Annotated in this window: 44 protein-coding genes and 2 tRNA genes (1 of these 46 only partly in view); 39 read left to right on the forward strand and 7 right to left on the reverse strand. The window is 51.1% G+C overall.

What is annotated here, in order from left to right:
• The 5 genes from recJ to EA58_RS16400 form a co-directional block, all read left to right on the forward strand.
• A protein-coding gene (gene recJ, locus EA58_RS16380) for a single-stranded-DNA-specific exonuclease RecJ (RefSeq protein ID WP_036755224.1) crosses the window boundary here: on the forward strand, window positions 1–307 show its 3' portion. Its footprint begins 1,421 nt before the window's first position; the window shows 307 of its 1,728 coding nt (coding positions 1,422–1,728); its start codon lies beyond the left edge, outside the window; it ends in the stop codon at window positions 305–307.
• A 175-nt stretch (window positions 308–482) separates the two neighbouring features.
• Window positions 483–1,581 (forward strand): peptide chain release factor 2 gene (prfB, locus tag EA58_RS16385; protein WP_152548086.1). Its coding sequence is split into 2 segments (ribosomal slippage): window positions 483–557 and window positions 559–1,581, totalling 1,098 coding nucleotides; the frame shifts between segments, so codons are not numbered across the junction.
• 31 nt (window positions 1,582–1,612) lie between these two features.
• Window positions 1,613–3,121 (forward strand): lysine--tRNA ligase, encoded by a 1,509-nt coding sequence (gene lysS, locus EA58_RS16390; RefSeq protein WP_036755227.1) that lies wholly within the window; start codon window positions 1,613–1,615, stop codon window positions 3,119–3,121.
• 197 nt (window positions 3,122–3,318) lie between these two features.
• Window positions 3,319–3,726 (forward strand): hypothetical protein, encoded by a 408-nt coding sequence (locus EA58_RS16395; protein ID WP_152548087.1) that lies wholly within the window; start codon window positions 3,319–3,321, stop codon window positions 3,724–3,726.
• Window positions 3,727–3,909: 183 nt separating this feature from the next.
• Window positions 3,910–5,238: a sigma-54-dependent transcriptional regulator gene (locus EA58_RS16400; RefSeq protein ID WP_051642160.1), complete on the forward strand. Its 1,329-nt coding sequence runs from the start codon at window positions 3,910–3,912 to the stop codon at window positions 5,236–5,238.
• Here the strand turns inward: EA58_RS16400 and EA58_RS16405 are convergent, their stop codons facing one another.
• Window positions 5,239–5,670 carry a PACE efflux transporter gene (locus EA58_RS16405; RefSeq protein ID WP_036755231.1) on the reverse strand — a complete coding sequence of 144 codons (432 nt, stop codon included), beginning with the start codon at window positions 5,668–5,670 and terminating at the stop codon, window positions 5,239–5,241.
• 103 nt (window positions 5,671–5,773) lie between these two features.
• Here EA58_RS16405 and EA58_RS16410 point away from each other — a divergent pair, with 103 nt between their 5' ends.
• Window positions 5,774–6,658, forward strand: a complete 885-nt coding sequence (locus tag EA58_RS16410) for a LysR family transcriptional regulator (protein ID WP_036755233.1) — start codon at window positions 5,774–5,776, stop codon at window positions 6,656–6,658.
• 441 nt (window positions 6,659–7,099) lie between these two features.
• On the forward strand, window positions 7,100–7,345 hold the full coding sequence (locus EA58_RS16415; protein ID WP_036755236.1) for a hypothetical protein: 246 nt from the start codon (window positions 7,100–7,102) through the stop codon (window positions 7,343–7,345).
• Window positions 7,346–7,428: 83 nt separating this feature from the next.
• Here the strand turns inward: EA58_RS16415 and EA58_RS16420 are convergent, their stop codons facing one another.
• Entirely contained in the window at window positions 7,429–8,463 is a 1,035-nt protein-coding gene (locus EA58_RS16420) for an NADP(H)-dependent aldo-keto reductase (protein WP_036755238.1), read from the reverse strand.
• 235 nt (window positions 8,464–8,698) lie between these two features.
• Between EA58_RS16420 and EA58_RS16425 the strand changes: the two genes are divergently transcribed.
• Entirely contained in the window at window positions 8,699–9,001 is a 303-nt protein-coding gene (locus EA58_RS16425) for a DUF6482 family protein (RefSeq protein ID WP_036755241.1), read from the forward strand.
• 7 nt (window positions 9,002–9,008) lie between these two features.
• Here EA58_RS16425 and mutH read toward each other — a convergent pair whose 3' ends face one another.
• Window positions 9,009–9,689: a DNA mismatch repair endonuclease MutH gene (gene mutH, locus EA58_RS16430; protein WP_036755361.1), complete on the reverse strand. Its 681-nt coding sequence runs from the start codon at window positions 9,687–9,689 to the stop codon at window positions 9,009–9,011.
• A gap of 631 nt (window positions 9,690–10,320) precedes the next feature.
• Between mutH and rppH the strand changes: the two genes are divergently transcribed.
• From rppH to EA58_RS16455, 5 genes are all read left to right on the forward strand, one after another.
• Window positions 10,321–10,842, forward strand: a complete 522-nt coding sequence (gene rppH, locus EA58_RS16435) for an RNA pyrophosphohydrolase (RefSeq protein WP_036755242.1) — start codon at window positions 10,321–10,323, stop codon at window positions 10,840–10,842.
• Between the two features lie 20 nt (window positions 10,843–10,862).
• Complete coding sequence (gene ptsP, locus EA58_RS16440; protein WP_036755244.1) at window positions 10,863–13,118, forward strand: phosphoenolpyruvate--protein phosphotransferase; 2,256 nt, start codon at window positions 10,863–10,865, stop codon at window positions 13,116–13,118.
• A 3-nt stretch (window positions 13,119–13,121) separates the two neighbouring features.
• Window positions 13,122–13,925, forward strand: a complete 804-nt coding sequence (locus tag EA58_RS16445) for a sulfite exporter TauE/SafE family protein (protein WP_036755246.1) — start codon at window positions 13,122–13,124, stop codon at window positions 13,923–13,925.
• Between the two features lie 98 nt (window positions 13,926–14,023).
• Window positions 14,024–14,830 (forward strand): prolipoprotein diacylglyceryl transferase, encoded by an 807-nt coding sequence (gene lgt / locus EA58_RS16450; protein WP_036755248.1) that lies wholly within the window; start codon window positions 14,024–14,026, stop codon window positions 14,828–14,830.
• A 96-nt stretch (window positions 14,831–14,926) separates the two neighbouring features.
• Window positions 14,927–15,778 carry a thymidylate synthase gene (locus EA58_RS16455; RefSeq protein ID WP_036755250.1) on the forward strand — a complete coding sequence of 284 codons (852 nt, stop codon included), beginning with the start codon at window positions 14,927–14,929 and terminating at the stop codon, window positions 15,776–15,778.
• Between the two features lie 94 nt (window positions 15,779–15,872).
• On the opposite strand, the gene EA58_RS16460 is transcribed toward EA58_RS16455, so the two are convergent.
• Window positions 15,873–17,015 carry a Na/Pi symporter gene (locus EA58_RS16460; RefSeq protein WP_036755252.1) on the reverse strand — a complete coding sequence of 381 codons (1,143 nt, stop codon included), beginning with the start codon at window positions 17,013–17,015 and terminating at the stop codon, window positions 15,873–15,875.
• Between the two features lie 497 nt (window positions 17,016–17,512).
• Between EA58_RS16460 and nhaA the strand changes: the two genes are divergently transcribed.
• The 4 genes from nhaA (at window position 17,513) to EA58_RS16480 (ending at window position 20,328) form a co-directional block, all read left to right on the forward strand.
• On the forward strand, window positions 17,513–18,694 hold the full coding sequence (gene nhaA / locus EA58_RS16465; protein ID WP_036755255.1) for a Na+/H+ antiporter NhaA: 1,182 nt from the start codon (window positions 17,513–17,515) through the stop codon (window positions 18,692–18,694).
• A gap of 19 nt (window positions 18,695–18,713) precedes the next feature.
• Window positions 18,714–18,977 carry a hypothetical protein gene (locus EA58_RS16470; RefSeq protein ID WP_036755258.1) on the forward strand — a complete coding sequence of 88 codons (264 nt, stop codon included), beginning with the start codon at window positions 18,714–18,716 and terminating at the stop codon, window positions 18,975–18,977.
• Window positions 18,978–19,092: 115 nt separating this feature from the next.
• Window positions 19,093–19,980, forward strand: coding sequence for a transcriptional activator NhaR (nhaR, locus tag EA58_RS16475; protein ID WP_036755261.1), 888 nt, complete (start codon window positions 19,093–19,095; stop codon window positions 19,978–19,980).
• A gap of 54 nt (window positions 19,981–20,034) precedes the next feature.
• A complete protein-coding gene (locus tag EA58_RS16480) occupies window positions 20,035–20,328 on the forward strand; it encodes an ArsR/SmtB family transcription factor (RefSeq protein ID WP_036755263.1) in 294 nt (97 codons plus the stop codon).
• A 101-nt stretch (window positions 20,329–20,429) separates the two neighbouring features.
• Here EA58_RS16480 and rpsT read toward each other — a convergent pair whose 3' ends face one another.
• Window positions 20,430–20,690, reverse strand: a complete 261-nt coding sequence (gene rpsT / locus EA58_RS16485) for a 30S ribosomal protein S20 (RefSeq protein ID WP_036755265.1) — start codon at window positions 20,688–20,690, stop codon at window positions 20,430–20,432.
• Window positions 20,691–20,899: 209 nt separating this feature from the next.
• Between rpsT and murJ the strand changes: the two genes are divergently transcribed.
• From murJ to EA58_RS16555, 14 genes are all read left to right on the forward strand, one after another.
• Window positions 20,900–22,459 carry a murein biosynthesis integral membrane protein MurJ gene (gene murJ, locus EA58_RS16490; protein ID WP_036755267.1) on the forward strand — a complete coding sequence of 520 codons (1,560 nt, stop codon included), beginning with the start codon at window positions 20,900–20,902 and terminating at the stop codon, window positions 22,457–22,459.
• 129 nt (window positions 22,460–22,588) lie between these two features.
• On the forward strand, window positions 22,589–23,563 hold the full coding sequence (gene ribF / locus EA58_RS16495) for a bifunctional riboflavin kinase/FAD synthetase (RefSeq protein ID WP_036755269.1): 975 nt from the start codon (window positions 22,589–22,591) through the stop codon (window positions 23,561–23,563).
• Window positions 23,560–26,391: an isoleucine--tRNA ligase gene (gene ileS / locus EA58_RS16500; protein ID WP_036755271.1), complete on the forward strand. Its 2,832-nt coding sequence runs from the start codon at window positions 23,560–23,562 to the stop codon at window positions 26,389–26,391. The genes ribF and ileS overlap by 4 nt, the downstream gene beginning before the upstream one ends.
• Window positions 26,391–26,909, forward strand: coding sequence for a signal peptidase II (gene lspA / locus EA58_RS16505; protein WP_036755273.1), 519 nt, complete (start codon window positions 26,391–26,393; stop codon window positions 26,907–26,909). The genes ileS and lspA overlap by 1 nt, the downstream gene beginning before the upstream one ends.
• 131 nt (window positions 26,910–27,040) lie before the next feature.
• Window positions 27,041–27,475 (forward strand): FKBP-type peptidyl-prolyl cis-trans isomerase, encoded by a 435-nt coding sequence (fkpB, locus tag EA58_RS16510; protein ID WP_036755275.1) that lies wholly within the window; start codon window positions 27,041–27,043, stop codon window positions 27,473–27,475.
• Between the two features lie 58 nt (window positions 27,476–27,533).
• Window positions 27,534–28,484, forward strand: a complete 951-nt coding sequence (ispH, locus tag EA58_RS16515) for a 4-hydroxy-3-methylbut-2-enyl diphosphate reductase (protein ID WP_036755277.1) — start codon at window positions 27,534–27,536, stop codon at window positions 28,482–28,484.
• 322 nt (window positions 28,485–28,806) lie between these two features.
• The gene (gene dapB / locus EA58_RS16520; RefSeq protein ID WP_036755279.1) at window positions 28,807–29,616 is read left to right on the forward strand and encodes a 4-hydroxy-tetrahydrodipicolinate reductase; all 810 of its coding nucleotides are present in this window, start codon (window positions 28,807–28,809) and stop codon (window positions 29,614–29,616) included.
• A 530-nt stretch (window positions 29,617–30,146) separates the two neighbouring features.
• The gene (gene carA / locus EA58_RS16525) at window positions 30,147–31,286 is read left to right on the forward strand and encodes a glutamine-hydrolyzing carbamoyl-phosphate synthase small subunit (RefSeq protein WP_036755281.1); all 1,140 of its coding nucleotides are present in this window, start codon (window positions 30,147–30,149) and stop codon (window positions 31,284–31,286) included.
• A 17-nt stretch (window positions 31,287–31,303) separates the two neighbouring features.
• Window positions 31,304–34,534 (forward strand): carbamoyl-phosphate synthase large subunit, encoded by a 3,231-nt coding sequence (gene carB, locus EA58_RS16530; RefSeq protein ID WP_036755284.1) that lies wholly within the window; start codon window positions 31,304–31,306, stop codon window positions 34,532–34,534.
• 364 nt (window positions 34,535–34,898) lie between these two features.
• Window positions 34,899–36,713, forward strand: a complete 1,815-nt coding sequence (locus tag EA58_RS16535; RefSeq protein ID WP_036755287.1) for a flavin monoamine oxidase family protein — start codon at window positions 34,899–34,901, stop codon at window positions 36,711–36,713.
• A gap of 9 nt (window positions 36,714–36,722) precedes the next feature.
• Complete coding sequence (locus tag EA58_RS21090; protein WP_051642161.1) at window positions 36,723–37,307, forward strand: carboxymuconolactone decarboxylase family protein; 585 nt, start codon at window positions 36,723–36,725, stop codon at window positions 37,305–37,307.
• 98 nt (window positions 37,308–37,405) lie between these two features.
• Window positions 37,406–38,857 (forward strand): Dyp-type peroxidase, encoded by a 1,452-nt coding sequence (locus tag EA58_RS16545; RefSeq protein ID WP_036755290.1) that lies wholly within the window; start codon window positions 37,406–37,408, stop codon window positions 38,855–38,857.
• Between the two features lie 11 nt (window positions 38,858–38,868).
• Complete coding sequence (locus EA58_RS16550) at window positions 38,869–40,677, forward strand: thiamine pyrophosphate-binding protein (protein WP_051642162.1); 1,809 nt, start codon at window positions 38,869–38,871, stop codon at window positions 40,675–40,677.
• 62 nt (window positions 40,678–40,739) lie between these two features.
• A complete protein-coding gene (locus tag EA58_RS16555) occupies window positions 40,740–41,285 on the forward strand; it encodes a carboxymuconolactone decarboxylase family protein (RefSeq protein WP_036755293.1) in 546 nt (181 codons plus the stop codon).
• 104 nt (window positions 41,286–41,389) lie between these two features.
• Here EA58_RS16555 and dacB read toward each other — a convergent pair whose 3' ends face one another.
• The gene (gene dacB / locus EA58_RS16560) at window positions 41,390–42,802 is read right to left on the reverse strand and encodes a serine-type D-Ala-D-Ala carboxypeptidase (RefSeq protein ID WP_036755296.1); all 1,413 of its coding nucleotides are present in this window, start codon (window positions 42,800–42,802) and stop codon (window positions 41,390–41,392) included.
• 363 nt (window positions 42,803–43,165) lie between these two features.
• On the opposite strand from dacB, the gene greA reads away from it, so the two are divergent.
• Complete coding sequence (greA, locus tag EA58_RS16565; RefSeq protein ID WP_036755366.1) at window positions 43,166–43,639, forward strand: transcription elongation factor GreA; 474 nt, start codon at window positions 43,166–43,168, stop codon at window positions 43,637–43,639.
• An 85-nt stretch (window positions 43,640–43,724) separates the two neighbouring features.
• On the opposite strand, the gene yhbY is transcribed toward greA, so the two are convergent.
• Window positions 43,725–44,021 carry a ribosome assembly RNA-binding protein YhbY gene (gene yhbY / locus EA58_RS16570; RefSeq protein ID WP_036755299.1) on the reverse strand — a complete coding sequence of 99 codons (297 nt, stop codon included), beginning with the start codon at window positions 44,019–44,021 and terminating at the stop codon, window positions 43,725–43,727.
• A gap of 179 nt (window positions 44,022–44,200) precedes the next feature.
• On the opposite strand from yhbY, the gene rlmE reads away from it, so the two are divergent.
• The 7 genes from rlmE to EA58_RS16605 all read left to right on the forward strand — a co-directional run bounded on the left by rlmE (window position 44,201) and on the right by EA58_RS16605 (window position 49,956).
• On the forward strand, window positions 44,201–44,830 hold the full coding sequence (rlmE, locus tag EA58_RS16575; RefSeq protein ID WP_036755301.1) for a 23S rRNA (uridine(2552)-2'-O)-methyltransferase RlmE: 630 nt from the start codon (window positions 44,201–44,203) through the stop codon (window positions 44,828–44,830).
• Between the two features lie 50 nt (window positions 44,831–44,880).
• A complete protein-coding gene (gene ftsH / locus EA58_RS16580; RefSeq protein ID WP_036755303.1) occupies window positions 44,881–46,845 on the forward strand; it encodes an ATP-dependent zinc metalloprotease FtsH in 1,965 nt (654 codons plus the stop codon).
• A 126-nt stretch (window positions 46,846–46,971) separates the two neighbouring features.
• The gene (gene folP, locus EA58_RS16585; protein WP_036755304.1) at window positions 46,972–47,805 is read left to right on the forward strand and encodes a dihydropteroate synthase; all 834 of its coding nucleotides are present in this window, start codon (window positions 46,972–46,974) and stop codon (window positions 47,803–47,805) included.
• A 20-nt stretch (window positions 47,806–47,825) separates the two neighbouring features.
• Window positions 47,826–49,163 carry a phosphoglucosamine mutase gene (gene glmM, locus EA58_RS16590; RefSeq protein ID WP_036755307.1) on the forward strand — a complete coding sequence of 446 codons (1,338 nt, stop codon included), beginning with the start codon at window positions 47,826–47,828 and terminating at the stop codon, window positions 49,161–49,163.
• A 224-nt stretch (window positions 49,164–49,387) separates the two neighbouring features.
• Window positions 49,388–49,723 (forward strand): preprotein translocase subunit SecG, encoded by a 336-nt coding sequence (gene secG, locus EA58_RS16595; RefSeq protein WP_036755310.1) that lies wholly within the window; start codon window positions 49,388–49,390, stop codon window positions 49,721–49,723.
• 11 nt (window positions 49,724–49,734) lie between these two features.
• Window positions 49,735–49,819: transfer RNA gene (locus EA58_RS16600), tRNA-Leu, on the forward strand.
• Window positions 49,820–49,879: 60 nt separating this feature from the next.
• Window positions 49,880–49,956 (forward strand) — tRNA-Met (locus EA58_RS16605).
• The last annotated feature ends 1 nt before the right edge of the window (window position 49,957 follow it).

Raw genomic sequence — 49,957 nt, forward strand, 5'->3', positions numbered from 1 at the left:
GATGAACTTAGAGACCGCGGAACTGCTGCGTGGTGCTGGCCCCTGGGGTCAGCAATTTCCGGAGCCCAGCTTTGATGGTCGTTTCCGTTTATTGCAGCAGCGTCTGGTCGGCAGTAAACATCTGAAAATGATTCTGGAACCAGTAGGTGGCGGCAGCATGATTGATGCGATTGCCTTTAACATTGATGTTCGGCGTTGGCCGGATGCATCGGTACAGCAGGTGGATCTGGTCTATCGTCTGGATGTGAATGAATTTCGGGGTAATCGCAGTGTTCAGCTGATGGTTGAGCACCTGGAAGCCGTATAAATTTTTTCAAGCGGAGCCCCTGGCTCCGTTTTCATTTGTGCTGTCCTGAATTTTCGCCTGTCAATCCTGAAGGGGAAATGATGGATAAGTTTTGTGATCCCCTGTTTATTCTTGCCGCAATTCGCTAAAATCCCCGGTTGAGTCCGTTTCGGCGAAAAGGCTAAGAAGAGTGGCAATGTTCGAAGTTAATCCAATTAAAAACCGTCTTGAGGATGTGTCTGCACGAACAGACATCCTTAGGGGGTATCTTTGACTACGATGCGAAGAAAGAGCGTCTTGAAGAAGTCAATGCAGAATTAGAACAACCTGATGTATGGAATGAGCCAGAGCGTGCTCAGGCATTAGGGAAAGAGCGTGCAGCGCTGGAAGCGGTGGTTGAAACCATCGATCAGCTGGATCAGGGCGTGGAAGACGTCGAAGGTCTGCTGGAGCTGGCGGTTGAAGAGAACGATCAGGAAACCTTTGACGAAATTGGTCCTGAGCTGGATGAGCTGGTCAATAAACTGGAACAGCTTGAATTCCGCCGGATGTTCGCTGGCGATCACGATTCGTCGGACTGCTACGTTGACCTGCAGGCCGGTTCTGGCGGTACAGAAGCGCAGGACTGGACGTCAATGATGCTGCGCATGTATCTGCGCTGGGCAGAAGCGAAGGGCTTCAAGACAGAAGTGATTGAAGTTTCTGAAGGTGATGTTGCGGGTCTGAAATCGGCAACTGTGAAAATCAGCGGTGAATATGCTTACGGCTGGCTGCGTACCGAAACCGGTGTCCACCGTCTGGTTCGTAAGTCACCGTTTGACTCAGGCGGCCGTCGTCATACCTCTTTTGCGTCTGCTTTCGTGTATCCGGAAGTGGATGACAATATTGATATCGATATTAATCCATCCGATCTGCGTATCGACGTTTACCGTGCGTCCGGTGCGGGTGGTCAGCACGTTAACACCACAGAATCAGCGGTACGGATTACGCACGTTCCAACCAATACTGTGGTTCAGTGCCAGAACGACCGTTCCCAGCATAAGAACAAAGATCAGGCGATGAAACAGCTGAAAGCGAAGCTGTTTGAACTGGAAATGCAGAAGCAGAACGCCGAAAAACAGGCGAATGAAGATGCGAAGTCTGATATCGGTTGGGGAAGCCAGATCCGCTCTTACGTGCTGGATGATTCCCGAATCAAAGATCTGCGTACCGGTGTCGAAAACCGCAACACCCAGGCGGTGTTGGATGGCGATCTGGACCGCTTCATTGAAGCAAGCCTGAAATCCGGTCTGTAATACCGGCCCTGAACTGTTGTTAAGGTTAATCATGACTGAACAAGTACAAGACGAGAACAAACTGATTGCTGAGCGCCGTGCGAAACTGGAACAGATTCGTCAGGATTGCAGAGCAAACGGCCACCCGAACGATTTTCGCCGCGATAGCCTGGCTGCGGATCTGCAGTCTGCTTTTGGTGAAAAGACCAAGGAAGAGCTGGAAGAAGCGGGTCACGTGGTTGCCATTGCTGGCCGTATCATGGCCAAACGCGGGCCATTCCTGGCGATTCAGGATGTGTCCGGCCGTATTCAGGCTTATGCTTCGAAAGACGTACAAAAAGAGCTGAAAGACAAATATTCAGGTCTGGACATCGGCGACATCATTGGTGTGAAAGGTGTGCTGCACAAGTCTGGTAAAGGCGATCTGTACGTGAATATGGACGCGTATCAGTTGCTGACCAAGGCACTGCGTCCTCTGCCAGAGAAATTCCACGGTCTGACGGATCAGGAAATGCGTTACCGTCAGCGTTATGTGGATCTGATTGTGAATGAAGAATCCCGCAACACCATGCTGATGCGCTCGAAAGTGGTGAACGCGATTCGTCAGTTCATGACCACCAAAGGCTTTATGGAAGTCGAAACCCCGATGATGCACGTGATCCCGGGCGGTGCGACTGCACGTCCTTTCATCACGCATCACAATGCGCTGGACATCGATATGTACCTGCGTGTTGCGCCTGAGCTGTATCTCAAGCGTCTGGTTGTGGGTGGCTTCGAGCGTGTGTTCGAAATCAACCGTAACTTCCGTAACGAAGGTCTGTCACCACGCCATAACCCGGAATTCACCATGATGGAATTCTATATGGCATATGCAGACTATCGCGATCTGATGGATCTGACCGAAGAGATGCTGAGCTCAATTGCGATGGATTTGTGCGGGACGACTGGCCTGCCATACGGTGATGAGACCATTGAGTTCAAAGGTCCGTATCCTCGCATGAGCATGCTGGATGCGATTAAGCACTACAACCCGAACAACGAAACGATTCAGGGGCTGACCTACGAGCAGGTTCAGGATCGTGACCTGATGGTGAGCATCGCGAAATCGCTGCACATTGAAGTGGAATCGTTCTGGACTTGTGGTCAGCTGCTGGAAGAAATCTTTGGTGAAACGGCTGAGCCGAAACTGCTGCAGCCAACGTTCATCACTGAATATCCTGCGGATATTTCGCCACTGGCACGTCGTAACGATGAAAACCCGTTCATCACTGATCGCTTTGAGTTCTTTATCGGTGGCCGTGAAGTTGCAAATGGCTTCTCGGAGCTGAATGATGCGGAAGATCAGGACCAGCGCTTCAAGGCGCAGGTGGATGCGAAAGATGCGGGTGACGATGAAGCGATGTTCTATGACGCCGACTACATTACGGCGCTGGAGCACGGTCTGCCACCGACGGCGGGTCAGGGGATCGGGATTGACCGTCTGGTCATGCTGTTTACCAACAGCCACACCATTCGTGATGTGATTTTGTTCCCGGCGATGCGTCCTCAGCAAAATAACTGACAGACGCGGGTCTGAATCTGAGAAAAGCCACTTCTTCGGAAGTGGTTTTTTTATGCGTGTGCTGGCAGGTGATTGCCAAAAGGCGGCGGTATATTTCTGTTTTAAGTAACATTTTCTTTCAGCAGCCGTAGCCGTGATTATGGGATAAATGTCATAATTCTGCCTTTGTGGTGATGTAACAATGCTTAGGATAAACAATGAAAAAAATAGCATGTTCTGTGTTGGCTGGATTGATGCTCAGTGGCTGTGCTGCGTTGGAACTAACGCCACCGCCAACAGATTTTTCAGGCGATTTGCCTGAAGCGCTGAAAGAGGAATTTGCCGCGCTGAATGAACTGCCGCCAGAAGGGGGGCGTGGTGAAGTCCGTACGTTCCATTTTGACCGCGAACGCTCCCTGTTAACCATTATTCGTCAGCTACGCAGCACGCGCTGGAACTGGCAAATGGATCAGTCTAAAGTCAAACCGGCACTGGTGGATGTGGCGTGTGAGAACTTTGGCGAGGCGATTGCGCAGGGGCTTGGGGTACGCTTCTGGTATACAGGGGCCGGTGGCTTTGTCAGCGAGCCTGTGACCCGTGAAACCTGTGCCGCAAATAAGTCCTGATTTCCTGCACCAGTCCATACTTGATTGAAGAAAAGCCAAAAAATATCACCTGATGTTCAGTCGTAAGGTGATATTTTTGTGATGTGAGGTTTTTGTCACATATACTTATGGAATACCGAATTGCATTTTTGATAAGAAAAGCATCGCAGTGTTCGTACGGTGTTCGGCAGAATAGGTGATCGAATGGGACAGGATGCAAGCAAAGAAATCTGGCATGGGGAGTTAGTCCTGCTTGGTGGGCAGACAATTCCCTGGTTGCATGCTTTGGAGCAGGTCGGGTGGATTTGCCACCATTGCCATGATTTAAGGGCAGCCGAAGCGCTCTTGCTCGAAACTGGCCCGTGTCTTGGCGTTGTGGATCTCAGCCATGACGACTTCAGCCTGAATGCCATTGCCGGTCTGGTGAACCGTCATAAACAGGTGCGTTGGCTGGCACTGGTACGTGATGAACAGCTGCATATCGAATCGGTCTGCCAGTTTATTGTCAGTTTCTGCCTTGATTATTTCACTTCCCCCATTCCAGAAGCGCAGCTTTTGAAAACTCTCGGTCATCAGCGTGGCATGTTAACCCTTGAACGAAAAGTCTGGCCCAAACTCGGCCAGTTCAGCCAGCAAGGGGTGCAGGGCGACACACCCGTGATGAAAAAGCTGTTGCAGCATGTCAAACGGCTGGCCGCTGCCGATATGCCCGTGCTGATTCAGGGCGAAATCGGCACAGGGAAGGAAATGGTTGCTGAAGCAATTTTTCAGGCTTCTACCCGAGCCAAAGGTCGGTTTGTAACGGTGAATTGCTCTGGCGTGAATGCTCACTGGACACTCAATGGGTTGCCTGCGGAATGTTGTTTCGATGCCGCGCAAGATGGTGTTCTGTTTTTAAATGAGGTGACCTCACTGGCGCCAGCCCGTCAGCAGGAATTATTGCAATGGCTGCAGGAAGGGCGTTTTACCAAAGAAAACGGCGATATGGTGTCCGCAGAGCCTAGGCTCATTGTCGCGACGCATTATCCGCTGGATACCCTGGTCAGTGAAGGGCAGCTCAATAAGGAGCTGTTTTATCGGTTAAATGTACTGAGTCTGGCTGTCCCGCCACTGCGGGAACGTGGGGATGACTTACTGAGCCTGGCCAATGCGTTGTTGCTGAAATATGCCCGGCAATATAACTGTGGGGTAAAAGCCTTTTCTGATGATGCCCGGCAGGCGATCATGACTTATAACTGGCCGGGAAATGTTCAGGAACTGATTGGTCGGATTAAACGGGCGGTATTGCTGACCGAGCAAAAGAATATTGAAGCGGATCATCTTGAACTGCCCCGTCAGTCAGACGACAAGCAAAGCCTGAAGAAAATTCGTGAAGAATCGGAGCGCAGTGCTTTGCTGAGTGTCCTGGAAAATAACCGGGGTCAGATCACGGCGGCTGCCCGCGAGCTGGGTGTCTCCCGGGCAACGATGTATCGGCTGCTGAATAAGCATGACCTGATCCCGCCGCCGCGGGATCTGGGCCAGAATTCCTGACTAAGGTGAAGTACGGGCAGTTTCCGGCAGCGGAAAGACGTGATCATACGCCAGATTGTAGAGGTAAGCATACACCAGATAGAACACCACTAAACCTAAGTCCATGATCAGGGCTGTCCAGAGGCTGATATCCAGCCACCAGGCCATGATGGGCAGGGTGATCCAGAGCAGGCTGAGTTCAAATCCCAGCGCATGTGCGACGCGGTGCTTCGTTTGTTTCTGCAACTGGCCGCTGTATTTGAGCATGGCGTGATCAAACAGCAGGTTATAGGCATAGTTCCATAAGGTCGCAATGATCGAAAATACAACCCCAAGTATTCCGATGTGGGCCATCTCAAATCCGAATCCATAGCTCAGTACCAAGGTGATGAGTACCAGGGCGATCCCTTCAAATCCAATCGCGTGGCGGACTCTGTCCCAGTGGGTGCGCATCTGTGTTACCTCTTCTTAAATCACCATTCTGAGGCGTATACTAAGCATTCAGTTGATAGATGGAAGTTAGTTGTTATCGCTTTTATAGATAGATAGGGCAGAGATGCATTTTTCACTCGAACAACTCAGAGCGTTTGTCGCCGCCGCAGAAACCGGCTCTTTTTCGGCGGCAGCGCGTCAGATGGGAAAGGCTCAGTCGGTCATCAGTACGGCTATTTCAAACCTGGAGACAGATTTTCATCTGGCACTGTTTGATCGGGGCGGTAAAAAGCCGGTTCTGACCCCGGAAGGGCAGGCGTTGTTGATCAAAGCACGCCGGGTACTGGCTCAGTGTGGCGAGCTGCAAGTGGCTGCCGATAGCTTCCAGCAGGGGATCGAACCGAAACTTACGCTGGGTGTGGAATCGATGGCATTGCTGCCAGCATTGGCGGATGTACTGAAACAGTTTGAAGCCCGCTATCCGTTGGTGGAAGTGGAAATCCTGACGGTCGGGACCGGCGATGTGATGAAATTACTGCATGAAGGCAGAGTGCAGCTGGCACTGATGGTTCAGCTGGCATTTTTACATCCGGAGATCACGGTACATGGACTCGGACAGGTGGAGGTCTGGTGCGTGGCAGCCAGTGATCATCCTCTTGCTGCATTGAAGACTGTCGAGTGGGCCGACCTCCGCCAGCACCGGCAGGTGTTGCTGACGGGCCGCTATGGGCAGGACAGTGAAGGATGGCGGGTTTCAGATTCGATTTGGCGCACTGAGCATATTCTGTCTGCAATTGAACTGATCCAGCGTGGGATTGGCTGGACGGTGCTGCCTGCTGAAACGGTGAAAGATAAAGTACGGTCTGGCCAGTTGGTCCGGCTGATGCCGGCTTTTGAAGCACAGGCCTGGAAGCAGCCTGTGGATCTCGCCTGGAGTAGCCGGCATGCGCTTGGTCCGGCTGGGACGTTGTTGTGTACGATGCTGAAAACGATGGTACTTTCCGGATAGGTTCTGAAAATCATCATGTCGACCGCAAGAGGAAAACCCTGTTGATTCGTACAATGCTGTTGATTCCCTCTGAATCCCGGCGAGAGATTGCATAAATATCCGATTATTTTGCTTTTTATCAGAAATGACAAAATAACTTCTTGTTTTTGATGCTTTATCGGGCAAGAATATGCTTCATATCACATCAGTCTACCTTATAACCAGGAGGAACATACAATGAGCACATTCAACACTAAATGTCTGCGTCCTGCTGGTGATAAGGATCGAATTTCCCATCAGCATTAAAGTTCAACCGACCTCAGGTCGTTGATCTTAACTACTTTCTACAGTAATACACTGTGTAAATGGGCCGCGGATACGTCTGTCGCGGCTAGTCAGTTGTCAGCCTGAAAACGGTCGTATTTGCGTCCCTCCATGTTTGAAATAACGGAGAGCACTCTTATGCGCCAATCAGTCTATTTACGTTTTGCTGTTTTATTGATTCGTTTGGATCTACATCGTGAAGAAGAAGCATGGCGTCGCGAATACCGACGAATGCAGGTTCATCTGCCACAATTGTCTTCTCATATCCTGAAAGATATGGGCATTGACAAAGATATGCGTGTCGACTCTGCACTGGTCGGTCAACGAGCCATGCGTAAGAGCCGTCATCTCAGGCGAGCGTTTCGATCGCGAAGTCTGACGTAACGGTTGGCCTTACTCTGCGGAGTAAGGCCAGAAAGAAACCCACAACCCCCGACTATCGGGGGTTCTTTTTGATTCCCCGGAAATTATGGGCAAGGGTTCGAGTAAGTGATTCCAACCTGTTCAAGATCTGCCAGAATTTCTTCATTCAGTGTCACCGACAAGCTGTTGATGTTTGCTTCCAGCTGCGCAAGATTTGTTGCACCGATCAAGGTTGAAGCATTGAAAGGCTGTTGATTGACAAAAGCCAGTGCCATTTGCGCCGGATCCAGACCATGCTTTTTCGCAACATTGACATAGGCTTCCGTTGCAGCAACGCCTTGCGGGGTAAAGTAGCGCACGAAGCGATCAAACAGCGTACAGCGGGCACCTGCAGGTTTTTGGCCGTTGAGGTACTTCCCACTGAGGATACCGAAGGCCATCGGAGAATAAGCCAGTAATTTTACACCTTCATAATGGCTGATTTCAGAAAGGCCGACCTCGAAGCTGCGATTGAGCAGGTTATATGGGTTTTGAATGGTGACCACACGCGGCAAATCATGCTTTTCTGCAAGACGTAAAAAGGACATGACGCCCCAGGGGGTTTCATTTGACAGCCCGATATAACGGATTTTACCAGCGCGCACCAGTTCGGCCAGTGCTTCAAGTGAATCTGTTAAAGTGACGCCAGTGTTTTCATCCGGGTAAGGATAATTCAGCTTGCCAAAACAGTTGGTTTCACGTTGCGGCCAGTGAATCTGGTAGAGATCAATATAGTCGGTTTGCAGTCGTTCCAGGCTGTTTTCTACGGCTTCATGAATATTTCGCCAGTCCAGTGCCATTTGATGGCGGATATGGGGCACATTTCTCGGCCCGGCCACTTTGGTTGCCAGAATCACCTGGTCACGTTTACCGGATTTTTTCAGCCAGCTGCCAATATAGGATTCTGTCAGTCCCTGTGTCTCCGCCTTGGGCGGCACCGGATACATTTCAGCAGTATCAATCAGGTTGATACCACGCTCCAGGGCGAAGTCGAGCTGGCTGTGGGCCTCGGCTTCAGTATTTTGTTCACCAAATGTCATGGTGCCCAGACCAATCTGACTGACTTCGAGAGATGAATGGGGGATCTTATGGTATTTCATTTGCCCTCCTTGGACCGCAAATTCACTTTGACTATAACCCAGGATCTACAGACTGAAAAGCAGCAGGAAAAGAGAGGTTTAGCATGGATTGCGTTGGTGGTAGTGCTGCGAAGGACACGGCGTGGGTCGGCAGATCACTCGCGGGGTGTTGCATCATCCAGAAGCATCGTCGCTACCTTGCTGAACAGACAATGTTCGCACATAGTTAAATCAGTTCCCTGAGTGAGGTGTGGCTATGAAATTGTCCCAATTCAAGCACTGGGTGAAGTCGCCCGGTGAAGATGTACCGAAATGTGTGCTGACCAGCTATGCCGGCCAAGCCGATTATCTGATGGAAGTTGAATACAGGCATCAATTGGAGCCGCTGAAAGATGACAACGATAACATGTTGCACTTTCAGAATATGGAGCAGGTACGGGATTTTTTACGGCCACTGGGTGTGAAATCCATCACGTTAAGAATGATTGATCCTCATGACGAGTTCTCCCCGGATGGCAAGCCACAATCCTGTCAGGATGAGATGACAATTCCTTTGTGACTGGCCGTCAGAGCATGAAATGGCGGGCAAGCAGTTCTGCGGTAAATTGTGTTTTGAGATAAAAGCCGCGGGGCAGGGTTTTGATGGGCTGGCCGTCGGCACCATAGGCTTCCGTCAGAACTTTGCTGTTTGCCGCTTTCGGTCTGAGCTGCAGAACTTCACCGTGTCGGGCCGTGATTTGTTCCACTTTGCCAAGCACGATCAGATCCATCAGTTCTTCCCAGTCGCGTCGTAAACGGGCTTCTTCATCTGCTGAGGGGCTCCAGAGCAAAGGCGAGCCGACATGTCGCTCTGCCAGTGGAATTTCACGCTCTCCTTCGACCGGAATCCAGAGCACCCGAGCCAGTTTGTATCGGATATGGCTGTTTTCCCAACGGACGCCATGCAAGCCGGTCAGCGGTGCCACGCAGACGAAGGTGGTTTCCAGCGGTTTCCCCTGATGGCTGATCGGGATGGTTTTCAGCTCGATGCCCAACTCGGCGAAATCGGGGACAGGTTGACTGCCGGCAGTGGCGCCCAAATGCCATTCCAGCAACTGGCCGACCCAGCCTTTATCACGGCGCAGATCCGGTGGGGGCGTTTGTCCTGCCTGTTTGGCCAGCTCACCCAGTGTATAGCCTGCGAGTCCCTGTGCCCGTTCGAGCAGTTCAGATTCAGAGGATGGTGGCGGATTTTTCAGCATGGTCATGAGCGGCATGGATTACGGGTCAGACAGAGAGCTGTGTATGGTAACACAATCATCAGGATCCGGGAGCGGTTGCGATGAAGGTCTGTACAAGAGCGCGGATCCTCCTCCAAAGATATCCACAGGTAGATTTTTGAACAAAGTGCATATTCTGTAATCTGGACGGATTCACAGGGGTTTGTGTGGAATTTGAACAGGGCGCTGGCGTTTATTTCGTCATCTTCTGACTTCTATTGTGGATAAATGTAAATTTGGTGGATCTTTGACCACCTCTGAAGATCCGCTGAATGAGATTGAGTGAATGCCATAGGGAATGCTGGGTTTTTTGATTTAACTAACTGATTATTAGTGGTTATTTTTTGAATTTATTATCGTCGCAAGGATCGGGTTTGTTTTGGTTTTGTTGATTAAATCAGCAATAACAGAGCTTCTACACAAAACTATCCACAGAAAGCGTGAATAAATGTGGGAGAGGTCTCATTTCTCTGTTTATAACCAACGAATCAATACGAAGTTATCCATAAAGTGAGTGCCAGGTAGGAAAAAACAGTGATTGATGACAATGAATGTTTACCCTGAGGCTATTTCTGTGAAAAAATCACTGTTAATTGATATTTTTACTTGAGGTCGTCCAGTGATTGATGGCGATGGATACCGCCCTAATGTGGGGATAGTTATCTGTAACAGCCATGGCCAGGTATTTTGGGCTCGACGATATGGACAACACTCTTGGCAGTTTCCGCAAGGCGGTATCGATGAGGGGGAAACTCCTGAACAGGCCATGTACCGTGAACTGTATGAGGAAGTGGGTCTGACCAAAAAGGACGTCAGGATTTTGGCATCCAGCCGCCATTGGCTGAGATACAAATTACCGAAGCGTCTGGTTCGGTGGGACTCCAAACCGGTTTGTATCGGGCAAAAGCAAAAGTGGTTTTTGCTGAGTCTGGAGTGCGATGAGTCTAAGGTGAACATGCAGCGTGGCACCACCCCGGAATTTGATGGCTGGCGTTGGGTCAGCTACTGGTACCCGGTTCGTCAGGTTGTGTCCTTTAAACGGGATGTATATCGGCGGGCGCTGAAAGAATTTGCGGCGATGGCAATGCCGTTTAAGGAACGAAAAGAACGGAAGTCGAAACGTAAAAACAGGCGAGGTTAACCCAAGGGATCATAATGCTTATGCTGACCCAGCTCAGAGAAATCGTGGAGAAAGTAGCCAGCGCACCGACCCTGCTCGAAGCGTTGGATGTGCTGGTGGTCAGTATTTGTGATGCGATGAAGACGGAGTGCTGCTCTGTCTACATTGTGGATGAACATCGTCAGCAATATATGTTGATGGCGACGCAAGGGCTCACCAAACCGTCTTATCAGGTTGGACTCAGTTTTAGTGAAGGTCTGGTGGGGTTGGTTGGCCGCCAGGCTGAACCTGTCAACGTGGCAGATGCCAGCAGCCACCCAAATTTTAAGCATATCCCCGGTACGAACGAAGAATCCTTCCGTTCTTTTTTCGGTACTCCGATTATTCATCAGCGCAAGGTGCTTGGCGTTCTGGTGATTCAGCAGCGCGAAAAGCGTGAATTTACAGAAAGTGAAGAGTCGTTCATGGTAACGCTGGCGGCACAGCTGGCTGTGATTCTGGCCCATGCAAAAGCGCAGGGGATGTGGCCGGATCAGCGGGATGGCCTGCATCTGACTGGTTCCGCTGCATCGACAGGGGTTGCGGTTGCCAGAGCTTGGTGGGACGACAACCAGCCGAGGCTAGAGGTGGTCAGTCCGGCATCCTGCCTGGATCGGGAGGCCGAGCAGGAGCGACTGAGTATTGCCATTGAAATGGCCAGCAACGAATTTCGCCGTTTGCGTAAACGCTTCGATAGTGAACTTCACAAGGAAACCCTGGCCATTTTTGATCTGTTCAGCCATCTGTTGAACGATCCGATGCTACGCAAAGATCTCTTCTCGAAAGTTGCTGGGGGGGATCAAGCCGAATGGGCTGTCCGGCAGACCGTAGAAACTTACTCTGCCCGGTTTGCCAATATGAAAGATGCTTATCTGCGGGAACGGGCGCATGATATCCGGGAGTTGGGGCAGCGCTTGCTGTTCTTTCTGCATAATGAAGAAGGGATTGAGCATCAGTGGGATGCACCGATTGTGCTACTCACCCGTGAGCTGACAGCCGCCATGCTGGCCAGCATTCCCAGAGATAAGCTGGCCGCCGTGGTGGCGCAGGAAGGTGCTGCAAACTCCCATGCCGCTATTTTATCCCGGGCTTTAGGGATCCCCGCGATCATGGGGGTCGATTTTATCCCGGAAAAAGTACATGACACGCTGGTGGTTGTGGATGGTTACCGGGGCGATCTGCTGATTGAACCGAACCGGCAGGTTCTGGCTGAGTACAAACGACTGCTGAAAGAAGAAAATGAGCTGACAGCGTTGGTCGAGCAGGATCTGGATAAAGCTGCGGTGACGGCCGATCAGGAAAGAATTTTTCTGTATCTCAACGCCGGATTGAGTGCGGATACGAATATTGCAGTGAACAAAGGTGTCGACGGTGTCGGTCTGTACCGGACTGAAGTGCCGTTTCTGCTCCAGCGCAGTTTCCCTTCCGAGGAGGAACAGGCGGCTCAGTATCGTGCCATTCTGACATCTTATCCGGATAAATCCGTGGTGATGCGGACACTGGATATCGGCGGAGACAAGCCGCTTCCTTATCTCACTATCGAAGAAGACAATCCTTTTCTGGGCTGGCGTGGGATCCGTTTTACGCTGGATCATCCGGAAATCTTCCTGATGCAGGTTCGGGCAATGCTGAAGGCCAGCATCGGCCTTGATAACATGGATATTCTGCTGCCGATGATTTCCGGGATCCCGGAACTGGATGAATCTAAAGCCTTGATTGAGCGGGCATTTGAAGAGGTGTCTGCGTTCGCTGAAAGTCAGGGACAGCGGTTACGCAGGCCAAAACTGGGGATTATGATTGAAGTCCCTTCGATTCTCTATCAACTGCCGGCCTTAAAGGGGCGGGTGGATTTTATTTCGGTGGGCAGTAATGACTTAACCCAGTATTTATTAGCCGTCGACCGGAACAATTCACGGGTTGCGAATGTCTATGATGCATTCCATCCGGCTGTCATGCAGGCACTCAAACATATTCAAACCGTCAGTGCGTCTCTTGCGATGCCTGTCAGTGTCTGTGGTGAGCTGGCGGGTGATCCGCTTGGTGCGCTGTTGCTGGTCGGGATGGGGTATCGCTCTCTCAGTATGAATACCCGGAACGTCGCCAAGATTAAATATGTTCTTCGTCATACGGCGCTCAGTGATATGGAAGTACTCGCAGCCCAAGCCCTGAAAGCGACTTTTGGTCAGGATGTTCGCCAGATGGCGACAGCGTTTGTTGAACAACGTGGTATGGGTGGTTTTATCCGTGCAGGGAAATAAGTAATGCCAGAGATGTTGTGGTTGCTCCTGATGTGTTTAGCCTTGGGGGCTGTGGTTGGTCTGCTGGCTGGTTTGCTCGGTATTGGCGGCGGTCTGCTGATTGTCCCGGCATTGGTTTGGTTGCTGCCTCATGTCGGGATTGATACGGCCTTGGTCATGCATATTGCACTGGCGACCTCGCTGGCCTGTATTGTCCTGACCTCCGGCTCGTCAGCCCGAAGCCATCTTCGGTTGGGGAATGTGGATGTTTCACTGGTCAAATTACTGGCACCCGGGATGGTTTTGGGTGGGTTGGCTGGCAGCGCGGTCGCGGAATGGGTACCTTCAGCTTGGCTGCCAAAGATATTTGCTGGTATTGTGCTGCTATTGGCGTTGCAAATGCTGTTATCGCTGAAAGTGACAGGACGTCATCCTCATCCCTTGCCAGGCGGAGCGAAAATTGTCGGCAGTGGCAGTGTGATTGGTTTGGTTGCCAGTCTGGCGGGGATTGGCGGTGGTTCGCTGACCGTCCCCTATCTGAGTTGGTATGGGGTTGAAATGCGGCGTGCCATCGGAACCGCTTCGTTTTGTGGCTCAATAATTGCGGTCGCCGGCATGACGGGGTTTATCGTCGCCGGTAGCGGAGATGAAGCATTACCGGCTTATAGTGTGGGGTATGTGTATCTGCCTGCGCTACTGGGGGTGGTGTGTACTTCAGTACTGACAACCCGGTTCGGCGCTCGCTTGGTCAGCCGCTTACCGACCCCGACCTTGAAGAAAATATTTGCCATCTTTCTGTTATTTGTTGGCGGCAAGATGTTGTTTTAGTGTAAGCCTGTCTGTGGATTGGCGTGAGAGTACCCGCGAGCCCTGTAAATCACTGCCGCGAGTGCTGCTTTCATTGATTAACCAAGAGTATGTTTTGAATGAGTCAAGGCTATCTGACGTTTCCGAATTTTGACCCGATCCTGATTGAAATCGGCCCTCTGGCGATTCGCTGGTACGGTTTGATGTACCTGCTGGGTTTCGTATTTGCACTCTGGCTGGCCAATCGCCGGGCGGATAAAGCTGGTAGCGGCTGGACGCGTGATCAGGTGAGTGATCTGCTGTTTTTCGGCTTCTTAGGCGTGGTGATTGGTGGCCGGGTTGGCTACGTGTTGTTCTATAACTTCGAGATGTTCCTGGCTGATCCCCTTTATCTGTTTAAGGTATGGACCGGCGGGATGTCCTTCCACGGCGGCTTGCTGGGTGTCATGACTGCCATGCTCTGGTATGCCCACAGAAATGGCCGTCGTTTCTTTGATGTAGCTGACTTTGTGGCACCACTGGTACCGTTTGGTCTGGGGGCTGGGCGTCTGGGGAATTTTATTAACGGAGAACTCTGGGGCCGGGTCACGGACGTGCCATGGGCCATGGTGTTTCCAAGTGGTGGGCCGCTGCCGCGTCATCCGTCGCAGTTGTATGAGTTTTTCCTGGAAGGGGTTGTGTTGCTGATTATTCTCAACTTCTTTATCCGTAAACCGCGCCCGGCCGGAGCGGTGTCAGGGCTCTTTTTGCTGGGATACGGAACGTTCCGTTTCCTGGTCGAGTACTGCCGCGAGCCGGATGCACAACTGGGTCTGTTTGGGGGCTGGATCAGCATGGGACAAATCCTGTCTCTGCCGATGGTCTTCGGTGGCCTGCTGTTGATGGTATGGGCCTATAAAAGAGCCGGCCACCACCGGACGGCCTAACAGCTTTTGCGAAGTAAACAGGCAGCCAAAAGGCTGCCTGTTTTGTGTTATGCTTGCAGCCAGAGTATTTCCTGCCAATTCAGGTCAAGAGAGTCGATGAAACAGTATTTAGATTTATGCCAGCGGATTATTGATGAGGGCGAGTGGGTTGAAAATGAACGGACCGGTAAGCGTTGTCTGACACTGATCAATGCCGATCTGACTTATGATGTTGCCAACAATCAGTTTCCCTTGATCACGACCCGAAAAAGCTTCTGGAAAGCGGCGATTGCTGAATTGCTGGGTTACATTCGCGGCTATGACAATGCGGCAGACTTTCGTGCCCTGGGCACGAAAACCTGGGATGCTAATTCGAACGAGAATCAGGCTTGGCTGAACAATCCGCACCGGAAAGGCACGGATGATATGGGACGTGTCTACGGTGTACAGGGGCGCAGCTGGCGAAAACCTGACGGCAGTACCCTGGATCAGTTGCGAAAGATTGCTGACAATCTGAGTCGGGGACTCGATGATCGGGGTGAAATCCTGACCTTTTACAATCCGGGCGAATTTGAGATGGGATGTCTGCGCCCATGTATGCATACACACACATTTTCGTTGTTGGGCGACACCCTTTATCTGACCAGCTATCAGCGCTCCTGTGACGTGCCATTAGGGCTGAATTTCAATCAGATTCAGGTCTTTACACTGTTAGCACTCATGGCGCAGATTACCGGTCATAAGGCTGGCAAGGCATATCACAAAATTGTGAACGCTCATATTTATGAAGATCAGTTGCCACTGATGCGAGATGTGCAGCTGAAGCGTGAGCCATTTCCGTCTCCACGTCTGATCATCAACCCCGAGATTAAGACGCTGGACGATCTGGAAACCTGGGTGACGATGGACGATTTTCAAGTGGAAGGCTATCAGCACCACGATCCGATTCAGTATCCGTTCTCGGTGTGACTGAAACTTCAAGGATTAAAAAAGCCCCGCTCTAATGAGACGGGGCTTTTTTTGTAGCGATGGTTTTGTATTGCAAAGGAAGTGACGCCAGGGATCAGGCGGTGAAAGCCAGAATACCGCCAGGAATCAGGACGAAAACCAGACCCAGATAAGCCGCAACCGCTGTCTTGCTCTTCACGGCCAGTTCACCAAGGTAGAAAGCACCTTTCAACGGTAGTTCCCGTAAGAACGGCAGGCCGAAAATCAGCAGGGTTGCCATCACATTGAAGCTCAGGTGCACCAGCGCGATTTGCAGGGCAAATACAGCATGGTCACCGGAAATCGCGGTGGCAGCCAGCAATGCTGTGATACAGGTGCCGATATTCGCGCCCAGCGTGAATGGATACACATCACGGACTTTCAGAACGCCTGTACCGACCAGCGGAACCATCAGGCTGGTGGTCGTTGAAGAAGACTGCACCAGCACGGTGACGACTGTGCCCGACATAATCCCGTGGACTGGCCCGCGACCGATGGCACTTTTCAGAATTTCACGGGCGCGGCCAACCATCAGGCTGCGCATCAATTTACCCATGACGGTGATCGCCAGAAAGATCAGGGTAATCCCCAGCGCGATCAGAACGATGCCACCCATACTGCCGAGTGATTCCAGCGGTGTTTGCACTGCATTGACGACAGGTTTAGTCAGTGGCTTGATGAAATTCAGGCCCTTCATGCTCATATCGCCTGTCGACATCAGCGGTGATACCAGCCAGGCTGAAATTTTTGCCAGCAGGCCAAACATCATTTCTAAAGGCAGGAAGATCAAGACTGCAAGCAGGTTAAAGAAATCGTGGACTGTTGCGGCAGAAAAAGCACGCTGAAACTCTTCTTTGCACCGGGCATGCCCCAGGCTGACCAGGGTGTTGGTCATGGTGGTGCCGATGTTTGCCCCCATGATCATCGGAATTGCGGTTTCTACCGGTAAACCACCGGCAACCAGACCCACAATGATAGAGGTGACTGTGCTGGAAGACTGAATTAAAGAGGTGGCTACCAGACCGATCATCAGGCCTGCAATGGGATGTGAGGCAAACTCAAACAGGGTTTTGGCTTGTTCACCGACAGACCATTTGAAGCCGCTACTGACCATAGAAACGGCGACGAGTAGCAGGTACAGCATGAACACCAGGTTGGCCCAGCGAACCCATCGCATGGAGCTTTGCATTGGCTCAGCTGTGGTGGCTTGGGTAGTCATATTCTGTTCTCCGTGACATTGGGATGTCATTTTGGTTTCAGTTTCTTGAAAGTTGCCGCGATGGTAGAGAACGAATATTTCAGAAATATGACACAAAAAAGTCATTCATATTTTTATCTGCCCGATGTGTGATGGCAGGCAAGCTGGGAGGAGGATCATATTCTTGAGAAAGCTCGGTAACGTTTTGATAAATATGGCGATGATGGGTCGGCATCAGGCACGTTTTTTATTTCAACATCAGTGAGAAAAATTGTGAGCAGATGCGACAATCGTCTCTTTGGAGCTGCGTCTGTCGTGAAACAGTTGGCTGATAAGCGGCGACAGGTAAGTGGATACTGCGGGTATTACGGTGTTTAGTCTTTAATACTTCGGTTTTATCGAGCTATTCGCTCTAAACAAACGATTTCACAGAGGTGTTAGTCGACGTCTACACTGTTTTTACCACGCATTGACATATAAAGTGTGATTTTACAGTGAGTCGTAAGGAGCTGCGGTCAATGACCGATGTAATTCTGAAATTCTTTAAATTAGAGTCTGCCGGCGGCATTTTGCTGATTATTGCTGCTGCTCTGGCGATGACCATTGCAAACTCGCCGTTACAGTCTGTTTATGAAGGGGCGCTTCATACTTATATTGCCGGTCTATCGGTTGAGCACTGGATTAATGATGGTCTGATGGCTATTTTCTTTCTGGTGATTGGTCTTGAGGTCAAGCGTGAGCTGATCGAAGGTGCACTGAATACAAAAGAGAAGGCGATTTTTCCGGCCGTTGCAGCCCTGGGCGGCATGGTAGCCCCGGCCTTGATCTATGTGTTGTTCAATTTTGCCGACCCTGTTGCGATTGGTGGCTGGGCGATCCCTGCTGCGACGGATATAGCGTTTGCATTGGGTATTATGGCCTTGCTGGGCAACCGTGTTCCGGTCAGTCTGAAAGTTTTCTTACTTGCCCTGGCGATTATCGATGACCTGGGGGTCATTGTGATTATTGCCCTCTTCTATAGTAGTGATTTGTCAGCCGTGGCGCTGGGCATTGCTTTTGCTGCAACAGCCGTTCTCTTTATCATGCACGCCCGTAATGTGACGAACTTGTTCTGGTACGTTCTTGTTGGCGCTGTGCTTTGGGTGAGTGTGTTGAAGTCAGGTGTTCATGCCACATTGGCTGGCGTTGTGCTGGGCTTCGCAATCCCGCTTCAGGGGCAAAATAAACAGGGACAGGATATTTCACCACTGAAGACGATGGAGCATGCATTGCATCCTTACGTGGCGTATCTGATTTTGCCGATTTTCGCTTTCGCCAACGCAGGCATATCGCTGGCTGGCGTTTCGGCTGAAGGTCTGACGGCGATGTTGCCGCTTGGAATTGCGCTGGGTTTGTTTGTTGGTAAACCGCTGGGCATTTTTATCGCGAGCTGGCTGGCAGTAAAAACCGGGATCGCCCGTTTGCCGGAAGGCACAGGATTTGGTCAGATATTTGCGGTCTCTGTGTTGTGTGGTATCGGCTTTACCATGTCGATTTTCATCTCAATGCTCGCCTTCGCTGGCCTTGATGCAGAGATGATCACTTACTCGAAACTGGGCATCCTGATTGGTTCAACGTCTGCGGCGGTTGTGGGTTACGTGTTGCTTTCTCGCTCGTTACCTGCAGCGAAAGCGGTCGAGGACAGCCAAACATCATCTTAAATGGGACAGGGAGGTGTGTATGAGACCATTGATCGGACTGGCATTTGGCCTGATGGCGAACACTGCACTGGCAGTGGAAGACTATAGCCATTGTCAGCAGCAAAGTGACAATGCGCTCTGTAAGGCTTATCTGGCAGGATTCCAGCAAGGGCTGGCAAGCGCTCGGACGCAGCAAGAAGAGGTGTCCGGTAACTTTGTTGCCCGTGCACTGGAACAACGTGCCGGCGAACGTTACCGTCATCCGCTAACATCTGAAAAAGAGCCGGATGCGAAGACTGAATAAGCACTTCCCGTTCCAAACCCAGGATATTCGTGTGTTTGGAAACAAAAACACTTAGGATAAACCCCAGGCGAAAAGCCTGGGGTTTTTTATTCGTAGAGCGTTGAGGCGAGCAGCAGTGTCGCACTTAAATTACAACCACTTGTATTACTTTTGGATGGTCTGCAAACAAGGGTCGGTTACGAAAGCGGCCGACGCTTTGTTTTTGGCACCGCAAACAGTGACGGGGCAGATCCGTGCGCTGGAGGAGCGGCTGAATGGCAAGCTGACTAAACGGGTTGGCCGGCATATCGAGCCGACAGAGCTGGGGCAACTGGTCTTCAAATATGCTGACAAGATGTTTGATCTCAGCTACGAAATGCTGGATATCATCAATTATACGCAGCGTGAGAATCAACTGCTGGAAGTCGGGGTGGCCGATGCGCTGTCAAAACGCCTGGTCAGTAAAATCCTGATGGCCGGGATTCCTGAAGATGAGCGGATCCACCTGCGATGTTATGAATCGACACACGAAATGCTGCTTGAACAATTATCACAGCATAAGCTGGATATGATCCTGTCAGATTGTCCGGTTGACTCGACGCAAAGCCCGGGATTGTTCAGTAAAAAGCTGGGGGAATCCGGGATGAGTTTTTTCTGCTCGAATCCTGATAAGCCTCTGAGTTTCCCTGCCTGTCTGGAAGAGTATAAGTTACTGGTGCCGGGGCGTCGTACCGCGATGGGCCGCAAACTGCACCACTGGTTCGATCAACAGGGTATCACGCCGAATATTCTGGGGGAGTTTGATGATGCTGCATTGATGAAAGCGTTTGGTGCATATCGAAAATCTATGTTCGTTGCGCCTTCTATTTATGCGTCTGAAATTGAACAGTTACATGCGGTTCGAGAGGTAAAAAGGGTGCGGGCCATCCGGGAAGAGTATTATGTGATTTTTGCTGAACGCATGATCATGCACCCGGCAGTCAAGAAAATTTGCGAGGCTGATTTCAGAAAACTGTTCAAATGACCGCCTTTTTCAGTGATAGAGGTTATAGAATAAATCACTGAAGTCGGTGGAAAGATGGAAGCCATAACGTTACATCACAGTGCTCCTCAGGCTGTGTCTTTGCTTAAGGCCATGGCCAATGAGCGGAGGTTATTGATTTTATGCTATTTGCTAGAGGGAGAATTGTCGGTTGGAACGATGAGTGACCGTTTGGACTTAAGTCAGTCGGCCTTATCGCAGCATTTAGCCTGGCTCAGACGTGATGGCCTGGTGGCTACACGAAAAGAATCACAGACGGTTTACTATCGTCTGAAAAGCCAGGAAGTAAAATCGATGATCGAGTTGTTGCAAGAGATGTACTGTCCGTAAACCGTGCTCGTTGCACTGAAATCACGGCATTGTCCGAATCGCAGCAATAAAAAAACCGGCCTGAGCCGGTTTTTTTATTGCTGTTCAATCAATGCACTGAATTACAGAGCTTTGATTTTTGCAGCCAGACGCGCTTTATGACGAGCAGCCTTGTTTTTGTGGATCAGGCCTTTAGTAGCCATACGGTCCATCACAGGTTGCATGTCAGCGAAAGCTTTAACTGCAGCTTCTTTGTCGCCTGCTTCAACAGCAGAAACAACTTTTTTGAAGAAAGTGCGCATCATAGAACGACGGCTAGCGTTGTGCTGACGACGTTTTTCAGAAGTGATTGCACGTTTCTTAGCAGATTTGATATTTGCCAAGGGTGTAACTCCCAAATTCTTGGTTCGGTGACAATTTAAGGCCGAGGAATATGCCTCTAAAACCAAAGATTGTCAAATGATTTGTGCAAATAACAGCCGTGCCATTCAATTTGGCACTTGTGCATTAACACGGTTAATATGGCGGCAGATTCTATCAGCTTTTGGTCCTGCAAGTCACCTTTCTGGGCCATCTTTTGTGAGGTTTTTTTGTGAGTAAGCGTCTTTTGCGCTCAGGGCTGATTGTCAGCAGTATGACTTTCGTTTCCCGCGTCATGGGCTTAGTCCGTGATGTGGTGGTCGCGAACCTGATGGGGGCCGGTGCGGCTGCCGATGTTTTTTTCTTTGCCAACAAGATTCCGAATTTTCTACGCCGGCTTTTTGCTGAGGGGGCATTCTCTCAGGCCTTTGTGCCGGTGCTGACAGAAAGCCATGCGGGGGGAGACATAGACAAAACCCGTGAGCTGATTGCCAGAGCGGCTGGTACGCTGGGGGGCATCGTGACGCTGGTGACTTTGCTCGGGGTGCTCGGCTCGGGGGTGATCACCGCCCTGTTCGGGGCCGGCTGGTTTGTGGACTGGCTGAATGACGGCCCGGCAGCCCCTAAATTTGAACTGGCAAGCCTGTTACTTAAAATCACCTTTCCTTATTTATGGTTCATTACCTTTGTGGCGTTGTCGGGGGCGATCCTCAATACCCTGGGGAAATTCGCCGTGTCTTCGTTTACGCCGGTGTTCCTCAATATTTCGATTATTCTGTGTGCATGGTGGGTGTCTCCGAATCTGACTCAGCCAGAAATCGGTCTGGCACTTGGTGTGTTTCTCGGGGGGCTGGTTCAGTTTCTGTTTCAGTTGCCGTTTTTGTATCGGGCTGGTGTTCTGGTACGGCCTCGCTGGGGATGGCGGGATCCCGGGGTGGTAAAAATCCGGACACTGATGATCCCAGCCTTGTTTGGTGTCTCGGTGAGTCAGATAAACCTGCTGTTTGATACCTTTATTGCCAGTTTCCTGATGACGGGGTCGATCAGTTGGCTGTATTACTCAGACCGGCTGCTGGAATTTCCGCTCGGGCTGTTCGGTATCGCGATCGCCACTGTGATTCTGCCGGCGCTGTCGAGAAAACACGTTGATCAGAACCGGGCGCACTTTGCACAGACCATGGATTGGGGGGTGCGTATGGTACTCCTGCTGGGTTTGCCTGCTATGCTGGGCTTGATGGTGCTGGCAAAACCGATGTTAATGGTGCTCTTCATGCGGGGAGAATTCACCCCGAACGATGTAGAGCAGGCCGGGCTTTCATTGCTGGCTTATGCATCGGGATTGCTGAATTTCATGCTGATTAAAGTCTTGGCTCCCGGTTACTATGCCCGGCAGGATACCAAAACACCGGTACGTTATGGCATTGTCGCGATGGTCAGTAACATGGTGTTCAATGCGATTTTTGCCTATTTATTCGGGTATGTTGGCCTGGCATTGGCAACAGCCTTGTCGGCTCTGGTGAACGCGGCACTTTTGTACCGTGGGTTGCACCGCGCTGGGGTTTATCAGGTGTCACGAACCACAATCGGCTTTGTGATTCGCTTAGTGATTGCTGGCGGAGCCATGGTTGCAGCTTTACTGTGGCTGTTGCCAGACATGGCGGAATGGCTGGCGATGAGTTTCCTGCAGCGAGTTTACTGGCTGACCGGTCTGATTGGTGTTGGCGCTGTCAGCTACTTGTTGACGCTGGGTGTCAGCGGAGTGCGCTTGCATCATCTTCGCACTGAAGGGTAATGGACCGAATGGGCGAAACTTGTCTGTCGCAGGGCAAAAAAATGTATCTTCTGGGGCGGATGGTTTTAACACCATTGCGCTCTGGTATATAATCCGTCAGTTTTTGACTTTGGTAATGATAAGCTGCAGATGGAATTGATCCGAGGAATCCACAATATCCGGCCCGGCCATCATGGCTGTGTTCTGACGATAGGTAATTTTGATGGGGTCCATCTGGGCCATCTGGCGGTATTGTCTCAGGTGCGTGAGCAGGCCCGGCGGTTAGGGGTTCCTGCGACAGTCATGACATTTGAGCCTCAGCCCATGGAGCTGTTTGCCAAAGCAAAAGCCCCGGCACGGTTAACCCGCTTTCGCGATAAGTATCAGCAATTGAGAAAAGCGGGCATCGATCGCCTGTTGTGCGTCAATTTTAATGCCCGCTTTGCCAACATGTCGCCGCATGATTTCGTTCGCCGCTTGTTGGTGGAACAATTGGGTGTTAAGTTTCTGGTGGTTGGCGATGATTTCTGCTTCGGGAAAGGCCGAAGCGGCGATTTTGCCATGCTGGAAGCTGCCGGACGTGAATTCGGCTTTGAAGTTGTCAGCACGCAGAGTTTTTGTGTTGAAACTCAGCGGGTCAGTAGCACGGCGATCCGAGAAGCACTGGCCCAGGACGATTTGGCCGCAGCTGAAATTATGCTGGGGCGGCCGTACAGTATCAGTGGCCGTGTTTCCCATGGCCGGAAACTGGGCCGTACAATTGGCTTCCCAACGGCGAATGTGCCGCTGAAGCGCCGCGTGTCACCGGTTTCTGGTGTGTATGCGGTCGAGGTGCTGGGCGTGGCAGAACAGCCACTGCCCGGGGTGGCCAATGTCGGCAGACGCCCGACAGTCAATGGTGAACGCCAGCAACTGGAAGTCCATGTATTTGATTATCAATCTGATATCTATGGTTGTCAGATTGAAGTGGTGCTACACCACAAATTAAGAGATGAAATTAAATTCGCCTCCTTTGATGCGCTGAAAGCGCAAATCGAGCGTGATGCCCAGACAGCGCGGGTGTGGCTGTCTGAGCATCGTCAACATGTCCAACTTCGCCCAAGTAACGGAATTGAGAATCAATGAGCGACTATAAAGATACCCTGAACCTGCCTGAAACAGGGTTTCCGATGCGAGGCAACCTGGCCCAGCGCGAGCCTGCCATGCTGAAGCGTTGGTATGATGAGGATCTTTACGGTGAAATCCGTAAAGCCAAGAAAGGTAAAAAGTCTTTCGTGCTGCATGACGGCCCTCCTTATGCCAATGGTGATATTCATATTGGTCACGCACTGAATAAGATTCTCAAAGACATTATTATTAAGTCGAAAACCCTGTCGGGTTTTGATGCGCCGTATGTACCGGGCTGGGACTGTCATGGTCTGCCGATTGAACTGATGGTTGAGAAGAAAGTCGGTAAGCCGGGACAAAAAGTGACCGCAGCCGAGTTTCGTGAAAAGTGCCGCACTTATGCAGCCGGTCAGGTTGAAGGTCAGAAAGAAAGCTTTATTCGCCTGGGTGTTCTGGGTGAGTGGGACAAGCCATACCGCACGATGGATTTCGGCACTGAAGCCAACATTATCCGTGCGCTGGGCAAAATTGCTGACAACGGCCACCTGCTGAAAGGCTTCAAGCCAGTTCACTGGTGTACCGATTGTGGTTCCGCACTGGCTGAAGCTGAAGTTGAATATAAAGATAAAGTTTCGCCTTCAATCGACGTGAAATTCAAAGCCGTTGATGAAGCTGAAGTGCTGAGTAAGTTCCATCTGACGGAAGAACATCAGGGTCGGGGCGATGTATCGATCGTGATCTGGACGACGACGCCTTGGACACTGCCGGCCAACCGTGCCGTGGCTGTCCGTGACGATCTGGAATATGTTCTGATCCAAGTGGAAGGTGAGCAGCCTGAGCGCCTGATCATGGCTGCAGAGCTGGCCAAAGATGTGATGGATCGTGCTGGCATTGAGCACTACCACAACCTTGGGTTTGCCAAAGGTGCTGAGTTGGATCTGCTGCGCTTCAACCATCCGTTCTACAGCTTTGATGTGCCGGTGATTCTGGGTGATCACGTGACCACTGAATCGGGTACAGGCTGTGTTCACACCGCACCTGGCCACGGTCAGGAAGACTTCGCGGTCGGTCAGAAATATGGTCTGGAAGTAGCCAACCCGGTTGGCAGCAACGGTGTTTACCTGCCGGACACAGAACTGTTTGCCGGCCAGCACGTTTTTAAAGCGAATGATGCTGTTGTTGAAACGCTGAAAGAACATGGTGCGCTGCTGCATCATCACGCTTATGAGCACAGCTACCCACATTGCTGGCGTCATAAAACCCCGATTATCTTCCGTGCAACCCCGCAGTGGTTCGTCTCGATGGATCAGAATGGTCTGCGTGCGAAAGCGCTGGAAGAAATCAAAGGCGTTCAGTGGATGCCGGAGTGGGGCCAAAGCCGAATTGAAAGCATGGTTGAAGGTCGCCCGGAATGGTGTATCTCCCGCCAGCGGACCTGGGGTGTTCCGATTGCACTCTTCGTTCATAAAGAGACACAGGAACTGCATCCGAACACAGCTGCGCTGATCGAAAAAGTCGCTCAGCTCGTGGAAGAAAAAGGTATTCAGGCTTGGTGGGATCTGAATCCTGCTGACATCATGGGTGAAGCCGACGCGGAACAGTACGAAAAAGTGCTGGATACCCTGGACGTTTGGTTCGACTCCGGTGCGACCCATTATGCTGTCGTCGATAACCGTGAAGAGTTCCACGGGAATTCTGCCGACCTGTATCTGGAAGGTTCAGATCAGCACCGTGGCTGGTTCCAGTCTTCGCTGATCTCATCGGTTGCCATGAAAGACAAAGCACCGTACCGCCAGGTACTGACGCATGGTTTCGTGGTCGATGGTCAGGGCCGGAAGATGTCGAAGTCGATCGGCAACGTGGTTGCACCAAAAGATGTGACTAACAAGCTGGGTGCTGACATCCTGCGTCTGTGGGTGGCATCGACCGATTACACCGGCGAAGTTGCGGTTTCAGACGAGATCCTGAAGCGTAGTGCAGATGCTTACCGTCGTATCCGAAACACCGCGCGTTTCCTGCTGGCGAACCTGAGTGGTTTCAACCCAGCGACAGATTGCGTTCCGGCTGAAGAAATGGTCGCCCTGGATCGCTGGGCTGTTGCTCAGGCGAAAGCTGCGCAGGAAGAAATCATCGCAGCTTATGATGAGTACAACCTGCATGCGGTCACACAACGCCTGATGCACTTCTGTTCAATCGAGATGGGTTCATTCTATCTGGATGTGATCAAAGACCGTCAGTACACCGCAAAACGTGGTGGTCATGCGCAGCGTAGCTGTCAGACGGCCCTGTACTACATCGTGGAAGCACTGGTTCGCTGGATGGCACCGATCATGTCGTTCACCGCAGATGAAATCTGGAGTGAAATGCCAGGTGAGCGTGATACCTTTGTCTTCACCGGTGAGTGGTTTGAAGGTCTGTTCGGTCTGGCTGACAATGAAGGCTTCAGCAACGAATTCTGGACTGAAGTACAGGCCGTGCGTGGTGCAGTGAACAAATTGCTGGAAGAAGCACGGAATGAAAAACGCATTGGTGGCGCTCTGCAGGCTGAAGTGACGCTGTATGCGGCACCTGAATTAGCGGAGAAGCTGAACCGTCTGGAAGATGAGCTGCGCTTCGTGTTGCTGACATCGAAAGCGAAAGTGGCACTGGCTGACAGTCAGCCTGCCGATGCCAAAGCAACGGATGTTGCGGGTCTGTCTGTTCTGGTCACCCCAACTGAAGCAGAGAAATGTGATCGCTGTTGGCACCATGTGGCCGATGTGGGCACCATCGCCGGACACGAGAAAATCTGTGGCCGCTGTGTGACCAACATTGATGGTCAGGGCGAAGAGCGTAAGTTTGCCTGATGAGTAGTTTACCGACTCTGAAGCAATCCGGAATCCGCTGGCTGTGGCTGGCGGTTCTGGTCTTTGCGATCGATATTGGCAGTAAATTTCTTGTGATGGACACCATGGGTTATGGTTGGCCAAATCGCATTGAGGTGTTGCCATTCTTTAATCTGTTGTATGTTCACAACTATGGGGCAGCCTTCAGTTTTCTGAGTGATGCCAGTGGTTGGCAGCGCTGGCTGTTTACGGCCATTGCGCTGGGCGTGACCGGATTACTGCTGGTCTGGATGCGTCGTACACCGGCCAGCCATGGGTTGGCAAATAGTGCTTATGCCCTGATCATTGGGGGGGCATTAGGAAATCTGTTCGATCGCCTATACCACGGTTTTGTGGTGGACTTTCTGGATTTCTATATCGGACAGAAGCACTGGCCTGCGTTTAACATCGCCGACTCAGCAATCTGCATTGGTGCTGCTTTGATCATCCTGGAAGGTTTTCTGACCGGGAAAAGTAAGACCAAAGAAAGCAGCCAGTAATTTCGGTGCGAGCTCACGAAGCAGGCGCTGCCCGTTGCGACGGGCGGCGCTTTATTGTAAAAAGCGTCATCAAGAAAGAAGTGCAGATTAGTCTTTCTGCACCCGTTGCAACACGAAATCAGGATGTATTCATGTCGGTAATTACAGAAAACAGTGAAGTTTTAATGCACTTTTCCATCAAGCTGGAAGACGGTTCGGTTGCTGAATCGACACAGGCGATGGGAAAACCCGCCAAATTTCGCATGGGCGATGGCAGTCTGACCGACAATTTTGAGCGTTGCCTGCTGGGTCTTACGGAAGGTGAGAAAAGCCAGTTTGTCCTTGAGCCGGAAGACGCATTCGGTATGCCGAATCCGGATAACATCCATCATATTGATTTGGCGCGATTTGGTGCGGATGCGCCGGCTGAAGTCGGAACCATTATTGCCTTTAGCGGCCCGGACGGGCAGGATATTCCCGGTGTGATCACGGCCGTTGTGGGTGATTCCGTAACCGTTGATTTCAATCACCCGCTGGCAGGTCAGCGGGTCACCTTTGATGTTGAAGTTGTCGGCATCGAAGGTTAAACCATGACCATCCCGGTCTGAACTGGGGTGGACGGATTGCAGAAAAAGAGTCCCAGATATGAAAATCTTACTTGCTAACCCTCGTGGCTTTTGTGCTGGTGTTGACCGCGCTATCAGTATTGTTGAACGAGCGCTGGAATTGTATCAGCCGCCCATCTATGTTCGGCACGAGGTGGTTCATAACCGATTTGTCGTGGAAGGACTGAAACAGCGCGGTGCGATCTTCGTGGAAGAACTGACCGAAGTGCCGGATGACAACATTGTGATTTTCTCGGCGCATGGTGTGTCTCAGGCAGTTCGCAATGAAGCGAAAGCACGTAAACTGACTGTATTTGATGCTACTTGCCCACTGGTGACCAAAGTGCATATGGAAGTTGCACGTGCCAGCCGCCGGAATATGGAAGTGGTGCTCATCGGCCATGCCGGCCATCCGGAAGTGGAAGGCACCATGGGTCAGTACGCCAGTGAAACTGGCGGGATGTATCTGGTTGAGACACCGGCTGATGTCGACAAACTGACGACGGTCGTGAAAGATCCGGGCAATTTGCACTACGTCAGCCAGACGACTTTGTCTGTGGATGAAACAGCAGATGTTATCGACCGCTTGCGGGAAGTTTTTCCTGACATTCAGGGGCCACGCAAAGATGATATTTGCTACGCCACCCAGAACCGTCAGGATGCGGTGCGTGAAATGGCAGCCAGCGTGGATGTGATGATTGTGGTGGGATCGAAAAATTCCTCCAATTCTAACCGTCTCCGTGAGCTGGCTGAAAAGCTGGGGACACCAAGTTTTCTGACCGATTGTGCAGAAGATGTTGATGCAAACTGGTTCACGGGCACCCAAAGTGTGGGTGTGACTGCGGGTGCTTCTGCACCGGAGGCACTGGTGAATCAGATTATCGCACGTATTCAGGCGCTCGCTGGTGGTGAGGTGGAAGAACTGAGCGGCCGTGAAGAGAATATGTTCTTTGAAGTGCCTCGCGAGCTTCAGGTGAAGAACGTCGGCTAAGCCAGCTGTACAGAATCATTATTTATGGAACCTCGGCCATGCCGGGGTTTTTTTTCGCCGGTAGACAGGCTAGATTAGTGAGCTGCGCATAAGCAATCTTTCGCCTTTCTATACTCAGTGCCGCAGAATCAGTTGTATTTCTTCATCATTGAACAGATTGTTTGATGCCATTCTTCTGACAGAGGCGAAGAGTCACGCGCAGCGAAAGTTAGATAAGTATTTCGTGAGTTGTTTATTTTTCAGGACATCTATGGCTTTAGAATTGCCGTGTGCTGAAAAACAAACAGGTCTCACGCGCTGAAATTATTAAGGAGAAACAGCTATGGTCAGAATCGCAGTTGCCGGTGCAGCAGGGCGAATGGGACGCCAGTTACTGAAGGCAACGGCTCAGTCTGAGCAAGCCCGGGTGGGCGCAGCGACGGAACGTCCGCAAAGCAGCCTGATCGGTGTGGACGCCGGAGAATTGGCGGGCATTGGTAAGCTGGATGTGGCTGTTGTTGATGATCTGGAAAAAGCAATCAACGACTTTGACGTGCTGATTGATTTTACTGCCCCGGTCGCAACACTGGCGAATCTGGCACTGTGTCAGCGCCACAATAAAAAAATTGTCATTGGAACCACGGGGTTCAATGACGCTGAAAAGGCGCTGATTGATGCAGCCGCCAGCCAGATTCCTGTGGTCATGGCGCCCAACTACAGTGTGGGGGTCAACCTGACGTTCAAATTACTGGAAAAAGCTGCCAAGATCATGGGCGACTACTGTGATATTGAAATTATTGAAGCGCACCACAGACACAAAGTAGACGCACCTTCCGGCACAGCCCTGGGAATGGGCGAAGCCATTGCCGGCGCCATGGGGAATAAACTGAGTGATGTTGCAGTATATGCCCGTGAGGGGATCACGGGGGAACGCAGCCGCGATGAGATTGGTTTCGCGACCATTCGTGCTGGTGACATTGTGGGTGAACACACGGCGATGTTTGCTGATATCGGCGAGCGGGTTGAGATCACGCACAAGGCGACCGACCGGATGACGTTTGCCAACGGTGCTGTCCGGGCTGCTGCCTGGCTGGACAGCCAATCGGCAGGGTTTTATACCATGCAGGATGTGCTCGGGTTGCATGACCTGTAATGCGAAAGCGGCCACAAGGATGGCCGCTTTTTTTTCGTCTGTAGTCAGGAACAGGTATGCGATGGCTTGCTCTGTTTTGCATAAAATTTCAATTTGAGTGGGCATGAATTCTTGCGCGGACATTCTCTGAACCTGGTGTTGTTTTGTCTTTATTTTGGTGTGTTTCTTCTTGTTCTTAATTGTGGTCATCAAAAGGTTAAGTTATTTCCGATATTTTCTGCATTTTCACATGACTTTTTTGTTCTTCTGTTTGCTGGGTTTGTTGCAAACGGTTGCCTGAACATGCATCTCAACTTTACGCTGAAATTCGGTGAGAAAAGGTGTGCTTTCGCCGGGTTGGCTGGATAAGCGGTCTGTTTGGTCGATATTTTAAATTTAATTTTAACTGTTTGTTGACAGCTTGGACGTGGATCTCTAGAATGCGCGCAATTTGTCAAAAATCGGCTTGACTCGGTTTATGACTTTCTATGGAATAGGTAAATGCAATTTTATCTGTTTTATTTGCGTTTTTATGAAGATTGGAGGTTGTCTTGAGCAAATCGGCGCTGTTAGTCCTTGAAGATGGGACTGTATTCCACGGCGTATCCATCGGTGCAGATGGTTCGGCCGTTGGTGAAGTTGTTTTCAATACCTCGATGACGGGGTACCAGGAAATTCTCACTGACCCCTCTTATTCGCAACAGATCGTTACACTTACCTATCCCCACATTGGCAACACCGGAACCAACTCCGAAGACGAAGAATCGACTTCAATCCACGCGCAAGGCCTGGTGATTCGCGACCTCCCTCTGATTGCTTCAAATTTCCGCTCCCAACAGACCCTGTCTGATTATCTGAAATCCCAGAACATTGTCGGCATTGCTGATATTGATACCCGTAAACTGACCCGACTGCTGCGCGAGAAAGGTGCACAGAACGGCTGCATTATGGCTGGCGATAATCTGGACCCGGCACTGGCGCTGGAAAAAGCAAAAGCGTTCCCGGGTCTGAAAGGTATGGATCTGGCGAAAGTGGTGACGACCCAAGAAAGCTACAGCTGGACGCAAGGTTCATGGACGCTGGAAAATGGTCTGCCGGAAGCGAAAGATGCGAGCGAACTGCCATACCACGTGGTGGCATACGATTTTGGTGCTAAGCGAAATATCCTGCGCATGCTGGTCGACCGTGGCTGCCGCCTGACGGTGGTACCGGCTGAAACTTCAGCCGAAGAAGTCCTGGCGATGAATCCGGATGGCGTCTTTCTGTCGAACGGCCCGGGTGACCCTGAGCCATGTACTTACGCCATTGAAGCGACCCAAACCTTCCTGGACAAAGGTCTGCCAATTTTCGGTATCTGTCTGGGTCACCAGATTCTGGCACTGGCCAGCGGTGCGAAGACCGTGAAAATGAAATTCGGTCACCATGGTGCCAACCACCCGGTCAAAGATCTCGAGCGTGATGTGGTGATGATCACCAGTCAGAACCACGGTTTTGCGGCAGATGAAGAGACCCTGCCTGACAATCTGCGTGCCACACACAAATCGCTGTTCGATGGTTCCCTGCAGGGGATTCACCGGACTGACAAACCGGCTTTCAGCTTCCAGGGACACCCTGAAGCCAGCCCGGGTCCGCATGATGCGGCACCACTTTTTGACCACTTTATCGAACTGATTAAACAGCACAGCGCCTAAGCCGGAGTAGTAAAACGATGCCAAAACGTACTGACATACAAAGTGTTCTGATTCTGGGTGCCGGTCCAATTGTGATTGGTCAGGCCTGTGAGTTTGACTACTCAGGTGCTCAGGCCTGTAAAGCGCTGCGTGAAGAAGGCTACCGCGTCATCCTGGTGAACTCGAACCCGGCCACCATCATGACCGATCCGGAAATGGCGGATGCAACTTATATCGAGCCGATCCACTGGGAAGTTGTTCGTAAAATCATCGAAAAAGAACGTCCTGACGCGATCCTGCCAACCATGGGCGGTCAGACCGCACTGAACTGTGCACTGGATCTGGAGCGCCATGGTGTGCTGGCAGAATTCGGCGTTGAAATGATTGGTGCTACGGCGGATGCGATTGATAAAGCGGAAGACCGTTCCCGTTTCGATGCGGCGATGAAGTCCATTGGCCTGGAATGTCCGCGTGCTGATACCGCAAAAACCATGGAAGAAGCCTATGGCGTTCTGGAGATGGTGGGTTTCCCATGTATCATCCGCCCGTCATTCACCATGGGGGGTACCGGCGGTGGTATCGCTTATAACAAAGAAGAATTTGAAGAGATCTGCCGCCGTGGTCTGGATCTGTCACCAACCAATGAGCTGTTGATTGATGAGTCGCTGATTGGCTGGAAAGAATACGAGATGGAAGTGGTTCGTGATAAGAACGACAACTGCATCATCGTGTGTGCTATCGAAAACTTTGATCCAATGGGCATTCACACCGGTGACTCCATTACCGTTGCACCGGCGCAGACCCTGACGGACAAAGAATACCAGCTGATGCGTAATGCGTCTCTGGCTGTTCTGCGCGAAATTGGTGTAGAAACCGGTGGTTCCAACGTTCAGTTCGGGATTAACCCGAAAGATGGCCGGATGGTCATCATCGAGATGAACCCGCGTGTTTCCCGCTCTTCAGCGCTGGCATCGAAAGCAACCGGCTTCCCGATTGCGAAAGTTGCGGCCAAACTGGCCATCGGCTTCACCCTGGATGAGCTGATGAACGACATCACAGGTGGCGCGACGCCAGCTTCGTTTGAGCCGACCATCGACTATGTTGTCACGAAGATTCCACGCTTTAACTTTGAAAAATTTGCCGGTGCCAACGATCGTTTGACCACGCAGATGAAATCTGTGGGTGAAGTGATGGCCATCGGCCGTAACCAGCAGGAATCACTGCAAAAAGCATTGCGTGGCCTGGAAGTCGGTGCCAATGGTTTTGACGAGATGGTGGATCTGGACGATCCGGAAGCGCTGACTAAGATCCGCCACGAGCTGAAAGAAGCGGGTGCTGAGCGTATCTGGTATATCGCGGATGCTTTCCGTGCGGGCCTGTCTGTGGATGGTGTCTTCAACCTGACCAACATCGACCGCTGGTTCCTGGTTCAGATTGAAGAGCTGGTGAAGTTGGAAGTCAAAGTCAAAGAAGGTGGTTTTGCCGGTCTGACCGGTGACTTCCTGCGTCAGCTGAAGCGGAAAGGTTTCTCCGATGCCCGTCTGGCAAAACTGCTGGGTGTGGCGGAACTGGAAATTCGCAAAGAGCGTGACCGTCATAACATCCACCCGGTTTATAAGCGTGTGGATACCTGTGCGGCTGAGTTCTCTTCCGATACCGCTTACATGTACTCGTCTTACGATGAAGAGTGTGAAGCAAACCCGACTGACCGTGACAAAATCATGGTTCTGGGCGGTGGCCCGAACCGTATCGGTCAGGGGATTGAATTCGATTACTGCTGTGTACACGCTTCTCTGGCACTGCGTGAAGACGGTTACGAAACCATTATGGTGAACTGTAACCCAGAGACTGTTTCGACCGACTATGACACCTCAGACCGTCTGTACTTCGAGCCGGTGACGCTGGAAGATGTGCTGTCGATTGTGCGTGTCGAGAAGCCAAAAGGTGTGATTGTTCAGTACGGCGGTCAGACGCCGCTGAAACTGGCTCGTGCACTGGAAGCGGCCGGTGTGCCGATTATCGGCACCAGCCCGGATGCAATTGACCGTGCAGAAGACCGTGAGCGTTTCCAGGCGGCTGTTGAACGTCTTGGCCTGAAACAGCCAGAGAATGCGACCGTGACAACCATGGAGCAAGCAGTTGAGAAATCAAAAGAAATTGGTTTCCCGCTGGTGGTGCGTCCTTCGTATGTTCTGGGTGGTCGTGCGATGGAAATCGTTTACGATGAAGCCGATCTGCGTCGCTACTTTAACGAAGCTGTGAGTGTCTCGAACGAATCACCGGTGCTGCTGGATCGTTTCCTGGATGACGCAACCGAAGTTGATGTCGATGCGATTTGCGACGGTGAGCGCGTTGTGATTGGCGGGATCATGGAGCACATCGAACAAGCCGGTGTTCACTCGGGTGACTCCGCCTGTTCATTGCCTGCATATACCCTGAGTCAGGAAATTCAGGACGAAATGCGTCGTCAGGTTGAGAAGCTGGCATTTGAACTGGGTGTTCGTGGTCTGATGAATACGCAGTTTGCCGTGAAAGACAACGAAGTTTACCTGATTGAGGTGAACCCGCGGGCTGCGCGTACCGTGCCTTTCGTCTCGAAAGCGACCGGTGCACCGCTGGCGAAAATTGCGGCCCGTGTCATGGCCGGACAGTCACTGGAACAGCAGGGCTTTACCCAGGAAATCATTCCGCCTTACTACTCTGTGAAGGAAGTGGTACTGCCGTTTAATAAGTTCCCGGGTGTTGACCCGCTGCTTGGTCCTGAAATGCGCTCGACCGGTGAGGTGATGGGTGTGGGTGATACCTTTGCTGAAGCCTTTGCGAAAGCTGAATTGGGCTGTGGTAAAGAACATAGCCGTGAAAATGCGGGTCGGGCGCTGCTGTCTGTACGGAACAACGACAAGCGTCGTGTGGTTGACCTGGCTGCCAAACTGGTGAAACTGGGTTACGAGCTGGATGCTACGCATGGTACAGCAGTGATTCTGGGTGAAGCGGGCATTAACCCACGTCTGGTGAATAAGGTGCATGAAGGCCGTCCTCACATTCTTGACCGAATCAAGAACAATGAGTACAGCTACATCATCAACACCGCTGAAGGCCGTCAGGCGATTGAGGACTCTAAAGTCCTGCGCCGCGGTGCTCTGGCTGAGAAGGTAAACTACACCACCACGCTGAATGCTGCTTTTGCAACCTGTATGGCGCTGACTGCGGATGACCGCCACACAGTGACTTCTGTTCAGGAACTGCATGCGCGTTTGAAAAAAGCATAATCAGAAGATGCAGCATTGCATTGGATGACTGAGATTGGCCCCGGTATATACCGGGGCTTTTTTTGCCCCGGATTCCCCGCTCACCTCATTGTCAGGCACTGAACAGAGAAAATCTGGCTTGATCGTATTAATACTCATAACCTGATGTTTACATCATTCCACACTGCAAATGAGAGGAAGATTATACTTTTTTTGCTCCATCCCGCCTTTTTTTGTATCTCAATCAATCTGACCTAGTTTTGAAAACAGTAAGCGAATTTCTTTGATTCGCGGACCCGAAATCATTGAATCATACACGGTGCTGCCCGGTTATATCGTCGAGGGAGGCAGCACGAGATTGATAAATACAAAAAAAGGAAAGGTTATGTCTGAGGTCAGTTATTTAGAAGATGCATTTCACGGTTTATTACCTTACGAGCAGGATGAGATTGCTCAGTCATATATGAACTGTCTGGCGAAGGGTTTACCGGATAGTCAGGCCGAGTCGAAAAATATCCTGATTATCGGATGTGGTATCGCAGGGATGGTTTCAGCGGCTTTATTACGAAAAGCTGGCCACAAAGTCACGATTGTTGAAGCCAATACCCGGGTTGGCGGCCGGATCCGAACTTTTCGGAATACGCCGCAGAAACGTTACTTCGAAGATGATCGGCTGTCGGCTGAAGCCGGGGCAATGCGTATCCCGGATATGCATAAGCTGGTGCAGTACCTGATTGATTACACCGGCGTCGAGAAACAACTCTTTCTGAATAAAAGTATTTCGAGAAAAGATGCGCTGTCAGAAAAAATTCAGACTCCGGACCGGGATGCGCAGGGCAATGTTGACCTGTCTGATCTTGTAGCGACCGGGAATAACCTGATTCATGTCAACCGTCGTCATATTTTACGCAAAAACTATGAGCTGGAAGGCTCAGATATTAATGAATTGCTGAATTACGGTCTGGATGAACGGGAGAAATACGCAACGGCTTCGGAATTACTGGAGAAAGCCATTGGTGATTTGGTGAATCAGGTTCAGGCTGATCCGAAAACGGCGTGGCCAAAAATCATTGCGCAATATGGCGAGTACTCCATGCGACGGTTCCTGAAGGAAGCGGTCGTCGAGCTCAGTGGCGATGAACATTTGTCGGAAAATGCGCTGGAGATGATTGGCGTCATCGAGAATCTTGAATCCCGGATGTCCTATTCCTTTATTCAAAGCTTTATTGAACTGGCAATTATTCGTCCCGACACCGCCTTTTGGCTGGTCAAAGGCGGCACTGACAAGTTTACTCAGGCATTTTATGAGAAAGAAAATCTGGATGATGTCACTTATCTGAATCAGACCGTGAATGAACTTTATCTGTGTGAGACAACCGGAAAAGTCAGAATTAAAACCGAGGTGTCGCACGATATTGAATCCCGGCTTGAGCAGGACACTGCCGTCGCCCAACTTTTATCGGATCGCAGTTGGGATGAAGCGATTGTGACCATTCCGTTTTCCAGTTTCCGCATGGTTCAGGTCTGGCCTGAAATCAGCCAGGAGAAGCGTAAAGCCGTGCGTGAACTGCATTACGATGCTGCTACGAAAGTGCTGCTTGAGTTCAGGGAGCGTTTTTGGGAAACCAGAAATGACATTTATGGGGGTGGCTCCGTGACCGATCTGCCGAACCGTTTCATGTACTACCCAAGTGAGCGGATGGGCTCCAGCAAAGGCGGTGTGATGCTGGCGAGTTATTCCTGGGCAGATGATGCGCGGAAGTGGGACTCCATGTCTGATTACGAGCGCTACTGTTACGCCCTGAATAATGTCGCCATTGTGCATGCGGATCATGAGCCGGGCGCTGATTATGCCATCAGGGAAGCAGCTCAACAGAAAATCCGGGACCTCTGTGTGTTTGATCCGAAGAAATACAGAGATAACCAAGACAACATTGTCGGTGCTGCAACCGTGAGTTGGATGAATGATCCTTATGCCTTTGGTGAAGCTGCGATTTTCTACCCGGGGCAGCTGGATTTACTCCATAAAGCCATTATCCAGTCTGAGTGGCCGAGCACGGAAACCGGAAAAGCGCGACTTCACTTTGCCGGAGAGCATGCATCTCTGAAGCATGCCTGGATTGAAGGTGCGATTGAGTCGGCTGTCAATGCAGCATTGCTGGTCAATGAAAATGAGCTGCCGACGCTGAAGCGTGACTAAGGAGGTTGTATGGCGCGACTTCCTTATCTCGATGATTCGGCAGAATTATCTGACGAAACGCTGGCAGCTTATGAGCATATTGCAGCCAGCAGAGGCCACGTGTCCGGCGTTTTTGCGTTGCTTTTAAATTCCCCGAAAGCGGCAGAGCTGGTGGCTGATCTGGGGGGATTTTTACGCTTCGATTCCTGTCTGAAACCTGCGGTGAAAGAGTTGGTGATTCTGACAGCGCTGAGTGAAAACGCCTGCCAGTTTGAGTGGGGATTTCATGAAAAATTTGCGCAGCAGGCAGGGATATCACCGCAGGCTATAGAGGTGATTCGCAACCGGCGCTTACCAGACAAGGAACCTGAAATCAGCCCAATGGAACGGGATCTGGTGGCTTATGTTCGTCAGCTGTTGGTGTGCAAGCGAGTCAGTGACGTGTTGTTTGAAGCGCTTAAGACAAGATTTAATGTTCAGGAACTCACTGAAATTACATTAACCGCCGGTTACTACGCGATGGTTGCCAGCCTGCTGAACGCCGGAAACATTCAGGCAGCACCGGGCAACCCGACTTTACCTGAACCGGATGCGTCCAGCCTCAACGTCAATTGAGTCTCAATCACTAGCCGGTGTCTGTAGCACCGGCAAATTTTTATCTATCACTGATTTGGCGAAAGACTGTTGGGATCAGATGCATAGGGAGAGAAGCAATGTCTGTGAATTTAAATCAAACCAATATTGACTTGGATGATCCGAATTTTCGGTCTGTCTTTGCCAATTTGCAGGGAAATATTCTGAAGGGCCATGGCCGGGATTATGCGCGGCATGTCTTTTTCTGCTTGGGCTCGGATGAAGTCGCGAACCGGCAGTGGATATGGCAGATGTCGGAAAAGGTTACCTCTATGCTTGAGCAGGGTCAGCAGCATCAGGCGTTTAAACTTCAGGGGAAACATGACCACTTGTTCGTGAACCTGATGCTGAGTGCGTCTGGGTATCGCAAGCTCGGCATTCTCCGGGAGCAATGGCCGGATGACCCGGCGTTTCTCGCGGGGATGAAAGATTTAGACCAGCGGTATGACACATCGCCGCGCGGTGATCATAAGCCAACGGCGAATCCGCTCAATGATGATCTGTCTCAGTGGGAGTCAGATTTTTCTCAGGATTTGGATGGGATGCTGATTCTGGCACTTAGTGGTCCGCTGGCTGAGGCTGAAAAGGCGCTGACCGATTTAGTGGCAGAAGTGGCGCAGTCGCTTGATGGCATCGGGCATATTGCGGTGGTTCAGCATGGCCATGTGATGCGCAATGACAAGCAGCAGGTGATTGAACATTTTGGCTTTGTGGATGGTGTCAGCAATCCGAAGTTTCTCTTTTCCGAACTCACGGAAGAATACCGCAATGGCGGGTACAGTAACAATGATCCCAGTGCACCGCTGAACTTGGTGATGGTGCCGGATCCGGGCGGGGATCATGCCAGTTTTGGTACTTATGTGGTCTATCGTAAGCTTCAGCAGAATATCAAAGGATTCTGGCAACGGGCGGATATGCTGGCTAATACCCTGTCAGAAAATGCCGACCGGAAAATTTCGGCGGAATATGCAGGGGCACTGTGTGTCGGTCGCTTTCAGGACGGGACACCCATCAGTGAGCAGTCGGGGGATGGCTGGACCAACCTGTTCAACAACTTCAATTTTGACGACGATGCTGAGGGCTTGAAGTGCCCACTGCATGCGCATGTCAGAAAAACAAACCCCAGAGGCGACACGGTGCGCCAGTTTAATTCGCCGCCAACCATTGAGCGGAGCCGCCGCATTGTGCGCAGAGGGATCAGCTTTGGTGAGACGGAGCGTCATCCGGCACAGGAGTGGACCGAAGCCGGGCTGCTGTTTCTGAGCTTTCAGGCCAGTATTGTTGATCAGTTTATTTTCATGCAGCACACCTGGTGTAACAGCGAAAAGTTTCTGCATGAAGATGTCGGGTTAGATCCTTTGGTCGGGCAGTTGAAAGCAACTGAGGTGCCGAAACCGCAATCCTGGTCGAAAGGTTGGGGAAGCCCGACAGCAGAACAAGTTTCGTTTAGCTTCTCCGGTGTTGTCCGGATGAAGGGCGGCGAATACTTCTTTATGCCCAGTCTTCACTTCCTGAAAAATTTGCCTGTGTGAGGGGAGGTCAGATGCAATACGAACAGCAAAAAACATCTGCCAAAGAAAAAACATCCGTCGCCAAATATGTCCTTGAGACCATCCGGGCCAATGGTGTTGATCATGTGTTTATGGTGCCCGGCGGAGTGATTGACCCATTTCTGAATCAGTTTGGGACGGGAGAAAATGACGTCAAAGCCATAGTGGCAGCCAGTGAGGCGGGCGCGGCTTATATGGCGGACGGATACGCCAGAGCAAGCGGTCAGTTTGGCGTGTGTATGGGGATTGGTGGCCCGGGAACGGCCAACATGGTTGGTCCTTTGGCGGCGGCCTGCACCGATGAGTCGCCTGTGTTAGTGCTGGCCGGAGAGGTGCCGACTGAATGGAGTGGTCGGGGCGGTTTCCAGGATGCCAGCGAAGCTGGGTTGAATGATGTCCGGATGCTGAGTTCGGTCACGGAAATGGCGCTGAAAGTTCCGGAAGCACAGATGGTGCCCCATCTGCTGGACCGGGCGCTCAGAACCATGCTGGGCCAGGAGCTTAAGCCCGTCAGTCTGAGTTTTCCGAAACAAATTCAGACTCAGGACATCGATATACAGTCCCATCCCATCAAAGCCTTGCATGATGTCTCGCGAACACCTCGGGCATTTGATTTGTCCGGGGCAGAACAGCTCTGCGAGGGATTGATTGAAGCCAGTCAGGCCGGTCAAGCCAATGTCACGATTTTAGTGGGGAGTGGTGCCGTGCGTTCAGAAGCGACTCAGGCACTGATTCAGTTTGCGGAAAGGTATCAGATCCCGGTTGCAACGACGTTGAAAGCGAAAGGTGTGTTTCCTGAAAATCATCCCTTATCCCTGGGAGTGTTTGGCTATTCGGGGACTCGGCACTCAACATTAGCCTTGTTGCATCAGCGTGCATCGGGTGCGTCTCAGTCGGAGACGGAGGGGAATCAATTACTACTTGTGCTGGGTTCGAGCATGAATCAGCGAGACACCATGCGCTGGGACCAGGGGTTGCAGCCAGAGGCCGGAATCTATCAGGTCGATCTGGATATCAGCATGTTCGGCAAGAATTTTCCGGTTGATGTACCGGTTCAGGGAGACGTGACCGCGGTATTAAGCTGGTTACTGGAAAAAGAGCAGGAAGCGCGGTTGCTGCCACTTCGGGAAATGAATCATCAACGCCAGCAGTGGCTGGCATCCATTATCTCTCAGCCTCGCTTTTATGAGCCGGAATATCTGGTGAGTGATGCGAGCCCGATGAACCCGGCCCGGGTGATCGCCGAGCTTCAGAAGATAGCGCCGCAAGATACAGTGATCATTGGTGACTCCGGTGCGCATCGGGCATTTGCCGGGCATTACTGGCAATCTCATGGTCCAAGGCAGTATCTGACAGCGACGGCGCTTGCCCCAATGGGCTGGGCGATTCCGGCAGGTGTGGGTGCCAAGGTGGCCAGGCCGGACCATCCTTGCGTGGTGATTACTGGTGATGGCTGCATGTTGATGAACGGAATTGAAATTCAGACGGCAGCCCGTCATCAGTTGCCCCTGATTGTTCTGGTGATCAACAACAGCGCTCTGGGGAACGTTTTTCTGCGGGCTGAAACGGCGAATGCAAAGGAACTGACCTCTCTGAGTACCCATGACTGGGCGGCTTTTTCACGGTCATTAGGCGGTGATGGCATCATTGTCGAACATCCGGATGCACTGGCGAATGCTTTTGAATTGGCCTTGGCTGCCAAAGGGCCATTTGTGATTGATGCGCGGTGTGATCCGAACATTCTGACGCCGGTGAATCCGTGGCGTCAGGAACTGGATCATCCGGATTGGGCTGAAACCTGATCGCGGCTCACGATTCGTTTGGAGACATTCGCAGGAAACAGTGACAGGAAACGGAGAATACAATGGCGACATTACCTCTGAAAGAAAGAGCCGATCTGGATGCACAGGGAAAGGCCATCTACGATACCCTGATTGGCCCTCGGGATGGGCTGTCGGGCATGTACCGCACCTTGATGAATCATCCGGTTCTGGCGCAACATTTGGGCCAGCTCGGCACTTATGTACGGTATGAAAGTGAGTTAGCCGGTGACCTTCGGGAGTTGGGCATTCTTGCGACGGCACGCTGTCTTGGGGCGCCTTTTGTGTGGGAAAAGCATATTGCCCCCGCGGAACGTGCAGGATTGCCCGGTCATGTGATTCATCAGGTGCTGGAAGGCGATTTGGCTACAGCAGAGATGAAGCCTCTTTATCTTTATACCTGGCAGGTCGCTCAGGATGTGGTGTATCAGCGAAGCATTGCTGAGAAAACGCAGCAGGCTTTGATTGAAGAGATCGGTGTGAAAGGTTTGCTGGATTTAGTGATTTCCTGTGGGATGTACCGCATGGTGTCTTCGGTTGTGTTTTCATTTGATGTGCCGCTCCCGGAAGCGGGGGAACCGCCTTTTTGATGGCAATGGATTTATCAGAGCGATGAACAGGTAGGTTTTTTCAGCACGCTCAGCAGCCGCTCAGATATTCCTGAGCGGCTGCTGACTTTCAGGTTTTTTCCCCTCTAAAACGCGTTGTACAGTTCGGTGTAGAGTGTGCGTTCGAACTGGGTAATTTCCGGATCAATGGCCGGAGCATCTTCCGATTTTTCCGGAGGCAGATAGTTGGTGACAAACTGGACTACCAGCAAGGGTTTGCCCGATTTGGCTGTCATGACGCCAGCAAGGTTAAAGGTGCCATACAACGAACCTGATTTTGCGGCAAGGTGCTGTTTAATCGGCGCCTGACGCACACTCTGGCGGTAGCGCAGTGTGCCGGTTAACCCGGCAACCGGCAGATCCTTCATCAGTCCGAGGCTGTCATCATGCTGATAAATGTAAGTGATCACTTTCATCATATCGCTGGCCATGATTCGGTTGTCTCGAGATAAGCCTGAACCATCAGCCAGAACCGCGAATTCCAAATCAATCCCGGTATGTGCTTTGATGATGGTTTTGATGGCTTTGGTGCCATTCCGAAAGCTGCCGGGTTGTTCGTAGTAGCGTTGTCCCAGTGTTTTGGCCAGATTGTCAGCGATCAGGTTATCGGAATCTTCCAGCATGACCTTGAGCAGGGCAGGCAGTGTCTCTGAGTGGTGGCTGATCAGGGGGACGCCTTTTGCTGTGTCGTTGCGCATGATGTCGCCTTTGAAACGGATCCCGGCTCGTTTCAGTTCCTGTTGGAGGACGTTGCGAACATAAGCTTCCGTGTCGACGACTGCGAAATTCAGTGGTAATGGTTTATCCCGTTGGGGGAGGCAACCACTGAGCTGGTAGTGGTTTCCGGGCTGAGTCTGGAGTTCCAGAGCACAAAATTCAGTCTTTTGCTGGGCCTTGCTGACGACTTTCGCCCGGCTGGTTGCAGTAATTGGCTGGTGGGACGGTACATGCAGTCGGGTGAACTGCCCCAAGGATTGATCACTGTACAGTGCCGCCTGAACGCAGTTGTGCTCCAGTGTGATGCTGCTAGAAGGGGCGCTGTAGCAGACTCCCAGGCTGTCCCAGGGCCATCCCGGGGCTTGTTCATAGCCGGTAAACTGACTGCCGTTGAGGTAGATATTACCGGTGATACGGCGAACTCCTTTTGACTTGAGCTGCTGGAGCATCGCAGTCAGGTCGCTGCGAGACAGGGTTGGATCACCGCTGAATCTGAAGATGAAGTCCTGATCTTGCTGTTCTATTTGAGTGGTAAACCGGAAATCATTGCCCAGGTATAACTTGGCGGCCAGTGCTGTCAGTAACTTTTGGGTACTGGCTGGTGCCTGCAGCTGTTCGGCACGCTGGCTAAAGACGGTTGTCCCGCTCGACGGGTCCGTGATGATTAAAGCCAGGTCGTGACCCTGAGGTAACGCTTCAATCGCGGGGCCGGGAGAAAAATCGGCCCAGACCGGATGACTGAATGTGAGTGAAGCTAATAAAAAGCCTGTTATTTTTTTCATCTTGGTTGAGCTACTGAGAAATTGAACTGGGAATCATAGGAAGTAAGAGGGCCGGGCGGCAATAAAAGTTCGTTAATATCTTGCAAGATCTGACGATTCGACGAGAAAGCAACCGCAGGAAGCTTCCAGACTTCCCCTTACGTCGCCCAGAATCACGTCAGGATCGCGAAGAAAAAGTGACTTTTTCGGAGTCTTCGTCAGAACCGAGTTACAGAGGTTGCATCCGGGGCAGAGTATTAGGTATCTTGTGGGGCAGAAAAGCAGTTTCTTCTATTTATGTGTTAGCCCAGACTTGTGCTGGGCTGGCTTTTTTTTGTCCGAAAAGCAATCCCGCTTTTTTGGCGTTTCGAGGTAGATAATTTTATGGAAAAGATCCCAATGACAGTCCGCGGCGAACAGCAGCTGCGTCAAGAGCTGGACGCCTTGATGAAACGTCGTCCACTGATTTCTGAGGCCATCGCTGAAGCTCGAGAGCTGGGCGATCTGAAAGAAAATGCTGAATACCATGCTGCTCGAGAGGAGCAGGGGATCTGCGAAGCCCAGATTCGTGATATTGAATATAAACTCTCTGTTGCGCAGGTGATTGATGTCACCAAAATGACCAATCACGGTAAAGTCATTTTTGGTGCGACTGTGACCTTGTTTGACGTCAATACAGATGAGGAAGTCACTTATTGTATTGTGGGTGATGACGAAGCCGACATTAAACGTGGTCTGATTTCTGTGAATTCACCGATTGCCCGGGGGCTGATTGGCAAACAGGAAGGCGATGAAGTCAGTATTGTGACGCCTGGCGGCAACAAAGAGTTCGAGATCGAGAAGGTCGAGTACATTTAAGCGGCAGGGCCGGCAGGTTTATTGTTAAAAAATGTAACAGTTGCCGGGCCTTGAACGATAAAAAAGGCCGCATTGGCGGCCTTTTTTATTTACGTGGAAGTTCGATTTTTCGATCTTCAGACTGACGGTACAGCACCAGAATATTCCCGATGACCTGTACTTTTTCTGCCTGAGTTTCACGCACAATGGCTTCGACGATCAGTTGCTTGGTTTCACGCTCTTCCGCAGCAACTTTGACTTTGATCAGCTCGTGGTGAGACAGGGCCAGTTCGATTTCTGACAGCACGGCTTCAGTCAGGCCGTTTGCCCCCATCAGGACAACAGGCTTCAGGCTGTGAGCAAGGCCTTTGAGGTATTGCTTCTGTTTGGTGCTTAGGTTCATGGTGACTCAATATCTATAACAAGGGTTGAAAACAGGGTATTCTAACGCCATCTAGTCAATATGACTAACGTTGTTTCGTTACGCTGGTGTTCCTGCCAACTCTGGGCCACAGTAAAAGTAGTACAGCTGAACCAGAACGGGAACTATCGGTCGCTGAGTGTAATCGCATTGGGTAATGCATGAGTAAAAAGAAACATTCAGCCAGCTCTGGACGCTGGCTGAAAGAGCATTTTGATGATAAGTATGTCCTGGAGGCCCAAAAGAAGGGCTATCGTTCCCGAGCTATTTTTAAACTGGAGGAAATCCAGAACAAAGATAAGTTATTAAAACCAGGAATGACCGTTGTTGACTTGGGTGCTGCACCGGGTGGTTGGTCACAGTATGCGGCTGACATTGTCGGAGATACAGGGCAAGTGATTGCTTGTGATATCCTGCCGATGGATTCCTTACCCGGGGTGAGTTTTCTGCAGGGTGACTTTCGTGAAGAAGCGGTGCTGGATGCGTTGCTTGAGCGGATTCAACCGGATATGGTTGATGTTGTGCTGTCTGATATGGCGCCTAACATGAGCGGAAATCTGGCCTCGGATCAACCTAGAGCAATGTATCTTGTTGAACTAGCATTAGATATGTGCAGGCAAGTTCTTGCACCGAATGGATGCTTTGCAGTCAAAGTCTTCCAGGGTGAAGGCTTTGATCAGTATCTGGCCGAAGTGCGCAGTATGTTCAAGGTGGTCAAAATCCGTAAACCAGACTCATCCAGGGATCGCTCCCGGGAAGTCTATATTGTGGCTACAGGTTATAAACTGTAGTACCCTACATTCATCTTTAAAGTTATCGCGAGGTTAACACCTTGAGTGACATGGCAAAAAACTTGATTTTGTGGTTAGTCATCGCCGTGGTGCTGATGTCTGTTTTTCAGAGCTTCGGTCCGGGAGATAGTGCTGGCCGTCAAGTCGACTATACGACTTTTGTCCGGGAAATCGGTCAGGATCAGATTAGGGAAGTACGATTCAATGATCGTGAGATCACGGTGTTCAAGCGTGATAACACCCGTTATGTGACTTATCTGCCTGTCCTGAATGACCAGAAATTGCTGGACGACCTGATTAATGCAAACGTAAAAGTGGTTGGGACACCACCGGAAGAACCAAGTCTTCTGGCTTCTATCTTTATCTCCTGGTTCCCAATGCTATTGCTGATTGGGGTATGGATATTCTTTATGCGCCAGATGCAGGGCGGCGGTGGCAAAGGCGCCATGTCGTTCGGCAAATCGAAAGCGCGCATGATGAGTGAAGATCAAATTAAAACGACCTTCAACGATGTTGCTGGCTGTGATGAAGCCAAAGAAGATGTGAAAGAGCTGGTGGATTACCTGCGCGATCCAAGCCGATTCCAGAAACTGGGCGGTAAAATCCCGACAGGTGTTCTGATGGTTGGTCCTCCAGGTACGGGTAAAACCCTGCTTGCGAAAGCCATCGCAGGTGAAGCGAAAGTACCTTTCTTTACCATTTCTGGTTCTGACTTTGTTGAAATGTTCGTGGGTGTGGGTGCATCTCGTGTCCGTGACATGTTTGATCAGGCGAAGAAAGCAGCACCTTGTATTATCTTCATCGATGAGATTGATGCTGTCGGTCGTCAGCGTGGTGCCGGTGTTGGTGGTGGTCACGATGAACGTGAACAAACACTGAACCAGATGCTGGTCGAAATGGATGGTTTCGAAGGTCATGAAGGGATCATTGTGATCGCGGCGACCAACCGCCCTGATGTGCTGGACCCTGCGCTGTTGCGTCCTGGACGTTTTGACCGTCAAGTTGTTGTTGGTCTGCCGGATGTGCGTGGTCGTGAACAAATCCTGAAAGTGCACATGCGTAAAGTGCCGCTGGATAACGATGTAGAGCCGTCTCTGATTGCGCGTGGTACCCCAGGCTTCTCGGGTGCTGATCTGGCAAACCTGGTAAACGAAGCAGCATTGTTCGCGGCACGCGGGAACAAACGCACTGTTTCTATGGTGGAATTCGAACTGGCGAAAGACAAAATCATGATGGGCGCAGAGCGTAAATCGATGGTGATGTCTGAAGAGCAGAAAGAATCGACGGCCTATCACGAAGCGGGCCACGCCATTATTGGTCGATTGGTTCCGGATCATGACCCAGTGTACAAAGTGTCGATCATTCCACGTGGCCGTGCGCTGGGTGTCACCATGTACCTGCCTGAGCAAGATCGTGTCAGTCACTCCAAAGAGTATCTGGAATCTATGATTTCCAGCCTGTACGGCGGTCGTCTTGCTGAAGAGTTGATCTACGGGGTGGAAAAAGTTTCGACGGGTGCTTCGAACGATATCGAACGAGCAACAGACATTGCCCGTAAGATGGTGACACAGTGGGGCTTCTCAGACAAACTGGGTCCGCTGCTGTATGCAGAAGATGAAGGTGAAGTCTTCCTGGGTCGTTCGGTGACGAAGACGAAGCACATGTCTGAAGATACTGCACGAGCTATTGATGAAGAAGTGCGTGCCATTATCGATCGCAATTACGAGCGAGCCAGAGAGATCCTGGTCAGCAACATGGACATTCTTCATTCAATGAAAGATGCATTGATGAAGTATGAAACCATTGATGCAGGTCAGTTGGATGACCTGATGGGACGGAAATCTGAGATCCGTGCACCCAAAGGCTGGGGCGATAAAGACGATACACTGAAGTCGGATACGACGGAAAGCGACAGTCAAGCCAGTGTTGATGCGAAAGATGCGGGCAAGCCGGCTGAAAAGCCTGAACAGGTACAGCCGCATCATAGTGAAGAAAATGATAAGCCGCAGGCATAATGTCTGACGGTCAGTTCAAAACCCCGGGGTAACTCGGGGTTTTTTGTTTCTGCGCCTGAATTTTATATGGAAACAAATGAGCCCTGTGTTGCTATCACAGGGCTTCTTTGGTAGGAGTAATGGGCCTTGTTATTGAAAAGCAAAGAGAAAACACTGGATCTTTCTTACCCGCATACCATGGGCATTTTGAATTTTACGCCGGATTCCTTTTCTGATGGGGGGCAATTCAATCAATTAGATAGTGCGTTGCGTCATGTGGAAGAGATGTTGGCTGTCGGCACCAGTTTCATTGATATTGGTGGTGAATCGACACGTCCGGGAGCCGCAGAAGTTTCCGTACAGGAAGAACTTGAACGGGTGGTGCCTGTTGTTGAAGCGATTCGCCAGCGTTTTGACTGCTGGATTTCTGTCGATACCAGTAAAGCTGACGTGATGACGGAGTCTGTTAAGGCGGGGGCTGATCTGATCAATGATATCCGTGCATTGCGTGAGCCTGGTGCCATGGCAGCCGCAGCGAGTGCAGGCGTGCCGATTTGCTTAATGCATATGCAGGGCCAACCGCGTACAATGCAGCAGCAGCCACATTATGATGATCTGTTGACGGATGTGGAAAATTTCCTTGCAGAGCGGGTTCAGGCCTGTGAACAGGCTGGAATTCAACGTGATCAACTGATTTTGGACCCGGGATTCGGTTTCGGAAAAACCCTGGAACACAACTATCAGTTGCTGGCGCATTTGGATAAATTTCACCAGTTTGGTTTACCGATGCTAGTGGGAATGTCCAGAAAATCAATGGTTTGTAAATTATTAGATAAAACACCTGTGGAAGCGTTGGCCGGAAGCCTTGCATGTGCTTCCATTGCGGCGATGAAGGGCGCCCAGATTATCCGGGTCCATGACACGCGAGAAACGCAAGATGTACTGGCTGTCTGCCGGATGACGTTGGCGCAGGCAAAATAAAGAGCTAGGAGCTATTTTTCATGGCTGAACGTAAATATTTTGGTACTGATGGTGTCCGTGGCCGTGTTGGTCAGTCACCAATCACCCCAGAGTTTGTTTTGAAACTGGGTTGGGCTGCTGGCCGGGTGCTGTCTCAGCAGGGCACCAAAAAAGTGATTATTGGAAAAGATACCCGTATTTCGGGATATATGCTGGAATCAGCGCTGGAAGCAGGACTGGCGGCTGCAGGGTTACAGGCTGCGTTTACTGGCCCGATGCCAACCCCAGCGGTCGCTTATCTGACGCGTACTTTTCGCGCAGAAGCCGGTATCGTGATTTCTGCTTCACATAATCCGTATTACGATAACGGCATCAAGTTTTTCTCTTCTGAGGGGACAAAGCTGCCAGATGAAGTAGAAGCGTTGATTGAAGCGGAACTGGATAAAGAACTTGTCTGCGTTGAGTCAGCCAGTTTGGGGAAAGCAACGCGCATCAACGATGCAGCGGGTCGTTATATTGAATTCTGTAAAGGTACTTTCCCGTCGCATCTGAGCCTTGCAGGTTACAAGATTATTGTTGACTGTGCCCATGGTGCCACTTATCACATTGCGCCGAACGTGTTCCGTGAATTGGGCGCAGAAGTTTTGACCATTGGCTGTGCGCCAGACGGGATCAATATTAACGCCGAAGTCGGTGCGACCGATGTTCGCGCGTTACAGGCCAAAGTGGTCGAGGAAAATGCTCATTTCGGTATTGCCCTGGATGGTGACGGTGATCGTGTCATCATGGTTGATAACGAAGGCAATAAAATTGACGGTGATCAGATTGCCTACATTATTGCCCGTCACGCACAGCGGCGTGGTGAATTGAAAGGCGGCGTGGTTGGTACTCTGATGACCAACCTGGGCATGGAACTGGCGTTAAAAGCGTTGGATATTCCATTTGTGCGTGCGAAAGTCGGCGATCGTTATGTGATGGAAGAGCTGATCAAGCATGATTGGAGCATTGGTGCAGAGAATTCTGGCCATGTGATTATTTTGGACAAAGTGACCACTGGCGACGGTATTGTGGCCGGATTGCAGGTCATGGAAGCGATGGTCAGCAGCCAACAGTCACTGAAGCAATTGTGCGAAGGCCTGACCATGTTCCCGCAGGTGCTGGAAAATGTCCGGTTCTCAGGAGAGAGCAACCCGCTGGAATCTGAAGTGGTGCTGGACGCACAAAGAGCCGCAGAAGCCAAGTTGGGTGAACGTGGCCGAGTCCTACTGCGTAAGTCTGGGACTGAGCCATTGATCCGTGTGATGGTTGAAGGCGAAGACGATACGCTGGTTCGGGAATCCGCGCTGGCGATTGCACAAGCCGTGAAAGACAACTGCTAAAGCGCTGCTCTGAAAGGGATTCCGGCCAGCAGCAGCTGAGCCGGAGTCTTGAATGGTAAAACTGATTATTTATTGCCCAAGCGATTCGCCAATTGCGACATTCTTGGAAAAATCACTTGTCACACATGTCGGCATTCGCTAGTATTCCCTCGCTCCTGACGAAGGGGTGCGCTGGCACTGCTCTCGCAAAGCCGGCACAACAATATGGAACATAGGTGGAACCCATGTACGAAATTCTACTTGTGATTTATCTGTTGGCTGCGCTTGGTGTAATTGGCCTGGTTCTGGTTCAACAAGGTAAAGGCGCAGATATGGGAGCCTCATTTGGGGCTGGTGCATCAGGAACATTATTTGGTGCCAGCGGCTCTGGAAATTTTCTGACCCGAATGACTGCAATTTTTGCAACCGTATTTTTTGTGATCAGCTTGATTCTGGGCAACATGAGTTCAAAACAAGCGGATACAACCAGTGGCTGGGAAGACTTAAGTGCTCCAGCACAGCAAGAACAACCTGTTGAAAAAACTGAGCAAGCGCCTGTAAATAGCGACATTCCTCAGTAATCAATAGATTTGCCGAGATGGTGAAATTGGTAGACACGCTAGCATGAGGTGCTAGTGCCGCAAGGTGTAGGGGTTCAAGTCCCCTTCTCGGCACCATTATTTCAGTTACTTGAAAGAGTAACAACTGAGAGATATAATCGCTCTCAGAATTACGGACGCGGGGTGGAGCAGCTTGGTAGCTCGTCGGGCTCATAACCCGAAGGTCGTCGGTTCAAATCCGGCCCCCGCAACCAA

Source organism: Photobacterium galatheae, assembly GCF_000695255.1.
GTDB classification, from domain to species: Bacteria; Pseudomonadota; Gammaproteobacteria; order Enterobacterales; family Vibrionaceae; genus Photobacterium; species Photobacterium galatheae.

Coding starts and splice junctions, on each gene's coding strand:
- ispH (WP_036755277.1), top strand. CDS start 27,534: ATGAAAATCTTACTTGCTAACCCTCGTGGCTTTTGTGCTGGTGTTGAC.
- ribF (WP_036755269.1), top strand. CDS start 22,589: ATGGAATTGATCCGAGGAATCCACAATATCCGGCCCGGCCATCATGGC.
- EA58_RS16425 (WP_036755241.1), top strand. CDS start 8,699: ATGAAATTGTCCCAATTCAAGCACTGGGTGAAGTCGCCCGGTGAAGAT.
- EA58_RS16445 (WP_036755246.1), top strand. CDS start 13,122: ATGCCAGAGATGTTGTGGTTGCTCCTGATGTGTTTAGCCTTGGGGGCT.
- rlmE (WP_036755301.1), top strand. CDS start 44,201: ATGAGTAAAAAGAAACATTCAGCCAGCTCTGGACGCTGGCTGAAAGAG.
- lgt (WP_036755248.1), top strand. CDS start 14,024: ATGAGTCAAGGCTATCTGACGTTTCCGAATTTTGACCCGATCCTGATT.
- EA58_RS16455 (WP_036755250.1), top strand. CDS start 14,927: ATGAAACAGTATTTAGATTTATGCCAGCGGATTATTGATGAGGGCGAG.
- greA (WP_036755366.1), top strand. CDS start 43,166: ATGGAAAAGATCCCAATGACAGTCCGCGGCGAACAGCAGCTGCGTCAA.
- EA58_RS16535 (WP_036755287.1), top strand. CDS start 34,899: ATGTCTGAGGTCAGTTATTTAGAAGATGCATTTCACGGTTTATTACCT.
- ftsH (WP_036755303.1), top strand. CDS start 44,881: ATGGCAAAAAACTTGATTTTGTGGTTAGTCATCGCCGTGGTGCTGATG.
- lspA (WP_036755273.1), top strand. CDS start 26,391: ATGAGTAGTTTACCGACTCTGAAGCAATCCGGAATCCGCTGGCTGTGG.
- EA58_RS16460 (WP_036755252.1), bottom strand. CDS start 17,015: ATGACTACCCAAGCCACCACAGCTGAGCCAATGCAAAGCTCCATGCGA.
- EA58_RS16415 (WP_036755236.1), top strand. CDS start 7,100: ATGCGCCAATCAGTCTATTTACGTTTTGCTGTTTTATTGATTCGTTTG.
- EA58_RS16420 (WP_036755238.1), bottom strand. CDS start 8,463: ATGAAATACCATAAGATCCCCCATTCATCTCTCGAAGTCAGTCAGATT.
- dacB (WP_036755296.1), bottom strand. CDS start 42,802: ATGAAAAAAATAACAGGCTTTTTATTAGCTTCACTCACATTCAGTCAT.
- EA58_RS16545 (WP_036755290.1), top strand. CDS start 37,406: ATGTCTGTGAATTTAAATCAAACCAATATTGACTTGGATGATCCGAAT.
- ileS (WP_036755271.1), top strand. CDS start 23,560: ATGAGCGACTATAAAGATACCCTGAACCTGCCTGAAACAGGGTTTCCG.
- glmM (WP_036755307.1), top strand. CDS start 47,826: ATGGCTGAACGTAAATATTTTGGTACTGATGGTGTCCGTGGCCGTGTT.
- EA58_RS16410 (WP_036755233.1), top strand. CDS start 5,774: ATGCATTTTTCACTCGAACAACTCAGAGCGTTTGTCGCCGCCGCAGAA.
- EA58_RS21090 (WP_051642161.1), top strand. CDS start 36,723: ATGGCGCGACTTCCTTATCTCGATGATTCGGCAGAATTATCTGACGAA.
- EA58_RS16550 (WP_051642162.1), top strand. CDS start 38,869: ATGCAATACGAACAGCAAAAAACATCTGCCAAAGAAAAAACATCCGTC.
- EA58_RS16480 (WP_036755263.1), top strand. CDS start 20,035: ATGGAAGCCATAACGTTACATCACAGTGCTCCTCAGGCTGTGTCTTTG.
- EA58_RS16405 (WP_036755231.1), bottom strand. CDS start 5,670: ATGCGCACCCACTGGGACAGAGTCCGCCACGCGATTGGATTTGAAGGG.
- EA58_RS16395 (WP_152548087.1), top strand. CDS start 3,319: ATGAAAAAAATAGCATGTTCTGTGTTGGCTGGATTGATGCTCAGTGGC.
- ptsP (WP_036755244.1), top strand. CDS start 10,863: ATGCTGACCCAGCTCAGAGAAATCGTGGAGAAAGTAGCCAGCGCACCG.
- lysS (WP_036755227.1), top strand. CDS start 1,613: ATGACTGAACAAGTACAAGACGAGAACAAACTGATTGCTGAGCGCCGT.
- mutH (WP_036755361.1), bottom strand. CDS start 9,689: ATGACCATGCTGAAAAATCCGCCACCATCCTCTGAATCTGAACTGCTC.
- fkpB (WP_036755275.1), top strand. CDS start 27,041: ATGTCGGTAATTACAGAAAACAGTGAAGTTTTAATGCACTTTTCCATC.
- yhbY (WP_036755299.1), bottom strand. CDS start 44,021: ATGAACCTAAGCACCAAACAGAAGCAATACCTCAAAGGCCTTGCTCAC.
- EA58_RS16400 (WP_051642160.1), top strand. CDS start 3,910: ATGGGACAGGATGCAAGCAAAGAAATCTGGCATGGGGAGTTAGTCCTG.
- nhaA (WP_036755255.1), top strand. CDS start 17,513: ATGACCGATGTAATTCTGAAATTCTTTAAATTAGAGTCTGCCGGCGGC.
- secG (WP_036755310.1), top strand. CDS start 49,388: ATGTACGAAATTCTACTTGTGATTTATCTGTTGGCTGCGCTTGGTGTA.
- dapB (WP_036755279.1), top strand. CDS start 28,807: ATGGTCAGAATCGCAGTTGCCGGTGCAGCAGGGCGAATGGGACGCCAG.
- carB (WP_036755284.1), top strand. CDS start 31,304: ATGCCAAAACGTACTGACATACAAAGTGTTCTGATTCTGGGTGCCGGT.
- EA58_RS16470 (WP_036755258.1), top strand. CDS start 18,714: ATGAGACCATTGATCGGACTGGCATTTGGCCTGATGGCGAACACTGCA.
- EA58_RS16555 (WP_036755293.1), top strand. CDS start 40,740: ATGGCGACATTACCTCTGAAAGAAAGAGCCGATCTGGATGCACAGGGA.